The organism is Qipengyuania flavescens (assembly GCF_029688735.1).
Lineage (GTDB): Bacteria > Pseudomonadota > Alphaproteobacteria > Sphingomonadales > Sphingomonadaceae > Qipengyuania.
Window position 1 is genome coordinate 446,573 of the sequence record NZ_JARULD010000001.1, and the last position, 55,948, is coordinate 502,520.

Sequence of the window (55,948 nt, forward strand, 5' to 3'; positions counted from 1 at the left end):
GGATGGTAGCAGCAGGCCGCCTGTCCAGCATGATATTGTGGGGGCCGCCCGGCACCGGGAAGACGACGATCGCGCGCCTGCTGGCCGACAGCGTCGGCATGCGCTTCGAGAGCGTCAGCGCCGTGTTCAGCGGCGTCGCCGACCTCAAGAAGGCCTTTGCCGCCGCCGACAAGGCCGCAGCAGCCGGACAGCGCACGCTATTGTTCGTGGACGAAATCCATCGCTTCAACCGCGCCCAGCAGGACGGCTTCCTCCCCTTCGTGGAACGCGGCACGGTCACGCTAGTCGGCGCGACGACCGAGAACCCCAGCTTCGCGCTCAACGCCGCGCTGCTCAGCCGCGCGCAGGTGCTGATTCTCCAGCGGCTCGACCACGATGCGCTGGGTTCGCTGCTCGACAAGGCTGAGGAACTGGAAGGCGCCCTCCCCCTCACTCCCGAGGCCCGCGATGCACTGGTTGCCAGTGCAGATGGCGACGGGCGGTTCCTGCTCAATCAGGCCGAAACGCTCTACAACGCGAAGATCGACGAGCCGCTCGATCCCGCCGCGCTCGGACAATTTCTGCAACGCCGGGTCGCCGTCTACGACAAGGATCGGGAGGGGCATTACAATCTCATCTCCGCACTTCATAAAGCAGTGCGTGGCAGCGACGTACAGGCGAGCCTTTATTATCTCGCTCGCATGCTTACTGCAGGCGAAGAACCGCGCTTCCTTGCCCGTCGCCTGATCCGCATGGCAGTGGAGGATATCGGCATGGCCGATCCGCAGGCGCTGGTGCAATGCATGGCAGCCAAGGATGCCTACGAATTCCTCGGCAGCCCCGAAGGCGAGCTCGCGCTGGTGCAGGCTTGCACTTATCTCGCTACCGCGCCGAAATCGAACGCGGTCTATAAGGCGCAGAAGGCGTCGTTCAAATCGGCTAGGGAAACCGGCAGCCTGATGCCGCCGCAGAACATCCTCAACGCGCCGACCAAGCTGATGAAGGATATCGGCTACGGCGCGGGCTACAGCTACGATCACAATTCCGACGAGGGTTTCTCGGGCGACAATTACTGGCCCGACGAAATGGAGCCGCAGGAATACTACCAGCCCGTCGATCGCGGCTTCGAGCGCGAGGTGAAGAAGCGGCTCGATTACTGGGACAAGCTGAGAAACGAGAGGCATTCGTAATCCGCAATTTCGACAATTTCCTCGCCATCGACTGGTCGGGCGCGAAGGGGCGCAAACACAGGGGCATCGCGCTCGCATTCGCCAAAGCAGGCGGCGGCGCACCGGTGCTGATCGACCATCGCTGGAGCCGCGAGGAAGTGCTCACGGTGCTGCGCGAAGACCTGCCGAAGAACACCCTCGTCGGTCTCGATCTCGGCATCAGCCTGCCCCACGCCGATTGCGGCGCATATTTTCCGGAGAACAAAGTCTCGCTGCCCGATGCTCCAGCGCTATGGGCCCTGATCGACGATATCTGCCGCAAGGACGAGCATTTCGGCGTGCAGTCTTTCGTCGACCATCCGGATTACGCGCCCTATTTCCGCAATGGAACCGATACCGGCGCGCATTTCGGCTGCGACGATGCGGCGCATGGCCGCGGGCGCTTCCGCGTGACCGAAAAAGCGCAGGCAGAGATGGGTTGCAAACCCTATTCCAATTTCAACCTCGTCGGGGCGGCGCAGGTCGGCAAGTCGAGTCTGACGGGCATGCGGATGCTGCATCACTTGCGCGGCCTGCTGCCGGTCTGGCCGATCGACCCGCTGCCGCGCAAAGGCTCGGTCATCGTCGAAATCTACACCAGCCTTGCTGCGATGGAGGCCGGGCGCAGCGCATCGCGCGCCAAGATGCGCAGCCATGAGGATTTGAACGAGGCGCTCGCCGCACTCGGATCGACACCGGTGTCGGGCAAAGGGCCGATCGACGACCATTCCTCCGATGCGCTCCTCAGCGCCGCATGGCTACGCAAGGTGGCTGGAGAAAGGCGTCGGTGGCAGCCCACGGCGATGACCCCGCAAATCGCGCGCACGGAGGGCTGGACTTTCGGCGCGTTTTGACGCAGTGGCGCGCCACGTTACGACGCTTGTCATTGACCTCTTGCAGGGCACCAACACCCCTCAAGTGGCGAAGCGCTAGGGCGAAAATTGTGCCGGCTTAGCTCAGCTGGTAGAGCACCTGATTTGTAATCAGGGGGCCGCGGGTTCGACTCCTGCAGCCGGCACCAAATTTAACTAAAAGCACAATCAAGCATTTTGCCTTGGCCATTGGCTACTTGCCACCTAGGTAAATGCGTGATGGATACCTTCTTCACCAGCGCCGAACTCCCTGCAGGTCTGCGCAGCGCTTTTGCCGAGAGCCGCATTTCGCTCAGCCTGGCCGATGCGAAGGCTGAAGACATGCCGCTGATCGCAGTGAATCAGCCATTCTGCGATATGTCCGGTTACGGCCCGGACGAGGTTCTGGATCGCAACTGCCGTTTCCTCCAGCCGGACGAATCTCCCGACGCCGTTCGCAAGGATATGCGAGAATTCCTCTACGATTCCGACGAGCCCGATGGCCGGTTCGTAATTCCGAACGTCACGAAGGACGGGCGGAAATTCCTGAACCTGGTGTATATGGCCAAGCTCAAGAAAGACGATGAGGTCACTTACGTGCTCGGCTCGCAGTTTCCGGTCGACCCGGAGAAGGCTTCCGAGCCCGACCTCTACGATCGCGCGCTCAAGGAGAGTCTGAAGCAGCTCAATTTGCTGACCGGCGATGACAACTGGGCCCTGCTCGGCAGTTTCGACGCGCTGGCGTCGAGCCACTCCATCATTGCAAGGGCCCGAATGGAATGAAGGAGGGCGCACCAGCAAGCAAGCCCGCACGATCGGGCGAATTCGCGATCGTCGGCGTCGGTGCGTCGGCGGGCGGGCTGGAAGCCTTGCGCGAAATGTTCAGCGGCTTCGACGGCCAGAGCGGCATGGCCTTCGTGGTGGTCCAGCATCTCGATCCCACGCACGAATCGCTGATGGCGCAGCTGCTCGAACGCTACACGCCGATGGCGGTGAAGCAGGCGGAAGGCGGGGAGAAGCTCGAACCCGACCATATTTACGTCATTCCGCCGGCCCATGGCCTCGCGGTGAAGGACGGTGTGCTCGAGCTGACGGAATTCACCGAACAGCGCGGCATGCGTCGCCCGATCGACGATTTCTTCGAGAGCCTTGCGAAGGATCAGGGCGAGCGCGCGGCCTGTGTGATCCTCTCGGGCACCGGCGCGGATGGCAGCCGGGGCCTGCGGGCGATCAAGGAACATTCGGGCATCTGCATCGCGCAGGATCCCGACACAGCCGCCTATGACGGCATGCCCACTGCCGCCATCGGCACGGGGCTGGTCGACATCACCTGCGACCCGCGCGACACGGTCGAGCACCTGTCGAAATTCTTCCAGCGCGCCGGCCTCGCCGATGTGGTCGAGAACGATCTCGAGGATGCCGACACGCTGCTCGATATCTGCGATGTCCTGCGCGAGGCCGTCGGCCACGATTTCTCGAATTACAAGCGCAGTACGCTCAATCGCCGGGTCGCTCGCCGAATGCAGGTTCTCGGTATCGAGAATACCAAGGCGTATCTCAAGCACCTCCAGGAAAACGGCAACGAATGCAGCGCATTGTTCAGCGACCTGCTGATCAACGTCACCCGCTTCTTCCGCGATTCCGAACATTTCAAGCAGCTCGACGAGTTGGTCATTTCGCCGATGGTGAAAGAAGCCAAGAACGGCGAAGAGCTGCGGATTTGGGTGCCTGGCTGCTCCAGTGGCGAAGAGGCTTATAGCATTGCCATGCTGTTTGCAGAAGCAGCCAAGCGGTTCGACAAGCGCCCCTATGTGCAGGTGTTCGCTACCGACATCGACGACAAGATGCTCGATATAGGGCGGAGGGGCGTCTACCCGCTGGCGTCGCTGCAGGACATCCCCAAGCTTTTCCAGGATGAATACATCTACGGAAGCAAGGACAAGTTCACCATCGCCCCGCAGATCAGGGACATGGTGCGCTTCAGCGTCCACAACCTCGTGCGCGATCCGCCCTATTCCAAGATCGATCTCGTCGCCTGCCGCAACGTCCTGATCTATTTCGACGATTCGCTGCAGAAGCTGGTGTTCCCATTGTTTCACTTCGCCACTCGGGAAAGCGGTTACCTGTTCCTCGGATCGTCGGAAACGATCGGGCGGCATGAAGACCTTTTCGAATCCGTGGACCAGTCGGCGCGGATTTTCCGGCGCAAGAACGTGAAGGGCAACTACACGCTCAATCTGGCCAGCGACGTATCGCGGCAAATCAATCGCAGCCGACAAAGGCCGAACCGGGAGGAAACCACGCGGCGGGGCGGCGTCGAGCTGCGCGCTCTGGAAAAGCTGGCGCAGCGCTACTCGCCCGTCAGCCTCTTGCTCGATCGTGAGGCCATGCTGCTTGAACGCTGGGGATCGGCCGGGCGGTATCTCGATTTCCCCGAGCGGTTGGAACGCTCGATCCACGTGCCCTCGCTCGCCCGCCCGGGCCTGCGCGAATTGTTCGGCCCGATGATCCGCCAGGTCTCCAACACCGGGCGCAGGGCCATCGTGAAAGAGGTAGAGATCGTTACCGATTTCGGCACGCTGGAGGCGACCATCGTCTGCGAGCCGATCGACAACCAGACCTTCCTCTTCGTCGTGAACGAGACCCGCGGCCTCGAACCCGACACCGGGGATGATTACGACGAATTCGATCCCGAAGACGGCCAGCGGCAGTTCCTCGAAGAAGAGTTGCAGGCCACCCGGCATCGACTGCGCTCGACGGTGGAGGAGCTGGAAACGACGAACGAGGAGCTGAAGAGCTCCAACGAAGAAATGATGTCGATGAACGAGGAGCTCCAATCCACCAACGAGGAGCTTACGACCGTCAACGACGAGCTGAAGAACAAGGTCGATCAGCTGACCACGGCCAATGCCGATCTCAAAAACTTCTTCGACAGCACCAAGCTGGCGGTGATCGTCGTCGATTCCGAGCTGAAACTACGCAGCTTTACCGATGCAGCCGAAGACCTCTTCCCGCTGACGAAGGAGAATATCGGGGAACCGCTCTCCACCCTACCGCATAATCTCGACAACGATCATTTCGTCCAAATGGCGAAGAGCGCCGCCAAGCAGGGAATGCAGGTTGAAGAGGGTATGCATTCGAGTTCTCTTGATCGCGAGCTCGTGTTGCAAGCAATCCCTTATCGCTTGCTTGACGGTCAGCTGGACGGCGCAACGCTGATCTTCACCGACGTCTCCGAAACGCTGTCGCTGGAACGCGACCTGCGTGAAGAACGCGAGCGTCTGAGGCTCGCCCTGGAGGTCGCGAAGATCGGCGTCTGGGAATACGAACCCTCGACCGACAAGACGGTGCTGGATCCGACCGAGCGCAATCTGTTCGACCTAGCCCAGGACGATCCCGGCGACACGCTGGAGCCGATCATGGCCTCGCTGCCGCCGAATGATCGCGATCGCGTCAATCGCGCATTGCGCATGGCGATGGAAGGAGACAGCGATTTCGACGAAGTCTTCCGCTTGCCGCTCGACGATGGCGAGACCCGCTACCTCCACGGCCTCGGCAAGCTCATCGAGGTCTCCGGAACGCGCAAATTCATCGGCGTGACCTTCGATGTGTCTGCCGAACGCCGCCTGCTCGATCAGCGCGAGCTGATGATCCGCGAGATGAACCACCGGGTGAAGAACCTGTTCTCGGTCATCTCGGCGATGGTTTCGATTGCCGCGCGCGATGCCGAGGATATCGCAACCTTCGCCGAGGGCCTGCGCGATCGCATTCATGCGCTTGGCCGGTCGCACTCGCTGACCAACGAGGCGGGAAGTGCCGCGGATGGTGGCATTGCGCTATCGAAGCTCGTCGATACGGTCCTGCGGCCTAATCTCGCCGGTCAAAAGGTCGACATGTCCGGACCCGATACGACCATTGGCAACGAAAAGATTACATCGATTGCGCTGATTCTGCATGAGTGGGCCACCAATTCGACCAAGTACGGAGCGCTGGCCACCCGCGACGGGTCGATTGACATTCGCTGGATCGCACAGGATGACGAAGTCGCGATCGACTGGCAGGAGGACGGTCAGGCAGCGGGGGAGAAGGTCGACAGCGGGCCGGGCTTCGGCACCAAGCTCGTGCAAACGGCTGCACGTCAGCTTCGCGGTGAAGCCAGCGGCGATGCGATCGAAGGCGGTTATCGCCGGACTTTGAAATTCCCGACTTAGTCGGGCAAAAGCGTCAGGCAGCGCAGCTTTTGACTTCGCCGGCCATTTCGAGAGCCGTGCCGATATCTGCTGGCGATGCCGGCTTTTCGAGCTTCGGGCAGTCGGAAAATTCCTGGCACAGCTCTTTGTGCGAGAGGTTCGCGCTGACGAAAATCACCGGAACGCCCTTCGCAGTCAGGTCACGGGCGACCGGCCAGACCGGCACTCCTGCGACATCGATATCCAGCAGGGCGAGGTCGGGGGCTTCGCTTTCCAAAGAGGCCAGCGCACCCTCCACGCTCGTCGATTCCGAGTGGATCGCGTAGCCGAGATCTTCGACGGTATGGACGAGGTCGAGCAGCACCAGTGCCTCGTCGTCTACAATCATAACATTCTGCATCGGGGCGACTTTTAACCTTATCCCGCCTTAATCGTGTGGACCGAACGGCCCAATCCCGAAAACTGTTCCACGCTTCGTCGATTTTCGTGAAGTTCCGTTAACCATTGGGTAACCCATCGTAGCGGCGCATTGCGATCTCGCCTTGCCTGACAAAAGCGACTAGAGGCCGCGGCATGCATTTTCTCGATCAGGCCAAGATCTATCTCAAGTCCGGCGCGGGCGGCCCCGGTGCCGTCAGCTTCCGGCGCGAGAAGTATATCGAATACGGTGGTCCCGACGGCGGCAATGGCGGCAAAGGCGGCGATATCGTGTTCGAAGCGGTGCAGGGTCTCAATACGCTGATCGACTTCCGCTATGCCCAGCACTTCAAGGCGAAGCGCGGTACGCATGGCCAGGGTAAGGACCGCACTGGTGCCGGCGCGCCCGATCTCGTCATCGAGGTTCCCGTTGGCACGCAGGTGCTGAGCGAGGACAAGGAAGAGGTGCTCGCCGATTTCACCGAAGTCGGCCAGCGCGTCGTTTTCCTCGAAGGCGGCATGGGCGGGCGCGGCAATGCCAGCTACAAGTCCAGCACCAATCGCGCCCCGCGCCAGCACCAGCCGGGCGAGCCGGGTGAGGAGATGTGGGTCTGGCTGCGGCTGAAACTGCTTGCCGACGTCGGCCTGCTGGGCCTCCCCAATGCGGGCAAGAGCACTTTAATCAACCAGGTCTCCAACGCCAAGGCCAAGGTCGGCCATTACGCTTTCACCACGCTGGTGCCCAAGCTGGGCGTCGTAAGCCACAAGGGCCGCGAATTCGTGCTGGCCGACATCCCCGGCCTGATCGCGGGCGCAGCCGACGGTGCGGGGATAGGCGACCGTTTCCTCGGCCATATCGAGCGCTGCCGCGTGCTAATCCACCTCATCGATATTTCGGGCGATGATCCCGCCGCGGCCTATCGTACAGTCAATGATGAGCTCGAGGCCTATGGCGCAGGCTTGGATGACAAGGCGCAACTGGTCGCGTTGAATAAGCTCGACCTTGCCGACCAGGAGTTGGGCGAAGGCTTCGCCGAGGAATTGCTCGCCGCGGGGGCCGACAAGGTCTTCACGGTGTCGGGCGCGACCGGTGCCGGCATCCCGGAACTGCTCGACGCCGTGCTCGGCTATCTGCCCGACCGCACTGCGACCGAAACGCATGCCGAAGAAGTCGAGGACGACGATCAGGCACCCGACTGGTCGCCAATCTAGGCGAAGAATGCACAGGCACATGGCGCAGGCTGTCCCTCTCGACCTCACCGCAAGCCGACGTCTTGTCGTCAAGGTCGGCTCGGCACTGCTGGTCGAAGACGGTGCTCCCCGCGCAGACTGGCTGGCGACGCTGGCAGAGGACCTTGCGATGCTACGCGCGCAGGGGATCGAGATCGTCGTGGTGTCCTCAGGCGCAATCGCCCTCGGCGCGGCGAAGCTCGGCATGGCGAAGGGCGGGCGCGGTAGCCTGGCTGACGCGCAGGCGGCGGCGAGTGTCGGCCAGGTCGAGCTGGCGCGGCTTTGGTCGGAAAATCTCGGCCGCCACGAAATTACTGCCGCGCAGATGCTGGTCACATTGGGTGACCTGGAAGACCGGCGGCGCTACCTCAACGCCTCGGCCACGCTGCAGCGTCTGATTGAGGCCGGCGCGGTGCCGGTAGTGAACGAGAACGACAGCGTCGCCACCGAGGAAATCCGCTTTGGAGACAATGATCGGCTGGCCGCGCGCGTGGCGCAGGCGGCGGGTGCCGATGCCGTGATCCTGCTGTCCGACGTCGACGGTCTCTACGACCGCGACCCGCGCGAAGACGGCGCGGTTCGTCTGGAGCGGGTCGAGGGCGTTACGCCGGAGATTATCGCCATGGCGGACACCTCTTCGACTTCGGGGCTCGGTTCGGGCGGGATGCTCGCCAAGCTGCAAGCAGCGCGCATTGCGGAGCGGGCTGGAATCTCGCTGGTAATCGCCAATGGCACCCACCTCTCGCCGCTCAGTCGGTACCGTGAGACCGGTGTCGGCACGGTCTTTGCGCCGCAACAGGATGCCAGTGCGCGCAAGGCATGGCTGGCTGGGAGGCTCGCACCGGCAGGGGTGCTGACTGTCGATGCGGGATGCGCCGAAGCACTCGGCAAAGGTGCCAGCCTGCTCGCTGCCGGCCTCGCCGAGATTGAGGGCGAATTCGCACGCGGCGATCTCGTCGCGATCTTCGGGCCCAAGGGCGAACGGCTCGGACAGGGGCTCGTCGAATATAGCGATGCCGAATGCCGTGCGATTCTCGGCCTTCGCGAAGAGCAGCAGGAAGCGAAGCTTGGCTACGCCCCTCGCGCTGCCGTAATCCATCGCGATCATATGGTGCAGGCATGACCATCGCTCTGACCGGTGCGACCGGCTTCGTCGGTCAGGCCGTGCTTGATGAGGCAATACAGCGCGAGGTCGCGATCCGCGCCCTCTCCCGCCGCGCACAAAAGGATCGCGCCGGAGTCGAGTGGATCGAGGGAACCCTAGCCGACACTGCGTCGCTCGAAACGCTCGCGTGCGGAGCGGACGCGATGATCCACGTCGCGGGCCTGACCAATTCGCCGGATCCGGCAGCCTTTGAGACCGCGAATGTCGATGGCACGTCGCACGTCATCGCGGCAATGAAGGCAGCGAAATGCAAGCGGCTGGTCTTCGTCTCCTCGCTCTCCGCCCGCGAGCCGGGCTTGTCCGCCTATGGGGCATCCAAGGCGCGCGCCGAGGAGCTGGTGCAGGCGAGCGGCCTCGACTGGACGATCCTGCGCCCGCCCGGCGTCTATGGCCCGCGGGATATCGACTATCTCGAGATGTTTCGCAGCGCGAAATGGGGCTTCATCCCCCTGCCCCCGCGCGGCGCAAGCTCGATCATCCACGTCGGCGATCTGGCGCGGCTGCTGCTCGACCTCGTCGATGCGCCGCCCGCACTGGTTCGCCGCCAGACCTTCGAGCCCGACGACGGGCGCGAGGGCGGCTGGGCGCACAAGGAACTCGCCCGCGAGATCGGACGCGCTGTCGGTCGCCGCGTCTTCGCCCCGCACCTGCCGAAACCGCTCATGCTCGCAGGTGCGCGCGCCGATCGCCTGTTGCGTGGCGACAAGGCACGGCTCACACCTGACCGCGTCGGCTACATGGCGCATCCCAACTGGGTCGCCCGCTCCGCCAGGCGCGTGCCCAATTCGGTGTGGGAGCCGCACATCAAAGGCGAAGATGGCTTGAAGCAAACCGCCGAGTGGTACCGCCGCGAAGGCTGGCTCTAGGCGTTAGAGGAACGGTTCTTCGCCCCGCTTGTGGATGCCGCACTCGACCTTGTCCCAGCCGGCCCAGCGCCCGGCGCGCGGGTCCTCGCCCTCGCCCACCCGGCGGGTGCAGGGCGAGCAGCCGATGGAGGGGAAGCCGCGTTCTACCAGCGGGTGGCGCGGCAGGTCGTGCTCTTCGAAATAGGCAGCGATGTCCTCTGCCGACCAGTCGATGAGCGGATTGATCTTCAAGCGGCCCTGCGCATCCGAGGTGTCCAGTTCGAAGCGCGGCAAATTGGCGCGCGTGGAGGACTGGAACGCCTTGCGCCCGGTAAAACTCGCGTCGAAATCGGCGAGCGCCTTGGCGAGCGGCTTGACCTTGCGGAGCTCACAGCAGCCATCGGGGTCGTAGGACCAGCGCAGCCCGCTTTCGTCGCGCGTTTCAAGATCGGCGATCTCAGGATAGAGATCGATGCGGTTGAGGCCGAGGCGCTCGGTCAGCTCGTCGCGATAGGCCAGCGTTTCGGGAAAATGCTTGCCGGTGTCGAGGAACAGCACCGGCACCTTCGGATCGATCTGCGAAATCAGGTGTAGCAGGGCCGCGCTCTCCGCGCCGAAGCTTGACACGATCGCCGCATCGCCAACCAGATTGCCTTCGATCACCGCGCGCAGCCATTCCTCCGTCTCGGAGCCGCGAAACATGCGGTTGAGGCGAATGGCATCGTGCTCCGAAAAACGCGGAGCCGTGTCGAGGCGGTCGATGGCGCGAAGTTCGTTCATGCGTGCCGTTTCGTCCAGATCGGTGTGCGGTCGTCTGCCGCGCTCTGGTAGACTTCGGGCCAGCGCTCGAAGGCGGCCTGCACGTCGTCTTTGTCGAGCTGCTGGTCGGGCTCGAAGGCATCGAAGCCGCAGCGCCGCATATAAGCGAGCTGGTCGACCAGCACGTCTCCGACGGCACGCAATTCGCCGTCGTATCCGGCCTCGCGCAGGATGCGGGCCGAGGAGTAGCCGCGCCCGTCGCCGAATGCGGGGAAGTTCACCTCGACTAGCGCCAGCCGTTCGAGGTGCGGCAAAAGATCGCGGGCATCGTCGCCCGGCTCGATCCGCACCGCGCTGGCATTCGACTGGTCGAGGAAGGCATCGACCGTCACTGCGGGGTGATCGACCGTCTCGTCGTCGCGATAGCGCAGAAGCTCAGCCATAGAGCGCCTCCTTGAAGGGGTTCATGCCGATGCGGCGATAGGTATCGAGGAAGCGTTCGCCGTCCTCGCGCTCGCGTTCGTAGACCGTGGTGACCGTTTCCACCGCATCGACGATGCCATGCTCGTCGAAGCCGGGGCCGGTGATCTTGGCGAGGCTGACGTCCTCCGCCTCGCTGCCGCCGAGGAGGAGCTGGTAGTTCTCCACGCCCTTGCGGTCGACGCCGAGAATGCCGATGTGGCCGGCGTGGTGATGCCCGCAGGCGTTGATACATCCGCTGATCTTCAGCTTGAGCTGGCCGAGCGTTTCGGTCTTGCCGGTCTTGGCGAACCGCTCCGAAATCCGCTGCGCAACCGGGATCGAGCGGGCATTGGCCAAGCTGCAGTAATCGAGACCGGGGCAGGCGATAATGTCCTCCACCGTGTCGAGGTTGGGCGCGCCCAGCCCTGCTTCGTCCAGCGCGGTCCACAACGCATGGAGATCGGCCTTGCGGACATGCGGCAGGACGATGTTCTGCGTGTGCATCACGCGAAGCTCGTCGAAGCTGTAATCCTTCGCGAGATCGGCCATCAGGCGCATCTGCTCGGCCGTCGCGTCGCCCGGAATGCCGCCGACCGGCTTGAGGCTGATCACGGCAGAGACATAGCCGTCCGCCTTGTGCGCGACGGTATTGCGATCGACCCATAGCGCGAAGTCGGGGTCAGACCGGTCGATGTCAGGAGATGCGTCCGCTTCGAACAACGGGTCCTCGAAGAAGGTGCGGACGCGCTCCAGCTCGGCGAAGGGCGGTTCGACGCCCTGATCGAGCAGAAGGGTGAATTCCTCTTCGACCTGGCGGGTATATTCCTCGGCGCCCAGTTCGTGGACGAGGATCTTGATCCGCGCCTTGTACTTATTGTCGCGCCGACCGTAGCGATTGTAGACCCGCAGGCACGCCTCGGCATAGGTCACCAGCCGGTCGAGCGGCACAAAGTCGTTGATGCAAGGCGCGATCATCGGCGTGCGGCCCATGCCGCCTCCGACGTAGAAGGCTGCGCCCAGCTCGCCCGCATCGTTCCGCACGATGTTGATGCCGATATCGTGCAACCGCATGGCTGCACGATCAGTGTCGCTGGCGATCACCGCGATCTTGAACTTGCGCGGAAGGTAGCTGAATTCGGGATGGAAGCTCGACCACTGGCGAAGCAGCTCCGCATAGGGGCGCGGGTCGACAACCTCGTCGGCCGCAGCGCCTGCAAAATGGTCGGAGCTGATGTTGCGGATGCAATTGCCGCTGGTCTGTATCGCATGCATCTCGACCTTGGACAGGTCGGCGAGAATGTCTGCCGCATCTTCCAGCTTGATCCAGTTGTACTGGATGTTCTGGCGCGTGGTGAAATGGCCGTACCCACGATCGTATTTGTCCGCGATGTCGGCCAGCGCGTGCATCTGGCGGCTGTCGAGCGTGCCATAGGGAATGGCGACGCGCAGCATATAGGCATGGAGCTGGAGGTAGAGGCCGTTCATCAGCCGCAGCGGCTTGAACTGGTCCTCGGTCAGCTTGCCTTCGAGGCGGCGGCGGGCCTGGTCGCGGAATTCCTCCACGCGGGCATCGACCATCGCCTGGTCGTATTGATCGTATTTATACATCAGATCACCCAGTTGCCGAGATCGGGCTCAGCGGGTTTGAGGGTCAGGTCGGGGCGCACCGTCGGGCCCAGAGTGCGGACGCGCTCCTTGATATGCGTCGGGCGGGGAACGCCGTCCTGCATTTCCGCATCGATGGCATAAGGCGCGTTGACGCGGCGCGCGGCTTCTTCGCGGCGGGCGGTCTCGTCCTCGCTGCCGGTGACATCGGCGGCGTCTTCGACATGGATCGACCAGTCGCTGCCGGTCCACCACGTGACCGCGCCGGTTTTGAGATCGTTTCCGGTAAGCAGTCTCATCGCGCAGCCTCCTGTGCCTGCTTGGCAAGTGTCGCGGCATCGCGGGCGGTGACTTCGCCGATCACGATCAGCGCAGGGCTGACGACGCTCTCGCGCTCGACCAGTTCGGGCAGCCCGGCGAGCAATCCGCGCAGCACGCGCATCTCGGGCCGCGTGCCGTTCTCGATCACCGCAACCGGCATGTCGGGGGCGAGACCGTCTTCCATCAGCTTCTCGGCGATCTGCGGTGCGGTTTTCACGCCCATGTAGATCACCAGCGTGCGCCCCTTGCCGGCAAGCCCTGCCCAGTCCTGGTCCTTCAGCCCCTTGCACTGGCCCGCAACGAAGCTGACGATGCTGGAGGAGTCGCGATGGGTCAGCGGGATCTGCGCTGCGGCAGCCGCACCGTTCGCGGCGCTGATGCCGGGGACGATTTCGACGGTAACACCTGCCGCACGAGCCACTTCGGCTTCCTCGCCGCCGCGACCGAAAACGAAGGGATCGCCGCCCTTGAGGCGCACGACATCCTCGCCCGAGCGCGCGAGGCGAACCAGCAGGTCGCTGATGTCCTCCTGCGGCATGGTGTGGTGAGAGCGGCGCTTGGCCACACAGATCAATTCCGCATCCTCGCGCGCGATGGCGAGGATTGCAGGATCGACGAGGCCGTCGTGCACGATCACTCGCGCACGTTCAATCAGCCTCGCGGCGCGGATCGTCAGGAGGTCGGGATCACCCGGCCCCGCGCCGACGAGATAAATGGTTCCGGTCTGTGCCATGCTGCCAAGATGCGGGTCATCGCGGCATGGCGCCAATCAGAATGGGTGTCCGGCACGGTAGGCGAGATTTTGAAATCGGACCTTCCGGCGCGGCAATCTATTCTTTTGTAACCTTGGAGGCCTTGGTTTTCTGGTCGGCAAACTGCGCGAACATGCGCTCGAGTTGGTCGCTGCTGCGCAAATGGATGTCGCGCTGCGGGAAGGGGATCTCTACGCCGTTCTCCTTGAACAGCCACCACAGCTTCTTCAACACGGCAGAGCGGACGTTGCCCACCCCTTCCTCGGGATCGTCGATCCAGCAATGGATCGTGAAATTGACGGAATTGTCGCCATATTCGCTCATCCACACCGTCGGCGGCGGCGCCTTCAATACGCGATCGCATTGCGAGGCCGCTTCGAGCATCAGCTTTTCAGCGAGGTCCATATCGGCCTCGTAGCTGACACCGACAGCCACCTGCATGCGCACGTTCTTGCTGGAGTAGGACCAGTTTTCGACCTGGTTGATCATCAGGTTCTCGTTCGGGATCAGATATTCGCGCTGATCTCGGGTCGTCACCGAAACGGCGCGCACCCCGATTTTGCGGATCTGCCCGAACGTTTCGTTGCCCGCCATGTCGGCCACGGCGATGACGTCGCCGGGCTTGATGGACTTGTCCATCAACAGGATGATCCCGGCGATCAGGTTGCCGAAGGTCTTCTGCAGGCCGAAACCGATCGCGAGGCCGAAGGCGCCGGAGAAGACTGCCAGCGCGGTCAGATCGATGCCGAGCAGGTCGATCCCGAGGAAGAACGCCGCAGCCCAGACCACGATGGTGACGATCTTCTCGACCAGCAATTGCTGCGTATCGTCGAGCCTGGTGATCCGGCGCACGCCGCGCTTGGCCAGCTTGCTGATGAACCACGCCAGCGCGAGAACCCCGAAGATCACCACGACGACGATCAGGATGTCGAACACCGACACGCGGAAATCGCCGAAACTCAGAGCGAATGCATCGAGCGTATCAAGGATCGTGCCGGCGGTTTCGCTTTTCGAGCTGACCGCTTCGCGGATACCCTCGGCGGCGGCGACGGAGGTTTCCTCGGGCGCGTCTTCGGCCAGGCTCCATGCCTGTTCGACCGGTGTCGGCTCTGCCGATGGTGTCGCTGTCGGGGCGGCTGTGCCTTGCACGTCTATCCTTCGTTCATCGCCGCAAAGCCGCGTTCGAGATCGGCGATTAGGTCGGCTGGGTCTTCGAGACCGATCGATAGCCGCACTGCATGGCGATCCTCAAGCCCCCAGCCCGCTTTCGGCCAGTCCATGCAGCTGCGCACGGGTTCGACGTCGAACGGCAGGGCGAGGCTCTCGTAGCCGCCCCAGCTATAGCCGATGCCGAACAGGTCGAGCGTGTCGACGAGGCGGCAGCGCGCGGCATCGTCGCGGCCGGCGATCACGAAACTCAGCAGGCCGCAGCCGCCGGTGAAGTCGCGCTGCCAGAGCTCATGGCCGGGCGCGCCCCGCAGCATGGGGCACAGGACATGCGCCACATCGTCGCGCGCTGCGAGCCATTCGGCAATCATGAGCGCACTTGCACTTTCCTGATCCAGCCGCAGCTTCATGGTCCTGAGACCGCGAAGTGCCAGCGCCGCATCGTCGGGCGAGACCACATGGCCCAGTTGTTGCGCCGTCATCCGCAGGCGGCGATACCAGCGCTCGCCCGCACTGGCAGCGCCCATCATCAGGTCGGAATGGCCGCCGACATGCTTGGTGAGCGAAGTAATGGCGATGTCGCAGCCATGCTGGAGCGCCGGAAAGCCGAGCGAAGTGGCCCAGGTGTTGTCGATCAGGCTGACCGCGCCATGCTCGCGCGCGATCGCGGCAAGCGCCGGAATATCGCAGACCTCCATGGTGAGGCTGCCGGGCACTTCCAGCATGACCGCGCGGGTCTTGTCGCAGAACGCGGCGCGGAAGCCGTCGAGGTCGAGGGGGTCGAAAAAGCGGTGCTCCACGCCGAACTGCTTCAGAATGCCCATCGCGGTGCTGCGCGTGGGGTCATAGGCATTGTCCGTCACCAGCAGCACGTCGCCGCTGCGCAGCACCGCCATCAGCGCACCGACGATCGCGGCGACGCCGCTGGGATAGAGCACCGTTCCCGCCGCCCCGGGTTCGAGTTCGGTCAGCGCCTCGCTCAGCGCCCATTGAGTCGGTGCTCCGCGGCGACCGTAGAAGAATTTCCCATCGGCATTGCTCTTCGGCCCGGCCCGCAGCGCTGCGCAGTTTTCGTATAGATGCGTGCTGGCGCGCCAGACGGGCGGATTGACGACACGGTCCGCAAACTCGCCCGAGCGGCCTGCAGTGACGAGGCGCGTAGCTGGCTTCGCATCGTCGCGACTATTCGCCATGAGCACCACTTTCCTTCGGGGTTGCAGGATCGCTGCCCCACTCCATCCAGCTGCCGTCGTAAAGCGCGGCATCGTTCTTGCCCGCAAGGCCCATGCCGAACAGCAGGACGCAGGCGGTCATGCCGCTGTTGCAGCTTGCGACGACCGGCCGATCCAGATCAAGCCCTGCCTCTGCGAACTCGGAGCGCAGGGCTGGCGTATCTTTCCACGTGCCATCCTCACGAAACAGACGCGGGAAGTGAAGGTTCGCCGCATCGGGAATGTGCCCCTCCGAACCGCTGTCCGGTGCACCGGCAAAGCGCGCAGTATCGCGGGCATCGACGACTTGCTCCTCGCGGGTGGCGCAATTGGCGAGCATGTCCGCCTTGCTACGGACCGACCGTCGCGGCGTCGGGACGGGGTAATCGACTGCGTAGTATGCTTCGTCACCGTCGGAGGTTTCACGACCTTCCGCCTGCCATTTCGCAAGGCCGCCATCGAGGATCGCGACCTGGTCCATGCCGTAATGGTCGAAGATGAACCACGCACGCGAAGCGCTTTTGATCGCGCTGTCGTCATAGAGGACGACGCGACTGGACGGCACGATGCCAAGCGAGCCCATCCGCGCGGCAAACTGCTCGGCGGTAGGAAGCGCTTTGGGCACTTTCGAGCTCTCGTCGATAAGGCTCGCCAGATCGAGAAAACGCGCGCCGGGAATGTGCGCTGCAAGAAATTCAGCCCGCGCATCGCGGCCGCTGTCCGGCAGGTGCATCGTCGCATCCAGCACGACGAGGTCCGTGTCCTTGTGGTGCTGGGCTAACCAGTCGGTCGAAACGAGGCGATCCATCCGCTGCGGGTAGCGGCGCGCGGCGCGCAAGTCGAGCCAGTGGTCGGGACTTCAGGCCAACTCACGCTGCGCGATCGGGGCATAACTGCGCGGCGGCTCGTCGAGGCGGAAGGGCTGGACGCGGCCGCCATCGGGCTGGCCCTGGCCGACCACGAAGGTCTTCACCAGCGCACCATCGCCCGCGCCATCGACCCGCACGCGCATAAGCGGCACGAGCAGCGGATGGCGACCCTGCATGATGACCTGCGCGGTCGACAGCGGCAGCTGGACCTGCCCCTCGACAGCAACATTCTGGCGCGGCGCGATGCGGGCCAGCGTATGCTTCGGCTCGAGGCTCGTCTCGGTCGTCGCCACCTGCTGCTCCATCGGGCTCGCCGCGCTGGCGGACACCAGATCGACGCCGACAGTAACATTGCTCAACGCCGCGTCGGTACGGTTGACGAGCGTCAGGCGATATTTGAGCGTCGCGAACATGGCGCTGCGGGTGAGTTTTTCCGCGGTCAGCCGAACGGTCAGAGCATCGGCGGCCGTGGCCGCATTGGCTTTCGGCACCGATGCAACGACGGGCCGCTCGATCTGCGGAGCAGGCGCGCTGGTCCGGCGACGCTTCCAGAAAAGCAGTCCGGCCCCGATCGCAGCAAGCGCAGCGACAACGATCACCAGCCATGTCCAGTCGGTGTTCTCGGAGCCGGGGTCCGCAGGACCGGCAATCTCCGCTTCTTCCAGCGGCTGCTGAATATCCGGCGCAGCGGGCGGAGCGGGAATGGGCGGCGTACCGTCGGTGGGCTGGACCGGGGGAATATCCTGCACTGGCTCTTGGGGCGCTGGGATACGCGGCGACACCGGAACGGTCTCGACCGAGCGCGGCACCGGCGTAGGCCGCGGGCTCGCTACGCTACGCGGCGAGGTCACGGTAGCGCTAGGCGTAGGGGTTGGGGTCGGCGTCGGTGTGGAAGTCGCCGTCGCCCTCGGTGTCGGGCGCGCCGTATTAATTACGCGCGGCGCGACCGGTACGACGCTGCCCTCTTCATCGACCGGGCCCTGCGCGCGCGGGCTTGCCGTCGGCGTCGGCCCCGGCGGGAGCGAGAAATCCTGTGCCGATTGCGCCATCGCAGGCGCGGAAAGGCTCAGCATCAGGGCAGTCAGGGGCAGGCGAGAAGTCGGCATGTTTTGGGCGCGTTCGTGAAAAGCAGGCACATGCGCTGCGCCGCGCTGAATAGGTACTGAAGCACGCGCTTCCAAGCCCCGCCTTGCGCCGGGCCGCCTTTCACGGCAGATGCGCGGCATGAGCGACACACACAGCCCCCGGTTCCTTGGCGAGAACAGCCCGCTACCGGGTTCGCCCGAAGAAGCGGACCTCGACTACGTGCCGAACCCGCGCGCCGGCGAGCTCTACCTCGTACGGTTCGCCGCGCCCGAGTTCACCTCGCTGTGTCCGGTAACCGGCCAGCCCGATTTCGCCCATCTGGTGATCGATTATGCGCCGGGCGAAACGATCGTGGAATCGAAGAGCCTGAAACTTTTCCTCGGCTCCTTCCGCAATCACAACGGTTTCCACGAGGATGTCACCGTGGGGATCGGCAAGCGCCTGTTCGACGAGATGCGCCCCAAGTGGCTGCGGATCGGCGGCTACTGGTATCCGCGCGGCGGCATTCCGATCGACGTATTCTGGCAGAGCGGCGCGCCGCCTGCCGACCTTTGGCTGCCCGACCAGGGCGTTGCATCCTACAGGGGGAGAGGCTGAGCATGGCCGAGCATAACGAGACCGACCCGACCACTCACGACGACACCGCGACCACCACCTCGAGCGAGACAGCCGCGACGCAGAGGCCGCGCCGCGTCTGGCGCAAGAGCCTGCCGAAATGGTCGCTATGGCTTTCGCTTGCAGTGCTCGCGTGGTTCGCCCTCGCCGCATTCGGGCCGAAGTTCGGCATCATCCCCTGGCAGACCGGCCTCGGCTTCATGATCCGCGAGGCTGGCGTGATCCTGCTACTCGTCGCGTCGATCTTCGCGATCGTCGCGCTGGCATTCGCCTTCTTCAAGACGCCGCGCGGCCCGTGGTGGAAAGCGGCCATCGGCCTCGCCATTCCGGCAATTCTGTTCATGGGTCTCGCCACGATCCGCAGTCAGGCGGAAAGCGTTCCACCGATCCACGACGTCTCCACCGACTTGCGCGACCCACCCGAATTCTCGCCCCGCACCATGACCCTGCGCGGCGAAATGGGTGCCAATCCGATCAATGATTACGGTACTCCTCTCGGCGAGCTGAGGATGTGGGCGGACAGCGACGACGCGGCGCTCAAGGCGAAGAACCACGCCGACCTGATCGCCGAGAACTACGACAATCTCGATCCCATCGTGATCGGCAACCGCACGGACGAGGAAGCCTTCGATGCGATCGTGGCCGCCATGGGCGCGATCGGCCTGACGGATGTGCGCCGCGTGTCGGGTATGAACTCGGTCGAAGGCGTGGCGGAGACCTTCGCCTTCGGCTTCAAGGACGATGTCGTTGCCCGCGTACAGGACGGCCAGATCGACCTGCGCTCGGTCAGCCGGGTCGGGGTCTCCGATCTCGGCTACAATGCCGACCGGCTGGAAGACCTGCGCGAAGCGATCATCGACCGGCTGGGCGCGTAAATCGCCTGATCCAGCGGGTGTCGAGCCAGTCCTTCACCCGTCGCAACCAGCGTGATTGCAGGCCGAACCGCCGGTAGCTGGCGATCGCTTCGCCGCGACAGGTGTTGAGCAGGTAGAAGTCCATGAAACGCGGGCTGTAGCTGCGGCGCGGCGGCTTGCCGCCCAGCAGGCGCCGAAGGTTTTTGGCCAGCACCGGCCCGGTGTAAACGGCATGGACGCCCGAATGCGGCACGCTCCTGTCGGTCCGGCGCGCGACATCGCCTGCGGCAAGGATATGTTCGAATCCGCAGACCCGCTGATGTTCGTCGACCTGCACGAAGCCGTCCTCATCGACCGGCAAGCCGCTGGCGGTGGGCCAGTCAGGCGCGCCGCTGCCGATTGCGGCTGCGATCAGGTCGAGCGGCTCGAGCGAACGGTCGCCTGCCATCAGCGCGCCATCGCGGATCGCCGCATCTTCGCGCATCACCGCAATGCCCTGCGCTTCCAACTCCCGAGCTACGCGCTCGCGCACAGCAGTAGCGTGATCGGGCAATAAACCTCCGACCCCGGTCACGAGAGTGACGCCGCAATCGCGCCAATGGCTCGAATTGCGAAAACCGAAGGCCAGTTCGACACCGCCCGCCCCGCCACCAATCACCGCGATCCAACGATGCACTGGCTCTCTCTCGCGAAGCACCTGCCAGCGGCCAATGAAACCACTCAGCGGGCGGATGTCGAGCAGGCGCTCATCCGCACCCAGAACGTCGCTCGCCTGCCCTGCACCTCCGGTCGCGATGGAGCAGATGTCGAACGCCAGCGTCTCGCCATTGTCGAGGTAGGCGATGCGCTTTTGCGGATCGATCCGGACAAGGCGCGCCCTATGCCATTCCAGGGCCGCCTCTTTTACCAGCGGTGCCAGTGAGATGGCCAGCTCGTTGGCGCGATATTCGCCGGCGATCCAGCCCGGCACCATGCCTGAATAGAGCATCGCGTCGAGCGGCTCGACCAGCAGCGTGCGTGCGCGTGGTGGGCCGTGCTTGCGCCAGTCGTCGATTACCCCGAGATGCGAGTGGCCCGCGCCGACGAGCAGGAGGACGGGATCGGCGCGCGCAATCATGTCGCAACACTAGCGCTTCGAGCACGACTTGTCGTGGGATTGGCAAGCCTGGTGGAGCCGAGCGGGATCGAACCGCTGACCTCGTCATTGCGAACGACGCGCTCTCCCAACTGAGCTACGGCCCCGTTCCAGCTTGCGGCCCGACCGTGGCCGGGAAGGCGCGCCAATTAACGCGGCGCGCCGTCCATTTCCAGACCAAATCCGGCGGGACTGCTCAATCCTGCGGCGTGCCGCTGTCATCAGCATCGCTAGGAACCGGCTGGACGATGGGCGTCGACTCGTTGCGCGTATCGACCGGCACCACAGGAATGCGTGCGCCCGTATCGGGATCGACCACGGTGGTCTCGCTGACGTTCGCCTGATTGGTCAAAAGCGCGGGATCGCTCAGGCCCGGCTGCGGTGCGACCAGAGAAGCGCGGGCCTGCTGCGCCGCGACATACCCGGGCTGCGAGGAGCCGTAGCGCGCCCCGTATTGCGCATCCCAGGCCGCCGAGTCCCGCTCGTATTGCTCATAGGCGCGGAAGAAGTTCTCGAACGGCTGTTCGAAGGTGCTGAAATTCGTCAGCGCGAAGGCGGTCGGATCGACCGTGTCCATCGCATTGTACTGGTTCGCAAGCTGCAGCGTCGTGTCGCAGAACTCGCCGCGAGCGGGCGGCAGGGCGAAATAGTTGTAGACCATGGTCATCTGTGCCTCGCGCGCCACGATCGCTTCCCTGCGCGTGCTGGCCTCCTTGCGATATTCGGCGTCGATCCGGTCGTTGACCCGCTTGAGCGCGCGCCCGTGGGTGGAGATGTAATCGCTGTAGCCGTCCAGGATCGGCTGATATTGCGGATCGAGGCAATTGAGCGCCGCCACGTTCCAGGCGGAGCGGAAGTGCCACACGCGCTCGTCGTCGCTGATGCCTGTGTTTACGGTCTGGCGAACGCCCAGCGGGCCGACGCGCGGGATGTCCATGACATAAGCCGCCTGCTTCGGCGGCACCGGACGATAGGGCACCGCTTCGACCGGAGGCGGAGGCGGCGGCGGCGGGGGCGGAGGAGGCGGCGTCGCACAGGCGCCGAGGGCAGCGATCGTGCCGATCACGGCGGTTATGCGAAGTATCGGTTGTGCGGCGCTGCTCATGGCTGGCGGACCCTCCTGGAAGTACATCTGTCGTTAATTTGCCCCGCCCCGGATTGACCGGGGATGAAGCATCAATCCTTAGCGGCTGGCAGAGACAAAGAAAATGCCCGGAGCGCGCATTGCGCCCCGGGCACGTTCAAACGAATCCTGTGTGCGATCAGTGGAGCGCGATCACTCGCGGCTGCCCATGAACCGCAGGAGGAACAGGAACATGTTGATGAAGTCGAGATAGAGGCTCAGCGCGCCCATGATGATCGCCTTACCGGCGAACTCGGTACCGCGCAGGTACTGGTACTCGCGCTTCAGGCGCTGTGTATCGTAGGCGGTGAGGCCCGCGAAGATCAGCACACCGAGGAAGCTTACGGCCAGAGCCAGCGTGCTCGACTGCAGGAAGATGTTGATGACCATCGCGATCAGCAGACCGATCACACCCATCACCAGGAACGTGCCGAAACCCGACAGGTCCTTCTTGGTGGTGTAGCCGAACAGGCTGAGGCCGGCAAAGGCGCCTGCAGTGGCGAAGAAGGTCGCCGCGATACTCTCGCCGGTATAGACGAGGAAGATTGTCGAGAGCGACAGGCCCATGACGATCGCGAAGGCCCAGAACATGATCTGAAGCGTCGGCTTGGAGAACTTGTTCACCCCGAAGCTCATCGCGAAGACAAAGGCCAGCGGCGCCAGCGCTACGATCCACATCAGCGGACCGCTGGCGAAGGTCAGCGCCAGCCCGCTACGCGCAGTAAGCAGCGCGACGATGCCGGTCAGCAGCACCCCCGAAGCCATGTAATTGTAGATCGACAGCATGTGCTTGCGCAGCCCTGCGTCGAAGGTTTCCTGCCGGGTAACGGCATCGCCCGCGCGGGGCACGGAGCCGAAGCCCTGCCGCTGCTCGGTGTTGTCGTTCCAATTGGCCATTTCAAAGTACTCCCATAAGCGGCGATCACATGCGCCGCTTCTCATACGCGCAATATCGCCATTCGGGCCCCGAATTTCAAGGGAAACCGACGAACGTCGACCCTTGCCCGATTAACCAAAATTACTGACCATACTCAGGCCTCGCCCGCCGCATCGACCATGGCCGCACTGAGCGCGTCGGAGGGCGATTTGTCGCCCCACAATACGAACTGGAATGCCGGGTAGAAGCGGTCGCACTCGTCGACCGCGATTTCGACCAGCGCCTGTGCCTGTGCGAGGCTGAGTAATCCGTCGTCACCCAGCATCGTACCGTTGCGATAAAGCACGACGCCGCCGTTGGACCATATGTCGAAATGGCCGAGCCAGAGTTGCTCGTTGATCCGCGCGGCCAGCTCGTGCGCGGCTTTCTTTTTACCGTCCGGCACACGAATCTCCGGCAGGCAGATGACCTGCAGGACCATGTCTTCCGGCCGCCAGATCCCGCGCAACTGGTAGTTCGTCCAGCTGCCCTGAATTTCGCCGCTCATCTCCCCCTGCACGCTTTGGCACGGCCATCCGCGTGCCTCGAACAGGGCCACCAGCATATCGAGCGGAGCTGCGTCCTCGTCCGCTTCGTAGCTTTCGCTTGCCGTTCTCATCGAGCCTGTCCCTCACACGTCATGCACGCTGGATGCCGACAGGACACGGGACTTGGCAATCCAGCCGATTGTCGCTGCTGGGGAGAACCGTTTTCGCTTGTGCAAACCCTGTGCACAAGGCGCGCGCCATGGGTCAGCCGAGGGGCTCGATCGCTTCGCCTTCGGCACTGCGGAAGGTAAAGCTATCGATATCCAAACCTTTGAGCTCGTTCATCATTTCACGTGCAGTCGCCGCATCGGGATAGGGCCCGGAAAGAAGGCGGTTGGCCTCTCCCCATGGCGTCACAAAGGGCCCCTTGCCGTCGAGCAGCCCGTCCGCCTTGCGAGCGATCCGGCGCCAGTCGAAACCGAGAGCCGATACATCCTTGCCGGTCGCAACCTGCACCCAGTGCCTCGAAGGATGGGCGGGCGGCGGCGGGGGATCGGGCTCGGCCTTCTCGCGCGGTGCCTCGATGCGCGTGATGTCGACCGCCCCCTGTGCTGCCGGACGTGACGTTGTCGGCTCGAGGGTAAAGCCGGCGAAAGCTTGCTCGAGCGTGGGTGCCGGTTCGCTAGGTGGCGACGGCGGTGGTGGTGGTGAAGCGGCGGTCGCGCGGGCGGGATCGATGCTGTTCGGCGTGGTGGCAGGTTGCCGCGCAATCACCACAGGCGCGGTCTCTGCAGGCGCTGGCGCCGACGCAGTAGCAGCCAAAATGGCAGCGGCTCGCGATGCTTCCTCTGCCGCTCTGGAACTTTGCGCAGGCTGCGCGGGAGCGGGAGCTTGCTGCGGCACCGGCTGCGCCACTGGTTGTTGTTGCGCCGCCCGCGTAGTCGCCGGGGAGAGATCGGGTGCAATCCCCGCATTTTCGCTCGAACGCGGCCCGACGGTTGCCGTCCGGCGCGGTCGTTCCTGTAGCTGGCGTGCGGGAGCCCTGCTCTCGGACTGGCGAGACGCAACGCGCCGTTGCGGCGTCGCTCGAGGCTGGGGAGCAGCGGCAGCTGGCGGTGTCGTCGCCGGTGCTTGCGACGTCGCTGGTGAAGGAGCGGCCGGCGCGTAGGCGGCGATTTGCGGGTCGTCCGTGCCGATATTGGCCGCGCGCGGAAACACGCCGAGCGTTCCCGCCGCCGCCTGCTGCGCCGGCGTCAGGCGAGGCATGAATTCGAGATAGGGCCTGACGCGACCCGCCATCTGCACGGGCAGCATCGCATCGGAAATCTCGATCGCCTCGCGCGTATCCCCGAGGATCGCCAGACCGAATGCGCGTGTGCGAAAAGCCGCGAGATCGCGGGCTTCGAGCAAGGGCAGCAGGGTCTGTTCGAATTTCTCGCGCTCTCCCGAGATCGCCAGGCTGAGCGCGAGGCGGCGTTTTACTTCCGATCCGGCACCTTGCGCCAGCGCCAGCCGGAAAAGCTCCTGCGCGCTGCGGTTGTCGCCGACGAGCATGAAGGCCGTGCCCCGGTCTTCCGCCATGCGATCGTTGGTGACGCCCGCCCGTTCTGCCTCGGCAAACAGGCGCAAGGCCTCGATCGGTTGGCGCGAGCGGGCATAGGCTTTGCCGAGGCCGAGGCTGATGCGGCTGTTGGTGGGTGAAAGCTGCTTTGCTCGGCCGAAAAAGCCGATCGCTGCGTCGATATCGCCGACATCCAGTGCCGCCTCGCCGGCGTCGAGCAGGGCCGACACATCGGCCGCATTGCGCGCCAGCCGCCGCAAGGCGTCGCTCAACCGGTCGGACCCTTTCGGCGGCAAGGGCTGGACGATCTCGCGCTGCGCGTGGGCCGCGGTCGGCACGGCAACTGCAGCGGCCAAGACCGCTGCAACCGTGATCCGCGATAGTGTTACCATGATCCTGCCCTTACCCGGGCGCGCCTGAACAAGCGCTGGCCCGGGTGGCTAAGTGTCTTACTGGTTGTTCTGGCGACCGAGGAAGCGGGGAATGTTCAGCGAACCACCTTCGCCATCGTCGTCGTCTTCGTCGTCCTCTTCGTCCGGCTTGTTGGCACCGCGCGAGAGATTGGCCATCCGCTCGAACAGCGTGCTGCCGGCACCGGCATCGCTCCCGCTGTCGTCACCGCCCAGCACGGGGCGCTTCTTGCCCGGCTTGCTGGCGAGCGGGCTGTCGCCCTCGCCATAGGAGCTGTCCTGACCGCCTTCTTCCATCGGCTCGGACAGGTCGAGCGGCGAAGGCTGCCCGGCATCTTCCGCCCAGCCGCCGCCAAATTCTCCGTCCTCGGCGGGGGGCGGAACTTCGCCATCCTCGTTGCGCAGGCCGGCGAGCGGATCCACGATGCCGTCGACATCGTCGTAATCTTCTTCTTCGTCGTCGTCAGCAGAACCGTAGCCGAGATCGTCGGACAGGACCGAGGAGCTATCGTCGCCCGCTTCCGCCGTGAGGTCGAGCGTGTCGGCGTCGCCGGACTCGGCATCCGGCTCGGCGGACAGGCCTTCGGACAATTCGAAGGGTTCATCGTCGTCGATCGTCTCGGTCGGCAGGTCGAGCACGGGGCGCTTGGGCGCGCGGCTATCGCTCATCGAGAAGGCCTGCGGCGCGCTCGCCTGCGACGTTCCATCCGTTTCGATACCGGTCGCAACGACCGACACGCGGATCTTGCCTTCGAGCTCGGGATTGAAGGCCGAACCCCAGATGATGTTCGCGTCTTCGTCGACCAGTTCGCGAATGTGGTTCGCGGCCTCGTCCACTTCGAGCAGCTTCATGTCCTCGCCGCCGATGATCGAGATGATCACGCCCTTGGCGCCGGTCATGCTGACGCCGTCGAGCAGCGGATTGGCGATGGCCCGTTCGGCGGCTTCGAGCGCGCGATTGTCGCCCTCGCCCTCGCCCGTACCCATCATCGCCTTGCCCATCTCCATCATCACCGAACGCACGTCGGCGAAGTCGAGATTGATGAGGCCCGGCATGACCATGAGATCGGTGATCGAGCGCACGCCCTGCTGCAGCACCTCGTCGGCAAGCATGAAGGCTTCCTTGAAGGTCGTTTCCGCCTTCGCCACCAGGAACAGGTTCTGGTTAGGGATCACGATCAGTGTATCGACATGCTTTTGCAGCTCGTCGATGCCCGCTTCTGCGGCGCGCATGCGGCGCGTGCCTTCGAACAGGAACGGCTTGGTCACGACGCCGACGGTCAGCACACCCTTCTTGCGAGCGGCCTCGGCAATAACGGGAGCAGCGCCGGTGCCGGTGCCGCCGCCCATGCCGGCCGCGATGAACACCATGTTACAGCCATCGAGCGCGTCTTCGATATCCTCGACCGTTTCCTCGGCTGCCGCCTTACCCACTTCGGGGCGCGCCCCTGCGCCGAGGCCGCCGGTGATGTCCGGGCCGAGCTGGATGCGCTTTTCCGCCGGCGAGGAGCTGAGCGCCTGCGCGTCGGTGTTGCTGACGATGAAGTCGACGCCTTCGATGCCGGCGTCCATCATGTTGGCGATCGCGTTGCCGCCCGCGCCGCCGACGCCGATCACCATGATCTTGGGGCGGAGGTCGTCGCTGGATGCCGGACCGATATTGATGCTCATTGGGTATCCCCCGGAAAGTCGGAATTCTGAAAAATCACTATGTCACATTACGCGCGCAAAGCGAATCGCGCGAAGACTCGTAGAAGAAGCTTATCCACAAAGGCCTAATGCCCTGTTGTGCATGGGTTTCAACCATCAGAAATACTCGCGCACCGCCTGTACGACACGGTTCACCAGACCGAAGCCGGAATAGCGGCTTGTCGATTGGTAGTTCGAGCCGACCGAACGAATGTCTACCGGGTCTTCCGCAGCGTAAAGGCACAGGCCCGCAAGCGTCGCAAATCCAGGCGTCGCATGCGCTTCGGGCAGGCCCTGAAGCGCAGGCGGCTTGCCAATCCGCACCGGCTGGCCGAGCGCGCCCTGCATGAAGTCGGCGATGCCGTGCAGTTCGGCTCCGCCACCCGTCAGGACGACCTGCCCGCCTTGCGAACCGCCGAAGCCGAGCGCCTTGAGTGCCTTCGCAATCTCGCCGCTCATCACGCCGAGGCGATCTGTGACCGTGCCGACCAAATCCGCGCGCGGGATGCGGTTCTGCTCGTCCGCGCCGCGTGCCAGCCGGCCGTCGGGCTTGTCGCCCGGGCCATCGACCGGGATCATCTCGCGGTGATCGGTCGGCGTGGCGATCGCCGATCCCGACACGCATTTCAGCCGCTCGGCCTGGCTCCGGCGGATACCGAGCGAGGATGCGAGCGCATCGGTAATGTCGTTCGAGCCGACCGGGATCGAGCGCAGACCGAGCAGCATGCCCGCCGCATGGACGGAAACATTGGTTACCTGCGCGCCAATCTCGACCAGCGCCACCCCGAGATCGCGCTCTTCGGCGGAGAGGCAGGCGTATGCTGTCGCGAGGGGGCTGGCGACCACACCTTCGACCTCGAGATGCGCGCCCTGCACCGCCTCGATCAAATTGCGAACCGGTGCGCCTTCGGCGAACGTTACATGGACGTCGACGCCCAGCGCTTCGGCATGGAGGCCCTTGGGATTGGCGACGCCATGCGCGCCGTCGAGCATGTAATGCGCCGGCTGCGCGTGCAGGACCATGCGCCCGTCGGGATGCAGGTGGTCGCGCGCTGCATGGAGGAGATGCTCGATATCGTCCTCCTCGATGCGCCGCCCACCAATGGCGATCTCGACGCTGGAGATGCGGCTCGACAGCCCTGCCCCGGCGCAGCCGATCCAGACGCTGGAGATCGAGGTATTGGCATTCGCCTCCGCTTTCTCGACTGCAGTGCGGATCGAGTGGCTCGCGGCGCGCATATCGGTGACATAGCCGCGCTTGATGCCTTCGCTCGCGCGGTGGCTGGAACCGAGCACGACCATTTCGCCGCCCTCGGCCTCACCCATAATCATGGCCGATACCCGGAAGGATCCGACGTTCACGGCACCATAGACGCGGGTTATGCGCGGCGTCGGGGCGGCCATCACTCGGCCCGCCCGTTGCGCGCAAGCTGGGTCGGGCAGGGGCCGTCCTTACAGCGCAGATAAACACGGTCCGGCACGCGCATGTCCACCGCGATGGGCTTGCCGCCGATCAGCCTGTGCATGCCGTCGAGCTGGGCAAACTTGACCAGCGCGGGCGCGCCCGCCTCGCCTTCCGGCAAGGCAAGCAATTGCCCGCTGGTGAAGGTGAGATTCCACCGCCGGTTGCCGACCCATTCGGCGCCAGCAATATGCGGTTTCAGCGCCGGCGCGGCGTCCAGCAGACGGCCGAGTTCCTCGACCTGCCTCTGCGCACCGGGGCCTTCGATCAGCAGCTTACCCTTGGCCGCCTCGCGCGCGATCGGCTCGAGTTCGTGGCCCTGCCCGTCGACCAGCATCAGCCGGTCGGGCTTGCGCAGCACGGCGTGCGGCTCGCGCTCGACAATATCGATCTTCAGCGTATCCGGCAGCTGGCGCGAGACCCGCGCATCGGCCACCCAGGGCAGCTCCAGCAGGCTGTCACGCACGTCGCCGAGTTCGACCAGCGGCATCGGCCGGTCGCGCTGGGCGAGCACGCGTTCGTAGACCAGCTGTTCGTTCATCCGCTCGACGCCGGAGACGCGGACCTTGCTGACCTCGAAGCCGGAGCGCGAGGCCGATTTCGCGAGCTCGTCGCGCGCGATTTCCGGCACGCCCGCATAGCTGGCGACCGTCCACGCAATGGCGAGGCCGACGATGATGATCGAAGTCAGGAAGAACTTGTGCCACTGCTCCTCGGTGAAAGGCAGCGCGGCCATGATGCGATCGAGAATGCCGCTGGTATGCTTGCGCGCGGCCCGAGCCTTCTGGCTGCGGCTCCGCGCAGCGGCAGAACGCCGCACCCCCTGGGGCTTGCGGCTAACCCTGGCCATCGCCCCTGCCCTTACCTGCATGGCCCTTACCCGCATGGTGGCGCAAGGCCGCGGCGATCACGGTCTCCACCAGCTCGCCATACTCCATGCCGACATGCTTGGCCTGCTCGGGCACGAGGCTGAGCGGGGTCATGCCGGGCTGGGTGTTGGTTTCGAGGATGAACAGCCCATCCTCGCCCTGCTCCTCGTCCCAGCGGAAATCGGTGCGGCTGGTGCCCCGGCAGCCGAGCACCTGGTGCGCGCGGAGTGCATATTCGAGACACAGCCTTGCAATGTTCTGAGGAATGTCCGCCGGGCAGATGTGATCGGTCATGCCGTCGGTATATTTGGCGTCGAAATCGTAGAAGCCGCTCTTCGGCTTCAGTTCGGTTACCGCGAGCGCGCGCGGGCCGTCCTCGAAATCGACCACCGCCGTCGTCATCTCGCGGCCCTTGATATAAGGCTCGGCGAGCAGTTCGGCGAATTCCCGCCACGGCCCCTTGGCGTCGCGCGCGATGGGATTGCCGTAGTCGCTCTCGTCGGTGACGATCGCCACGCCGACGCTGCTGCCTTCGTTGACGGGCTTGAGCACGTAGGGACGTGGCAGCGGATCGCGCACGTGCAGGTCGGCGCTCTTGACGATGCGCCCGCCGGGCATGGGAATGCCGTGCGGGACCAGCGCCTGCTTGGTCAGCTGCTTGTCGATCGCGACCACCGACGTGGCGAGGCCCGAATGCGTATAGGGCACGCCCATCAGGTCGAGCATGCCCTGCACCGTGCCGTCCTCGCCCGGAACCCCGTGGAGCGCATTGAACACGACATCGGGCGCGACCTCGGCAATGCGCGCCGCCACCTGCCGGTCCATGTCGATTCGCGTCACCCGGTGCCCGCGCTCTTCCAGCGCTTTGGCAACGCCCTCGCCCGACATGAGGCTGACGGGCCGCTCGTTCGCCCAGCCGCCCATGAGGACGGCGATGTGCAGGTCTTTGGGAAGGTCGGTCATGTCAGTTCCTAAGGCCGCCCCACGCGCTGGATTTCCCATTCGAGTTCGACGCCCGAATGCTCGTAGACGCGACGTTTAACTTCTTCGCCCAGCCCTTCGATATCGGCGCTGGTCGCGTCGTCGACGTTGATCAGGAAGTTGGTGTGCTTCTCGCTCACCTGCGCACCGCCCATTTGCAGGCCGCGGCAGCCCGCCGCATCGACCAGTTCCCAAGCCTTGCGACCGGGCGGGTTCTTGAAAGTCGAGCCGCCGGTCTTGGTGCGCAGCGGCTGCGAGTTTTCGCGCGCTTCGGCGATCTCGTCCATCTTCGCACCGATCGCTTCGGGGTCGCCGGGCTCGCCCTGGAAGCGGGCGGCGACCACCACCGCGCCGTCCGGCAAGGCCGAGTGGCGATAGGTATATTGCAGGTCGGCCTTGGGCAGCGTCACCAGATTGCCGCCCGGCAGGATGACGTCGCAGTCGATCAGCACGTCGCTCACCTCGCGCCCGTATGCGCCGCCGTTCATGCGCACGAAGCCGCCGACCGTGCCGGGGATGCCGCGCATGAATTCGAGGCCGGCGATCCCGGCATCGCGTGCCGTCGAGGCGACGAGGATGCCATGCGCCCCCGCACCGCAGGCGACCACATGATCGTCACGCGTTTCGATCTTCGCAAAGGGCTTGCCGAGCTTGATGACCACGCCCGGCACTCCGCCATCGCGCACGATCAGATTGGAGCCGAGGCCGAGCGCCATCACCGGCAGCTTGCCGCCCAGCCGTTCGAGGAAGACGCGCAAATCGTCGAGATCTTCCGGCTCGAACAGCCAGTCGGCATTGCCGCCGCTCTTGAACCAGACCAGCTTGGCAAGCGGCGCATCGTGCGTCAGTTTGCCGCGCAAGTCGTCGATCGCAACGGGTGCGGAGACGCCGCCATCGACCTCGCAATCGGGAGCCATGCCGCTGTCCCAGTTCCACACGTCGTCGGGTTGGTCCATCTCCATCGCTCAGCTCGCCAGCGCGATCTGGTTCTGCAGGCCGGCCGCCCAGCGGGTGATGTCGCCCGCGCCGAGGCAAATCACGAAATCGCCTTCCTGCAATTCGGCTGCGAGCGTTTCGGCGAGATCCTGCTCGTCCTCGATCGTCGCGGCGGCGCGGTGTCCGCGTGCCTTGAGGCCATCGACCAGCGCCTGCGCGTCGACGCCGGGGATCGGGTCTTCGCCCGCCGCATAAACCGGGGTGACATAGACGAGGTCGGCTTCGTTGAAGCAGGTCTGGAATTCGTCCATCAGATCGTTGAGACGGGTGTAGCGGTGCGGCTGGACGACGGCGATCACGCGCCCCCGCCCTGCACTTTCGCGGGCCGCGCCCAGCACCGCCCTGATCTCGACCGGGTGGTGGCCATAGTCGTCGATGATCGTCGCGACGCCGCCACCGGTCGGAACTTCGCCGACCTTGGTGAAGCGCCGCCGGACGCCGCCGAACTGGCTGAACCCGTTGCAGATCACCTCGTCCGGACAGCCCATCTCGATCGAGACGGCAATCGCGGCGAGCGCGTTCTGGACGTTGTGCCGGCCGGGCATCGGCAGGCGCACGCCCTCGATCCGGCGATCCTCCTGCCCGCGACGGCGCACGATGACGTCGAAGCAATTGCCACCCGCATCGGGCCGCACATTCACGCCGCAAATGTCGGCCTGCAGGTTGAAGCCATAGGTCACGACATTGCGATCGCGCACCTTGGCGATCACGGCCTGAACCTCGGGATGGTCGATGCACAGCACCGCCGCGCCATAAAAGGGCACGTTGTGGATGAACTCCACGAAGGCGTCCTTCACGCCCTCGAAATCGCCGTAATGATCGAGGTGTTCGGGATCGATATTGGTGACCACCGCGATCGTGCCGTCGAGCCGCAGGAAACTGCCGTCGCTCTCGTCGGCTTCGACCACCATCCAGTCGCTATCGCCGAGACGAGCGTTGGAGCCATATTGCTCGATGATGCCGCCATTAATGACGGTGGGATCGATCTTGCCCGCATCGAGCAAGGCGGCAATCATGCTGGTCGTGGTCGTCTTGCCATGCGTCCCGGCGACCGCGACGGTCGATTTGAGGCGCATGAGCTCGGCCAGCATCTCTGCACGGCGAACCACGGGAATACGGTTTTCCAGCGCGAAGGCGACTTCGGGATTGGTCCGCTTCACGGCGGTGGACGTGACCACCACTGCCGCGCCTTCGACATTCTCCGGCGCGTGGCCGATGGACACTGTCACGCCGCGACTGCGCAGCCGCTCGATCACCGGGCTTTCCTTGATGTCGGAGCCTTGCACGCTGTAGCCGAGATTGTTCATCACCTCGGCGATGCCGGACATGCCGATCCCGCCGATGCCGACGAAATGGATGGTCCCGATATCGGTCGGCACACCCCTCATTCGGCGGCCTCCTTCGCAGCGCCTTGGCCGGCGGGCGCGCCCTGTGTCGCGCCGCGCGCATTGTTTCCGCCGACGCGGATGACGTCCATCATGTCGGCCCCGCCGAAGCTTTCGACGAGGTCGGCCAGATCCTCGACGGCCTTGGGACGACCGCAGTTCCATGCGGCATGGGCGGCTCTGTTCAAACCTTGCGGGTTCTCGGCAAGCGCCTTGATCTGCTTGGCGAGTTCCTTAGCCGTAAAACGCTCCTGCCGGATCATCCGTGCGCCGCCGGCCTTCGCCATTTCGCGCGTGTTCGACGCCTGATGGTCGTCGGTCGCGATCGGCAGCGGGACGAGGATGGCCGGGCGGCCCACCGCGGTGAGCTCGGCAATGGTCGAGGCCCCGGCGCGGCCGATGAACAGATGCGCATCGGCAAGGCGCGTGGCCATGTCCTCGAAATAGGTCGCTAGTTCTGCCGGAATCTCGTGATTGCGATAGCGCTCGCGGACGGCCTCGAGATCCTCGGCGCGGCACTGCTGCGTTACCTGCAAACGCTGGCGCAGCGCGGGCGGGAGCATGGCGAGCCCGTCGGGCACGACTTCGGACAGCACGCGGGCACCCTGGCTGCCGCCGGTCACGAGGACGCGCAGCAGGCCGTCCTCGGTGAACTCGGGGAATGGCTCCTCACGCAGCGAGAGCACGCCTGCGCGCACCGGATTGCCGACGAGGTGGACCTTGTCCGAGTGCTTGTCCGCCAGCCGCTCGACATCGGGATAGGCCGTCGCGATCGCCTGCACGCGGCCTGCCAGCAGGCGATTGACGCGGCCGAGCACGGCATTCTGTTCGTGCAGGATCGTCGGGATATCGGCGGAGGTCGAGGCGAGCACCGCCGGGGCGGAGGGATAGCCGCCGAAGCCGATCACCGCGCTCGGTTCGAAACTCTCGTACAGCCGCAGCGCCATACGCCGCCCTTCCAGCACAGCGCGTATGCCCTTGATCCATTGCAGCGGGTTCTTGCCGAAGCGGCCTGCGGGAATGACATGCGCGGGCATGAAATCGGGCTTGCCCGGGATCTCCGCCCCGCGTTCGTCGGTGATCAGGGCGACGTGATGCCCGCGCCGGTCGAGTTCGGTCGCCAGCGCGAAGGCGGGCAGCAAGTGCCCGCCGGTGCCGCCGGCGGCGAGGACATAGTGGCGGCTGGAGCGAGTCATGGCTGGATCTCACGCACGGGGCGAGCGGAAGGGGAATTCATCGCGTCCGCCTGCCCTATTCCCATCCACTCGCCAAGCCCCTTGGTCCGGCTTTTCAGGAAGGGATTTCGCCGCGTTACCGCCAAGAGCAGGCCCACGGTCAGGCCGATGGCAATGGTCGAGGAACCGCCATAGCTGACCAGCGGCAACGTCATGCCCTTGGAGGGAAACAGCTGCAGGTTCACCAGCATATTGATGAACGCTTGCCCGCCGAGCAGCGAGACCAGCCCCGCCCCGGCCAGCAGCGCGAACAGATCCTCCTCGTCCACCAGCCGCATCAGCACGCGGCCGGCGATGGCAAGATAGAGGATCACGATCACCGCGCAGGCGAGCAGGCCGAACTCCTCACCGATCACGCTGAAGATATAGTCGGTATGCGCTTCGGGCAGGCTCATCTTACGAATGCCGAGGCCGTAGCCCGCGCCGGTCCAGCCGCCCGCCAGCAGCGTGCGACTGGCGAGGTCCACCTGGTCGTAAGCCGTGCCGCCGCCGAGGAAGCTGTCGATGCGGTGGCGGGCGTTGTCATAGAGGAAATAGGCGGCGGTGATGCCTGCGATCCCGCCGCCGATGACGAAGCCGATGCGCTTGGCGTCCACACCGGACAGCACGACCATCACGAACCACACGCCGGCAAACAGGATGGTGCCACCGAAGTCGGGCTGCGCCATCATCAGCGCAGCGATCAGGCCTAGAGTTCCGGTCGCGATGCCGAGGACGGGCAGGTTCGGGTCGCGCAGGCGCCAGGCGAAGATCCATGCCATGGCGATGGCGAAGCCGGGTTTCAGGAATTCGGACGGCTGGAACTGCATGCCGATCCTGATCCAGCGCCTTGCGCCATTGATCTCGACGCCGATCAGCGGTGTGAGGAACAGGAAGAACAACATCACCGCCGCAAGGACGATGCCGAGCCGCCGAGCATTGTCGCGGGTCAGCATCGACACGCCGAGCATCGTACAGATGCCGACCACCTGCCAGGCGATGTGGCGGTAGAAGAAATAGAGCGGATCGAGCGTCTCGCTGCTGGTCGAAAGGCGATTGGCCGTGGCCGGGCTGGCGGCGGCGACGGCGATGGTGCCGAAGCTCATCAGCAGCAGGATCAGGAACAGCAGCACGCGATCGATTTCGCGCCACCAGATCTTCAGCTCCGACCAGCGCGAGAGGCGGCCCTTGGGCATATGCGCGGGCTGGCGCTTGCCGGGGACATAGGGCTGCATGGTGGTACTCATTTCAGGCCCTCCACCAGCTCGCGGAAATGGTCGCCGCGCGCTTCGAAATCGCGATACTGGTCGAAGCTGGCGCAGGCGGGAGAGAGGAGGACGGTGTCGCCTCTGACGGCGTGACTTGCGGCGCGAGTCACGGCGTGATCGAGCATTTCGCACGGCGTGACCGGCACGCGGCCTTCGAGCAAAGCGGCGAAATCGGGTCCAGACTTCCCGATGGTGTAGGCGGCTTTCACATGGCCCAGTTCGGCCTCACATTCACCCAGCCCCGGCTCCTTGGCGAGCCCGCCGAGGATCCAGTGGATGTTGTCGAATGCGGCCAGCGCAGGCGCGGAGGCAGCGGTGTTGGTGCCCTTGCTGTCGTTGACGTAAGCGACGCCGGCGATTTCGGCGACCCGCTCCATGCGGTGCGGAAGGCCGGGGTAGGTCACGACGCCCTCGTCAATCTCCGCCGGTGTCAGATCAAGTTCGATGCAGATGAGGCGGGCCGTCATCGTGTTTTGCGCGTTATGCGGACCGGCCAGAACGGGATTTCCCCCGGTGATCCCATTCTCGATCTCGACCGGATTGGTCGAGAACCCCTCTGCCGCGAGTTCGCCGTACAGCTCACTCTCACCAACGAAATTAAGATGATTGCCGGACTGCATCTCGAATAGCCGGAGCTTGGACGCGCGGTAGGCCGAGAAACCATCATACCGGTCGAGATGATCCGGGGTGATGTTCAGCAGCACCGCCACGTCGCAATCGAGCGAATAGGTCAGGTCGATCTGAAAGCTCGACAGCTCCAGCACATAGACCCCGCCTTCCGGCAACGGCTCCTGCTCGAGGATCGGCAGGCCGATGTTGCCGCCCATGGTGGTCGGCACGCCTGCGGTCTTGAGGATGTGGTGGACCAGCGCGGTGGTGGTCGACTTGCCGTTGGTGCCGGTGATGCCGACGACCTTGTGCGACGGCAGACCGCTGCGCGCCTGCGCGAAGAGTTCGATATCGCCGATCACCGGCACGCCGAAGCTGTCGGCATGCGGCTTGATCGGGTGGGTGTTGAGCGGCACGCCGGGGCTGACGACTATGCCTGCGAAGCCGGTCAGATCCGCCTCGACCGGATCGGCCAGTTCGATGCGATCCGCGAACTCGGCGCGCGCTTCCTCGCTTCTGTCCCACGCCATGACCTCGGCCCCGCTCCCCAGCAGCGCCTCGACCGTCGCCCGGCCGGACCGCGCGAGGCCGAGCACCGCGTAGCGTTTGTCCTTCCAGGCGGTCGAAGTGATCATCGCAGCTTCAGCGTCGCCAGGCCCATCAGCGCGAGGATGATCGAGACGATCCAGAAGCGGATCACCACCTTGCTTTCCGACCAGCCGAGCTGTTCGAAATGGTGGTGGATGGGCGCCATGCGGAACACGCGCTTGCCGGTCCGCTTGAACCAGAAGACCTGGATGATGACGGAAAGCGCCTCGAACACGAACAGTCCGCCGACGATCGCCAGCACCACCTCGTGATGCGTTGCCACGGCTATCGCGCCGAGCGCGCCGCCCAGTGCCAGCGAGCCGGTGTCACCCATGAACACGGCGGCCGGCGGCGCATTGAACCACAGGAAGGCAAGCCCCGCCCCCATGATCGCGGCGCAGAAGATCGCCAGTTCACCCGCGCCCTCGACATGCGGAATGCCGAGATATTCGGAATAGTCCACTCGCCCGACCAGATAGGCGATCAGCGCGAAGGTGCCCGCCGCGATGATAACCGGCATGGTCGCCAGCCCGTCCAGCCCGTCGGTCAGGTTCACGGCATTGCCCGCGCCCACGATAACGATGGCGGCGAACAGGTAGTAGAACGGCCCCAGCTCGACCCCGAAATCGTTCACGAAGGGCACGTAGACGAAAGTGTTGATCTGGCTGACGACGATATAGCTCGCCGCGCCCGCGACGAGGAATTCCGCCAGCAGCCGCGTCCGGGCGGAAACGCCTTTGTGGCTCGATTTCGAAACCTTGTCGTAATCGTCGAGGAAGCCGATCAGGCCGAAGCCCAGCGTCACGGCAAGGCACGCCCAGATGAACGGGTTCCTGAGGTCCATCCAGATGAGCACTGCCAGCGACAGGCTGATCAGGATCATCAACCCGCCCATGGTCGGCGTACCGACCTTGGCGAGGTGCGTCTGCGGCCCGTCGGTGCGGATCGGCTGGCCCTTGCCCTGGCGCACGCGCAGCATGGCGATGAAGCGCGGGCCGATCAGCAGGCCGATCACCAGCGCCGTCATCAGCGTCGCCCCGGCGCGGAACGTCTGATAGCGCACGAGGTTGGCGACGCCTTCGAAGTTCAGCCATTCGGCAAGAAGGTAAAGCAAATGCGCCTCTTGTCGCGCCTATCCGGCGCGGGTGAAGTGATCCACGAGCCGACCGAGGCCGACCGAATTGGAGCCTTTGACCAGCACGGCATCGCCAGCGACGACGCCGAAATTCTCGAGCAGTTCGATGGCCTCTTCGGCAGTTCGGCAATGCGCCCACGCAATGGGCTTGCCAAGCACGTCGCTCTGCGGTTTCCCCAGTTCGCGCGCAAGCACGCCCATCTCGTCGCCGACCAGCACCGCATAGTCGATATCGGCAGCGAGCAGCGGCTCGGCGAGGCCGGCGTGGAACTTCGGGCCGAAATCGCCCAACTCCTTCATCGACCCGAGCACGGCGATGCGGCGACCCGAGGGCGTCTGGCCGAGCTGCGCCAGCGTGGCGCGCATGCTGGCGGGATTGGCGTTGTAGCTTTCGTCGATCAGCAGCGCCTTGCCGCCCGGCGCGGTAATGCCATGGCGCGCACCGCGGCCCTTCAATCCGCCCATCTCCGCCAGCGCGAGACCTGCCGCGGCGAGATCGCCGCCCGCCGCGCGCACTGCCGCCATGACGGCGAGCGAATTGGCGACCCAGTGCTCGCCTGGCTCGGCCACGGTGTAGCACAGTCGCCCTTCGGGAAATTCGCAGGTCACCAGGCTGCCGCCATTGGCGCTGGGGATCGCGTCGAGCAGCCGCATGTCGGCATGGCGCGCCGTGCCGAAACTCATCACCCTCGCGCCGACTTTCTCGGCAGCGGACTTCAGCTGTTCGTAATAAGGCGTGTCGGTCGGGATGACGGCAGTGCCGCCGGGCTCCAGCCCCGCGAAAATTTCCGCCTTGGCCGCAGCGATGGCCTCCATGGAGCCGAGGTTCTCGATATGCGCCGGCGCGATGGTGGTGATGACCGCGACATGGGGGCGGACCTGCGTCGTCAGTCCCTCGATCTCGCGGGCGTTGTTCATGCCCATTTCGAAGATGCCGAAGCGGCTGCGCGCGGGCATGCGGGCGAGGCTTAGCGGCACGCCGACATGGTTGTTGTAGCTGCGGATGGACCGGTGCGCCGCGCCGCGGCTGGCGCGTTCGAGTGCGGCGAAAATCGCTTCCTTGACCCCGGTCTTGCCGACCGAACCGGTCACGCCGATGATCTTTGCCTCGGTGCGGGCGCGCGCTGCGCGAGCCAGGGCCTTCAGCGCTTCGGTCGTGTCTTCGACCAGGATGTGCGGCCAGTCGACCGGGCGATCGACCATGGCCCCTGCAGCGCCATTGGCGAAGGCCTTGTCGAGGAAGCGATGCCCGTCCATCGCCTCGCCCTTGAGCGCGACGAAGAGATCGCCGTTCACCACATCGCGGCTGTCCATCTCGACGCCTGCGACCTGGAAATCATGGCTCGCCGTGCCGCCGACCGCTTCGGCGATGCTCTTTGCGTCCCACAGCGTCAGCGGCAGGCGATCGCGCGGATCGGCAGGCCATTCGACATAGGCCGGATGGCGCAGGATGGCGGCGCTCATGCGCGCTCTCCCGCGATTTCGGCAGCGCATTCGCGCGCGACTTCCACGTCGTCGAAGGGCAGCACCCGCATGTTTTCTCCCGACCCGATGATCTGACCCGTTTCATGTCCCTTGCCGGCGACGAGGACGATATCCTCGGCGCCCGCTTCGGCGATGGCTGCTTTGATGGCTTCGCGACGACCGCCTATTTCGCGTGCTTGGGGCGCGCCCTCAAGCACTGCCGCACGGATATCCGCAGCAGTTTCGCCCCGGGGGTTGTCGTCCGTCACGATGACGACATCGCTGGCCTGGGCCGCGGCCTCGCCCATCGGCGCGCGCTTGCCATGGTCGCGGTCGCCGCCTGCGCCGAATACGGTGATGAGCCTGCCGGTGACATGGGGGCGCAGCGCCGCGATCGCGGCTTCGAGCGCGTCGGGTGTGTGGGCATAGTCGATGTATACCGGCGCACCGCTCGGCGAGATTACGGCGCGTTCGAGCCGCCCGCGCACCGGCTGCAGGCGCGATACCGCATCCCAGACGCCCGAGGCACTCGTGCCCGTAGCAAGAGCAAGGCCCGCTGCGCACAGCGCATTCGAGACCTGATAAGCACCGATCAGCGGCAGGGTGATCTTGCGCTCCTGCCCGTCATGTTCGACCGTCAGCACCTGGCCAAGCTGGGTAGGCTCGCGTGAGGTCAGGCGGATGTCGCACCCCTGCTCGCCGACGGTCATGACGGTCAGGCCGCGCTTCCCGGCATGGTCGACCACCCGTGCATTCCAGCCGCTTTCGCCGGACCCCATCCAAACGACTGCAGTCGCGCCGTCGGACACGACCTCGTCGAACAACCGCATCTTGGCCGCGAAATAGTCTTCCATGTCGGCATGGTAATCGAGGTGGTCGCGGCTGAAATTGGTGAAGGCGGCGGCTTCGACCGGAATGCCTTCGTTGCGGAATTGGGAGAGGCCGTGGCTGGATGCCTCGTAGGCGACATGCGTCACGCCCTCGCGCGCCAGCCCGCTGAGGTTGGAGAGAAAGGTGACGATATCGGGCGTGGTGAGCCCGGTGGAGACGCTCTCGTCCGGCGTGGTGACGCCGAGCGTGCCGATGCTGGCCGCGCGTTCGCCGGTCATGCGCCAGATCTGGCGCGTCATCTCGACGGTCGAGGTCTTGCCATTGGTGCCCGTCACCGCGACGATGTGCTCCGGCACCGGCGTGAAATAGCGCGAGGCGAGGCGGGCAAAGGCGCGGCGCGGTTCGGGCTCGGCGATGTGGACCGCGCCTTCGACTGTGACCTCAGGCCTCGCCACCACGGCGATGGCGCCTGCTTCGATGGCGGCAGGAATGAAGTCCTCGCCATTGACCTGCGTGCCCTGGAACGCGCCGAAGACCGTGCCCGGTGCCACCTTGCGGTTGTCGATCGCAAAGCCGGTGACTTCGGCATCGCTGCCGCCGCAATCGAGGCCCGCCGCCGCACAGAGTTTCGCCAGCTTCATGACGTCTTCCCCGGAATTAGCGGACGAATATCGGAAATGTCGACGTCGCGCGTCTCGTCGGGCCGCACGCCGATCAGCGGGCCGATCCGCGGGACCAGTCGGCCGACGATCGGCGCGGCGGTCCAGCCGGCCGTGCGCTGATAGCTCGATGCCACGGTGCCACGGGGCTCGTCGAGCATGGCGATGACGACGTAGCGCGGGCGATCCATCGGGAAGGCGGCTGCGAAGGTGGAGACCAGCGCCGTGCGGCGATAGCCCGCGCTGCCACCCGGCTTTTCCGCCGAACCTGTCTTCCCGCCCACGCGATAACCGTGGGCATCGGCGTTCTTGCCCGTTCCGAACACGGTGATAGCGCGCAGCAACTGGCGCATGCGGCTCGATGTCGAAGCCTTGAACACGCGGCGCCCCTTCGGCGCGGCGCCCGGCTCCACCTTGTGCAGGGTCGCTGGACGCCAGATGCCGCCATTGACCATCGCCGCATAAGCGCTGGCGAGATGCAGCGGCGTCACCGCGATACCGTGGCCGTAGCTCACGGTCATGTTCCGAAGGCGCGGCCAGTTGTCGCCCGGCCAGATCGGGAAGCCCTTGGCCGGCAGCTCGATATAGGGTCGTTCGTTCAGCCCCATGTCGATCATGTAGCGGCGCATGCGTTCGGGGCCGAGATCGTCGGCGATCCGCGCGGTAACGGTGTTCGACGAATAGACCAGCGTCTCGACCACGTTGAGTGTATTGCCCTTCGAATGCAGGTCCTTGATTGCGAAACGACCGACCTTGACCGGGGTCGCATCGTACCGCCGGGAGAAGTCTCGCACCACGCCGGCATCGATCGCGGCAGCGACCGAGAGGGGCTTGAAGGTCGAGCCGAGCTCGTAGACCTGGTTGGTCACGCGGTTGAACATCAGGCTCTGCCCGCGCTCGTCGATCTTGTTCGGATCGAACTCCGGCAGAGAGGCCAGCGCCAGCACCTCGCCGGTATCGACATCCAGCACGATGCCTGCGCCGCCCTGCGCATCGACCAGCTTCATGCCGCGCCGCAATTCGTCCTCCAGCGCGCCCTGCACCCGCACGTCGATCGAGAGGGCGGCAGGCGTCCCGCGGGTCACCGGATCGTTGAGCTGCGTGTCGAGCACCTGCTCCATGCCGACGCGGCCTTTGCCGTCGGCAGCGACGTAACCCAGCACATGGGCCGCCATCGATCCTTGCGGATAGTGGCGATCGTTCTCCATCGGCATTTCGAGCGCGAGCTCGCCGATTTCCTGCACGCGGTTGGCGTCTTCCGGCAGCACGCGGCGGCGCAGGTAGCCCTGCTGACCGCTGGCAAGCTGCTTGGCGACGCGGCTTTCGTCCATGTCGGGGAAGATCGCCTTGAGCTTGGCAGCGACTTCTGCCGGATCGCGGACCAGCGGATCGCCATCCTCGCCCAGCGCCTTGGGATTGAACCACAGCGCATAGGCCGGGAAGGCGCGTGCCATCGGGATGCCGTTGCGATCGACGATCTCGCCGCGCGGGGGCAGCAGCGCCTCCTCCAGCGAGGTCGCACGCGAAGCGCTGTCGGACATGCCGAGATAGCCGAGCCGCAGCAGCGCCATCAGCGCAACGAAGGCGAAGCCGAGCGCAATCCACAGTACTCGCCAGCGGGCGACCGTCAGCGATCGCTGGCGCAGGGTGACAAGCTGCACGCGGCCGGAGGCGACGGCCATGCTGACCGCTCCGTGACCTGTGCGCCCTGCCGCGATCGCGGGACCATAGCCCGCGTAAGCGTTCACCGGGCCACCTCGGAAACTCCGGCAGCTGCAACCGGCCGGGTCAGCCGCTTTGCGAGATCGGTAGAGGCGAACTCACGCGTCGTAGGGCGACCGGGGCGCGCAGCGGCGTCTGGATCGTCGCCAAGCCAGTTGGCCAGCAAGCCCTGCTCTTCGCGCGGCGGCCGGTTGAGCGCGACGCGCACCGGCGAAGGTGCATCGAGCCCGCGCGGCGTGCCGAGTGCGGCAAGCTGGCGCTCGCTTTCGAGATACTGGTCGGCGCGCGGCGGACCATAGCCGAATTCGATCGCGTTCCAGTTGGCGAGCTGCTGCTGACTGGCGCGGGTCTGGAACTCGGTTTCCAGCATCAGCTTGTCGTGCTGGGCGGCAATAATATGGCGCTCGGTCAGGCGAACCTGGCTCTTCACCGCGTTCACCTTGAAGGTGAGCGCGAGGAGCAGACCGAAGCATACGGCCAGCACCAGCGCCCAGCCGATCTGGCGCAGACGGGAGCCACCGGCGATCATGCCGCTTCCCTCGCGGGTGTGGCGGTGCGCACCGCATGGCGCAGGACGGACGAGCGCGCACGCGGATTGCGCTCGATCTCCGCCGCGCCCGGCTTGATCGCCTTGCTGACAGGAGAGAAGACCGGATCGCCAAGCGCCGCCAGTGGGACGTGACGCGAAGCGCTCGGGGTCGAGGATGCCTCGCGCAGGAAGCGCTTGACGATCCGGTCTTCGAGGCTGTGGAAGCTGACCACCGCAAGGCGGCCCCCTTCACGCAGCAGGTGTTCGGCGGCCGACAGGCCTTGGGACAGTTCGTCGAGCTCGCCGTTCACGTGAATTCTGATGGCTTGAAACGTGCGCGTGGCCGGGTCTTTCTTGTCGTGCGGCTTGTGGCCCAGCGCCTTGCGCACGACGCGGGCGAGATCGCCGGTCGTCTCCAGCGGGCGGGCCGCCACGATCGCACGCGCGACGCGGCGCGACTGGCGCTCCTCGCCGTACTGGTAGATGACATCGGCAATCGCGCTCTCGTCGGCGCTGTTGAGGAAATCGGCGGCGCTTTCGCCCTGCTGGCTCATCCGCATGTCGAGCGGACCGTCGGCCGAAAAGGCGAAGCCGCGTTCGGCCTGGTCAAGCTGCATGGACGACACGCCGATATCCATCACGATCCCGTCGACTCGCGCCACACCGGCCGATGTCATGACGTCGAGCATTTCGGAGAAACGGTGCGGGTGGAGAATAAGGCGCGGCGGGTTTTCCCCCGTCTCGCGCCAGTTGCGACCCGAAGCGATTGCATCGGGATCCCGGTCGAAGGCATGCACCGTCGCGCCGCGCTCCAGCAGCGCACGCGTATAGCCGCCCGCCCCGAAGGTCGCGTCGATCACGACATCGCCCGGCTGCGGGTCGAGCGCGTCGATCACCTCGTCGAGGAGGACGGGAATGTGCGGCGCGCGGATCATTTGCCCTTCGCCTTCGCATCGGCGAGCAGGCTTTCGCAGGCTGCCTTGGCGCTGGCCCAGTCGTCGCCCATCTTGGCGAGTTCGTCCGGGTTCCACAGCGTGAAAAAGCGTCCGCCACCCTGGAAATAGAGCCCTTCCTCGATCCCGGCGAGGCTGCGCAGGTGATCGGGCATGACGAAACGGCCGCTGTCGTCGAAGGGCATTTCGAGGAAGCCGAACAGCTGGCTGGCCCGAGTGTCGCGATCGAAATCCTTGCCGACACGGACGGCGATTTCTTCCTCTCGGTCGAGCTGGGCGTCGAGCTCTTCTTTGCGGCTGAGTCCGAAGCCGACGAGGCAATTCCACGTGGGGTGTTTCATGAGGCAGAGAACACGGCCGTCGCTGCTTTCCTTGACGGCCTTGCGGAACAGCGGCGGAAGCACAAAGCGGCCCTTATCGCCCGCAGGCGAATAGGCTTGTCCGCTGTACCCTCCGAAAGTCACTTGCCCCAGTTCCCGAATGCGCGTTCAACATCTCCCCCGGGCAAGACTTCCTCCCCCTCGCCCACGTGCATGGGCGAGCTGCACCGCTCGCGAGCGGTACGCGCATAGACAGCCTTGTCCGATGTCCTGAGGATTTATCGCGGGACGGCCGGGGATGGAAGGGAAAATTGCGGGATTTCACGGGATAAGCCCGTATATACCTGATTTCTTTATGCTATTTTTGCACCCGCGTTCCAGAAACACTTACCACTTTACTAATGAGGTCGCTGGAAACACTCACGATTCCGTCGAGCCGTGCGGAGTTTCCCGCGCCATCCCCGACTCGCTCCCGCAATTTCCCGTGATCAGAAATCGAGCGCAGCCGCGACCAGGTCATCGAGCGCCGCCCTGCGCCGCGAGGGCGGATCGCCCTCCCCTTCCCAATCGAGGATGGCGGCATCGGCCAGCAGCGTCACGCGGCCTTCGCCGACCTCGCACTGGGCGAGCAGGCCGCCGTCCGACACAGTGCATTGCGACGGCGCGCTTGCATCGACCTGTACGAACTTGCCGGGGAGATTCACCGGAAACTCCCCGTCATAGGCATCGGTCCAGCGTTCGCCGACAGGCTGCGTCTCGTCGAATTGCAGCTCCAGCCCCCACCGCTTCAGGATGGGCGAGATCAGCACGACGTCCTGCGGGCGGCGTCTGTCGCCAATGGAAAACTCGCTATGCCGCGTCAGCAGCGGGTCCGCGAAAATCAGCAGGCGCCCACCACCGCGTAGCCACTCGTCGAGCGCGACGTTTTCAGATGGCGCGAGCGGCCGGGGCTGGGCCAGTAGCAAGCGATCGACATTCGCGAGGGTTTCCGGCTCGAGCGCGTCGAGCGGTGCGAGTTCGAACCTGCGCTCCAGCGACTCGCGCACCCAGTCCTTTTCCTGAGCGGTATCGAGCAGGGTGGCCACATCCCCGCCGCTTCCCCAATAGATAGGCAGCGTGGAGAACAGGCCAAGTTGCTGCTTGTCGGCGGCGTTGTCCGACGGGGCGACGCCCTGGCCGCAGGCGGCAAGTGCCAGCCCCAGACCGAAAAGCGCAGCCTTAAGGCTGTTGTGGCTGGGGGGCACTGAGATCCTGCTCCGGCGCGGCGGGCGAAGGCGTGCCGGTCACCGCGGTAGTGGGCTCTGCGGGAAGTTCGGGCACGACGCCTGCCTCGGCCAGCGGGTCGTTCCGCGGCATCGCCTGCGTCGGTTCGGTGGTCGGTGCCGCTTCCGGCACGGCGGTTGCATCGGTCTGCGCCGCGCGATTGCTCACTACGCTGGCCAGCGCGACCAGCAGCACCATCATGACGATACCCGTCCCGCCGATCTGCAGGCGCTGGAGATTGCGCTCGCGCCGGGCGCGGTTGCCGGGAATGTCCGACACCTCGCCCTTATCCGGCTTGCGGCTCATATCGAAGAATTGCGCCATCGACCGCAGCGATACGCCGCAAGCGCCCGTGCGGTCAATCGTCGCCTTGCAACCAATCGAAGACGGGCAGGTCTTTCGATGCCAGCCATTCGGGATCGTAAAGCGTCGAGAGATAGCGGAAGCCGGTATCGCACAGGATCGTGGCGACGCGCGGGCTTTCGCGCCCCTCGGCTACCAGTTGCTTGCCCAGCGCGATAGCGCCAGCGACGTTGATGCCGGAGGACAGGCCAAGGCACAGCCCCTCTTCGCGCAGCAGGCGAGCGACCCAGAGGAGGCCCTCCTCGTCCGACACGCGGAACTGCGTATCGATCGGCGCGCCTTCGAGATTGGCGGTGATCCTGCCCTGTCCGATCCCCTCGGCGACCGAGGAGCCTTCGGCCTTCAGCTCGCCATTGGCGAAGTAATTGTAGAGCGCCGCACCATGCGGGTCGGTCAGGGCGATCTGCACGCTCTCGTCGAATTCCTTGAGGCCCATGCCGACGCCGGCGATCGTCCCGCCAGTGCCCGCTGCGCAGGTGAAGCCGTCGATCCGGCCGTCGAGCTGCTGCCACAGCTCCTTCGCCGTGCCTTCGATATGCGCCTTGCGATTGGCGGTATTGTCGAACTGGCCCGCCCAGATAGCGCCTTCCGTCTCCTCGGCCATGCGGCGCGAGACGTGCTGGAAGTGGTTGGGATCGGCATATTTCGTCGGCGGCACCGTGACCAGTTCTGCACCCAGCGCGCGGATCGTCTGCATCTTCTCGCGGCTCTGGTTATCCGGCATCACGATGATCGTGCGATACCCGAGCGCATTGGCGACCAGCGCGATGCCGATACCGGTATTCCCCGCCGTCCCCTCGACGACCGTGCCGCCGGGCTTCAGCTCGCCCCGCGCTTCCGCATCGCGGATGATGTAAAGCGCAGCGCGATCCTTTACGGAAGCGCCGGGATTGGCGAATTCGCATTTGCCGAAAATGTCGCAACCGGCTTCGGCGCTCGGGCCTTCCAAGCGGACCAGCGGGGTGTTGCCGATGAGGTCGAGCGTGTGCTCGCGTACGGGAATTGCTGTCATATGAGGCGAGGTAGGCGCGGGTGAGCCAGTGCGCAAACTACAAGCGCTTGCAAGTCGGAAAGGGAGAGTCTTTGTGGGGTACGCCTTCGACATCCGTCGAAGGCTTGCGGCACCAGGACGGATGTCCGGCCCGTACGCAAAAAATAATACTCAATCCTCGGGCGCGATAGTAACCTTCAGCCCGTCCAGTTCCGCCGTGAACGGGATCTGGCAAGCGAGGCGCGAGCCGTCGGTGCGGTGATCGGTGGACTCGAGCAGATCGTCCTCGTCCTCGCTCATTTCCGGCAGCTTGTCGGCAAAGGCCTGGTCGACATGCACATGGCAGGTCGCGCAGCTGCAGCAGCCGCCGCACAGGGCCAGCAATTCGTCAAAGCCGTTGTCGCGGATGGCTTCCATCACGGTCAGGCCGTCCTCGACCTCGATTTCGGAGGTTTCGCCTTCGCGGGTGGTGACGATCAGCTTGGGCATGAATGCTTCCTCGGTTGCAATGGGCCACTGGCCCGACCTATGCGGGCGGCTGCTATTCAATCGAACGCGGGAAGGCAAGCACGCGCCGCCATGGGCTTGACGAATGCACAATTGCGCGAGCATCTCGATGCGGTTGCGCGCGACGATGCGACCGTCGCGGCGGCGTTGGAGCGTTGCGGCTATCCCGAAGAGCGGATCAGGCCGACCGGCTATCGCACGCTGCTCCGCACCATCGTGGGCCAGCAGGTCAGCGTGGCGGCGGCTGCCTCGGTGTGGAACAAGCTGGAGGCCGAGCTTGGCGAGGATATGGACCCGCAGGATCTGCTCGACCGCGATTTCGACACGTTGCGCGCCTGTGGCCTGTCGCGGCAGAAGCAGGGCTATGCGCGGTCACTGTGCGAGCTGGTCGCAAGCAATGCGCTGAGCCTCAACAATCTGCCGGAAGACAACGAGGAGGCGATTGCCGAACTTACCCGGATCAAGGGCATCGGCCGCTGGTCGGCGGAAATCTACCTGCTGTTCGCGGAAGGCCGGCCCGACATCTGGCCCGCAGGCGACCTCGCCGTGCAGGAGGCGGTCGGGCGCTTGCTCGACCTACCCGCGCGACCGAGCGAGAAGGAAACACGCGCGCTGGGCGAACGATGGCGACCCTATCGCGGGGCCATGGCGATTTTCACCTGGCACACCTACAACAATGCCGCGCTGTAGCGCGCTCGAGGAGAGAGACATGGCGGACCGTAAAGCGATCTTCATCACCGGCGGCGGGTCGGGCATCGGCCGTGCGGTCGCGACCTATTTCGGCGCGCGCGACTGGTTCGTCGGCGTCGGGGATATCGACCAGGCGGGCATGGACGAGACGCTCGGCATGATCGGCCACGGCTTCACCTATTCGCACAAATTCGATGTCCGCGACCGTTCCGCCTGGGACGAGGCGCTGGAAAGCTTCGCCACCGCGGCGGGCGGACGCATCGACGTGGTGTTCAACAATGCCGGCATTCCGATCGGCGGATCGCTGGTGGAGAATTCGACCGAGGAAATCGAACGCTGCCTCGACATCAATCTCAAGGGCGTGCTGTTCGGCGCGCAGGCGGCCTATCCGCATCTCAAGAAGACCGCGCCCGGTTCGTGCCTGCTCAATACGGCGAGCGCGGCCGGGATTTACGGCACGCCGGGTGCCAGCGTCTATTCAACAACCAAGTTCGGCGTTCGCGCCATTACCGAAAGCCTCGACGGCGAATGGGCGGAGGACGGGATCAAGGTCCGCTCTTTGATGCCCAGCTTCATAGACACGCCGCTGCTGGACCACACGCCCAATGCGCAGACCAACGAGGGCATTCGCCAGCGCGTGACCGAAGCCGGGCTGGAAATCACCCCTGTGCTGGACGTCGCGCAGGCCGCATGGGACGCGGTGCATGGCGAGAAGCTGCACACGGCGGTCGGCAAGACCGCCAGGCAGATGGCCTTTGCCGCGCGCTGGCTGCCGGGCCGGGTCCGCAAGCAGACCCGCGGGAGCGCGCGCCCCCTCGGTCGGTGAAGGACTAGCCCAGCAAAGCGTCGATCTTGCGCGCCATCTTCACGTCGCGCAGGCTCAAGCCGCCGGCGTCATGCGTGGTGAGCGTGATCTCGACTTTGTTGTAGACGTTGAACCACTCGGGATGGTGGTCGCGCTTCTCCGCGATCAGGGCAACGCGGGCCATGAATCCGAAGGCTTCAGAGAAATCGTCGAATTCGAACTTGCGCTCGATCGCATCACCGTCGCGGGCCAGCGACCATTTCGGCAAGGCGCTCAGCCAGGTCTTGCGTTCTTCCTCGCTCAGCTTTTCGACCGACATCCTGTTCATCCTTCGAAGACCTCGTCACCTTGCTTGTGACAGCCGCGGCTTTTGCCTATCGCTGCGCGCCATGCAAGCCCGCCTCGCCGCGAAAGACCTCGCCTGCCGACGCGGCGACCGCCTGCTGTTCAGGGGGCTAAGTCTCGAATGTGACAGCGGTGCGGCAGTCCACGTGACCGGCGCGAACGGGATCGGCAAGTCGAGCCTGATCCGCATCCTTGCGGGGCTGCTCCGCCCTTTCGCGGGCACAGTGGAAACTGTCGGCGGTATCGGCCTGGTGGACGATCGCCTCGCGCTGGACGGGTCGCTGCCGCTGGGCAAGGCGCTGGCCTTCTGGGAGACGCTCGACGGCTGCCGCGATGCGGGCCGGGCGATGGAATTGCTCGATCTCGCCGACCTGCTGGACGTGCCGGTGTGCTTCTTGTCGACCGGCCAACGCAAACGCGCCGCGCTCGCCCGTTTGCTCAATCGCAATTGTCCGGTCTGGCTGCTGGACGAGCCGCTGAACGGGTTGGACACGCAGGCACAGAAAGCCTTCGAGGCACTGATCGCGCAGCACTGCCAAGGCGGCGGGATCGCCATCGTCGCCTCGCACCAGCCCATTGCCCTGCCCTCCCAACGCACCATCGCGCTGGCGGAGTTTGCCGCATGATCGGCCCCCTGCTGCGCCGCGATCTCGGCCTGCTGCTACCCGGCGGGCGTGGCGGTGCAGGCGTGCTGCCGCTGCTCTTCTTCCTCGCCGTCGCGATGCTTTACCCGTTCGCCGTCGGGCCCGACGCGCAACTGCTGGCGCGAACCGGCGGCGGCGTGATCTGGGTCGCAGCGCTGCTCGCGGCGATCCTCCCGCTGGAAAAGCTTGTCACTGCCGATCTCGATGCAGGCGTTTTCGACCAGCTGCACCTGCGCGGCGCGAGCGAGGAACTCGCCATGGCGTCGCGCCTGCTCGCGCACTGGCTGGCCTTCGCGCCGTTGCTGTTGCTGGCAACCCTGCCCGCTGCGGCCCTACTCGGCCTGAGCGGAGAAATGCTGCGGACCGTACTCCTCGGCCTGCTGGCCGGCACGCCGGGCCTGGCCGCCGTCGGCCTCATCGTCGCCGCGCTCACCGCATCGCTGCGCGGCGGCGCGGCGCTCGCAGGTCTGATGGTGATCCCGCTGGCCGTGCCGATCCTGATTTTCGGAGCAGGCGCGCTCTCGCGGCCCGAAAGCAGCGGACTCCTGCTCACGGCGGCCATCAGCCTCGGCCTCTGCGCCATCGCGCCTTTTGCGGCAGGGGCGGCAATCAGGTCGGCGCGAGAAGGATGAAGTTGCGCGTGCCCTTCGACAGGCTCAGGGCGAGCGGACTTTGTAAATTCCACCCCGAGCCCGCTCATCCTGAGCTTGTCGAAGGATAAGCACCGCGCCCGAAACCCTACTCAGTACGGCGGCTTGTGCAGCCCCTTCGGACTTTCGGTGAAGATTTCCACCCCGTCGTCGGTAATCGCGATCGAATGTTCGAACTGCGCGGAGAGCGACTTGTCGCGCGTCACTGCGGTCCAGCCGTCACGCAGGATCTTCGCATGCGGACGGCCGAGGTTGATCATGGGTTCGATGGTGAAGAACATGCCGGGCTTCAATTGCGGGCCGGTCCCGGCCTTTGCCGCATGGATGACTTCGGGCGCATCGTGGAACAGGCGGCCGAGGCCATGGCCGCAGAACTCCTGCACCACGCCATAGCGAAACTGCCGCGCATGCGCCTCGATCGCGGCGCCGATATCGCCGAGCCGCGCGCCAGGCTTGGCCGCGGCCTCGATCCCCAACATCAGGCATTCGTAAGTCACATCGACCAGCTTCGTGGCCTTGAGCGCAGGCTCCCCGGCGTAGAACATGCGGCTGGTATCGCCGTGCCACCCGTCGAGCAGCGGGGTAACGTCGATGTTGACGATATCGCCGTCCTTCAGCGCCTTTTCGCTAGGGATACCGTGGCAGATCACATGGTTGATCGAGGTGCAGCAGCTATGCGCATAGCCGCGATAGCCCATGGTCGCAGGAACCGCGCCCGCGTCCAGCGTCATACCGCGCACGAGGTCGTCGATCTCGCCGGTCGTCACGCCGGGCTTCACGAACGTAGTCAGCTCGTCGAGAATTTCTGCTGCCAGCCGGCCGGCCTTGCGCATGCCTTCGAAACCATCCTCGCCATGCAGCTTGATGGTCCCGTCGCGGTAGACGGTCTGGTCGCCTTCGATCACCTGATATTCTGTCATGCACGCGACATAGCGATTGCCGCGACGGATTGCGAGCCAATCAGCGCTTCACGCTGAAGGCACCGGCATATCGCGGCTTCACCGCATCGATAACGCTGGCCGTCACCGGGAAATCGAGTTCGTAATCGCCTTCGGCATAGGGACCGGCCACGTAGGGCCCGAAATAGACCGCGATCCGGTCGAAAGTCTTTCCGTTGGAGGAGCCGACGAGGATCGATGCCTCGTCCAGTCCCGGGCAATCGTTCGGCCATTCACCATCTTGCCCGACCGGCCCGCCGCGGCGCTTTGCTCGGGCCTCGTTCAACGCGGTGCACAGCTTTGCGCCTAGAGCTTGCTCGAGATCGACCGGCGAATTGAACAGTTCGATACCGGCCATCCCGCGCCCTGCAGACTTGTCCCAGACCAGCGAGCTCTTGCCATAGGTGCCATGCGCCCCGCCGGTGTAGGCATAGAGATCAGCGCTCAGGCTCAGCCAGTCGGGCAGATCGGCGACGACCAGCCACTTCTTCTCGTAACCGCGATTGCGGCAGGAGACGCAGTCGGGCGGCGAGTCCGCAAGGGCGCTCTGCCACTCGTCCTTCTGCTCGGCGAGCTGCTCGTCGCGCTCCGCTTGCAATCGTTCGGCAAGCGCCGGAATGGCGGAGGCTGCGGCTGGCCAGCTATACGCGAAAGCGCGGGTGTCGCCGTTGTCGTCCGCATTGTCTTCGAAATTGACGGCCTGCGCCGCGCTCGCCGGAGTTGAGGCAGTCGCAGTGGCCGTTGCGGCCGGACGCTCCGCGACGCCCGCCCGCTCGGCATACTCGGCGCCGTCGGAACAGGCCGCACTCGACAGGGCGAGGGAAATCAGGAACAGGTGCGCTCGCATCGCGCTTCCTTTGCGTCAGACGAAATGAACGGGGACTTGCCACTTATGGCCGACACTACACCGCTTATCCAGCCCGACCGGGGCCAGGACGCAATTGCCATCCACCTGGTGAACAAGGACGGCTTTGCCGATTGGGCGAAGTCGCTCTCTGCCGGCCAGCGTGCTGCGCTTGAGGCGCAGAAGTTCGACGGCAGCGGATACCAAGTCGGCATCATCCCCGATGGCGACAGCTGGTTTGCAGTCGGCGGCGTGGCCAATCCCGACGAGCTGTCGAGCTGGTGTATGGCCAAGCTGGCCGAGGCGCTGCCTGAGGGCACCTATCGCCGCGCGTCAGGCGAACCCGGCCCGGCCCTGCATGGCTGGCAGACCGCGCAATATACGTTCGAGAAGTACAAGAAGCCCGAGAAGCCCGTCGGCCCGCGCGTGCTCCTGACCAAGAATGCCGGCAAGATCGACGCCGCGATCGCCGAGGCCAAGGCTGTGTGCCTCGTCCGCGATCTGGTGAATACGCCTGCCGAAGATATGGGCCCGGCAGCACTGGAGGAAGCGTGCGAAACCCTCGCCAAGACGCATTCGGCCAAGTTCTCGGTCACCCGCGGCGATACGCTGGAGCAGGAATATCCGATGGTCCATGCCGTGGGGCGCGCTGCGGCGCGCCATCATGCGCCGCGGATCATGCACCTGACCTGGGGCAATGAGTCAGACATCACGGTCGCCATTGTCGGCAAGGGAGTGTGTTTCGATTCCGGAGGGCTCGATGTGAAGAGTTCGTCCGGAATGCTGCTGATGAAGAAGGACATGGGCGGCGCGGCCCATGCCATTGCACTCGCGGGCCTGATCATGCAGGCAGGGCTGAAAGTGAGGCTGCACGTGCTCGTCCCGGCGGTCGAAAATGCGATTTCCGGCAACAGCTTCCGCCCCGGCGACGTCCTGAAGACGCGCAAAGGATTGACCGTGGAAATCGGCAATACCGATGCCGAAGGCCGCCTGATCCTCGGCGATGCGCTGACCCGCGCGAGCGAGGAAAAGCCCGACCTCATCATCGATTTCGCGACGCTGACCGGTGCTGCACGCGTTGCCCTCGGCCCCGAATATCCGGCCCTGATGACCCGGCGCGACGACACGGCTCAGGCATTGATCGAGGCAGGCCGCTCCCATGACGACGAACCGTGGCGTCTCCCCCTGCCCGATGTTTATCGCGAGTGGCTGGCGTCCGATATCGCCGACACGAACAACGCCCATGGCAACGCCTTTGCCGGGGCCAGCGTGGCCGGACTGTTCCTCGACAAATTCGTCGGCGAAGGGCTCGACTGGGCGCATTTCGACACCTTCGCATGGCGGCCGAGCGCCAAGCCCGGCCGCCCGAAAGGCGGCGATGCCTATGGCCTGCGCGCAGCCTTCCACATGCTCAAGGCGCGCTATGGGGGGACATGAGCCGCGCCAATCTTGCGGGATCGGCGCCGCACAGCTAAGCGCCGCGAAACCTTGAAACGGATTTACCCGGAAGCGTGACCTCGCCTGCTAGCTACACATTGCCCGACGGCATCGTCGGACTGAAGGGTCCGGTGGACCGCCCCGCTCTGGGCACGCTGCCCCTGCGCGGTGACCTTGCGCATATCGCGCTGGCAGGCCGGTATCTTGCTGCGCATTACGTGATTCCTCAGCTGCGCCGCGTCGGTAGCGAGGCCGTGACGCTCAAGATCGCCATGCGCGACGATGCCGATGACGGTGCGACGATCGATGCAGGCACCGAAATCGAACTGCTCGATTGTGCGGGCGACTGGGCCTGGATCGCCTGCGGCCCCGAGGGGCCCAGCGGCTACGTCCGTCTCGGCGCGCTCGCTCCTGCCGCGTGACACACCGGATTTTCATCGACGGGGCTGCGGGCACGACAGGCCTCGAAATCGCCGACCGGCTGAAGGATCGTACCGAGTTCGAGCTGATCGCTCTCGACGACGCGCAACGCAAGGACACCGCGGCGCGCCGCGAAGCGCTGAACGAGGCGGATGTAGCCATTCTCTGCCTGCCGGACGATGCCGCGCGCGAGGCGGTCGAGCTGGTCGATCCCGCGAGCGGCACGCGCATTATCGACGCATCGAGTGCGCACCGCACGACTGAAGGCTGGTGCTACGGCTTTCCCGAACTGGTCGGCCAGGAACGCGTGGCCAATGCCAGGCGAGTGAGCAATCCGGGCTGCTATCCGACCGGCTTCCTCGCTCTGATCGCGCCCTTGGTTCAGGCCGAGCTACTACCTGCCGCCTGGCCCTTCACCGTCAACGCGGTCAGCGGCTATTCGGGTGGCGGCAAGGCGCTGATCGAGCGCTATGAGAGCGGCGCCGCGCCGGGCTTTCGTGCCTACGGCTACGATCTCGCGCACAAGCACCTGCCCGAAATGAAAGCGCACGCGGGACTGGAACACCCGGTGCTTTTCGCGCCGGCCGTGGTGCCGGTGTTCCGCGGGATGATCGTGGAAGTTCCGCTGCATCTCGGCGCGATGGAAAACGATCCGCATGCCGACGATCTGCGCGATGCGCTGCGCGAGTTTTATGATGGCTCAAGCGTCGTGACGGTGAGCTCCGCACCCGCGCCGGCCGAGTTGACGCTTGAGCCCCAAGCTGCGCCGTCGGACGGCATGGAGCTGTTTGTGGTCGGCAACGAGGGCGGCTCGAACGCCCGTCTCGTCGCCAAGCTGGATAACTTGGGCAAAGGTGCCAGCGGAGCAGCTGTGCAGAACCTCAACCTCATGTGCGGGCTGCCCGAGACTGCAGGCTTGAAGCTCGTATCTGCCTAAATCTTAGGCAGACCTAGTTCGGTCCTTAGGCATCGGTAAGGACCGCGTTCGAAGCAATTGCGCCGCACCCGCCGAACCATTCCCGAAAATGGCGCAAATCCGCCCCGCCGCTTGCTGAATCGATCCCGGCCAGCCTATCCCGCGCTTGGCACGATTCTTGGAACGCCGCGCGCAGGCGCGCATTCGGTTTACCAAGGCGCAATTCATTTGGCAGGCGGGACACCAGCAAGCGTGAAAAAGATCGAAGCGATCATCAAACCCTTCAAGCTCGACGAGGTGAAGGAGGCGCTGCACGAAATCGGCGTGTCCGGCATCACCGTGACCGAAGCGAAAGGCTTCGGCCGCCAGAAGGGCCACACCGAACTTTATCGCGGTGCCGAATATGTCGTCGACTTCCTGCCCAAGGTGAAGCTCGAAGTGGTCGTTGCCGACGACGTGGCCGAGCGCACCGTTGAAGCCATCGCCGCAGCCGCTCAGACCGGCCGTATCGGCGACGGCAAGATCTTCGTCTCGCCGATCGAGAGCGCGCTGCGCATCCGCACCGGCGAGAAGGATAACGACGCAATCTGACTCAATGCGGCGTGTCGCACAGGCGCGCCACGAACCCATCCGTTCAAACGAAAGGCAAGACATCATGGCAAGTGCAAAGGACGTCCTCAAACAGATCAAGGACGACGGTATCGAGTGGGTCGACCTGCGCTTCACCGACCCGAAGGGCAAGTGGCAGCACCTGACCATGGTCGCCAAGATCCTTGGCGAAGACGAGCTCGAAGACGGCCTGATGTTCGACGGTTCCTCGATCGCCGGCTGGAAGGTGATCAACGAAAGCGACATGATCCTGAAGCCCGATCTCGAGCGGGTCTATGTCGATCCGTTCAGTGCCGAGCCGATGATGATCGTGTTCTGCGACATCGTCGAACCCTCGACCGGCGAATGGTACGCCCGCGACCCGCGCACCACCGCCAAGCGCGCCGAAGCCTTCCTCAAATCGACCGGTATCGGCGACACGATCTTCGTCGGTCCCGAAGCCGAATTCTTCATGTTCGACGATGTCCGCTTCGAAGACGGTTATGCGGGTTCGGGCTACGCGATCGACGATATCGAACTGCCGACCAATAGCGGCAAGGAATATGAAGCGGGCAACATGGCCCACCGCCCGCGCGCCAAGGGCGGATATTTCCCCGTCGCCCCGGTGGACAGCGCCGTCGACATTCGCGGCGA

At 64.9% G+C, this 55,948-nt stretch carries 56 protein-coding genes and 2 tRNA genes (2 of these 58 cut by a window edge); 19 read left to right on the top strand and 39 right to left on the bottom strand.

Annotated features, from left to right (window positions below; all coding sequences use genetic code 11):
• From P8R33_RS02245 to P8R33_RS02265, 5 genes are all read left to right on the top strand, one after another.
• On the top strand, positions 1–1,169 hold the 3' portion of the coding sequence (locus P8R33_RS02245) for a replication-associated recombination protein A (protein ID WP_278327363.1). It extends 151 nt beyond the left edge of the window; the window shows 1,169 of its 1,320 coding nt (coding positions 152–1,320); its start codon lies off the left edge, out of view; its stop codon occupies positions 1,167–1,169.
• The gene (locus P8R33_RS02250; protein WP_278327920.1) at positions 1,169–2,041 is read left to right on the top strand and encodes a hypothetical protein; all 873 of its coding nucleotides are present in this window, start codon (positions 1,169–1,171) and stop codon (positions 2,039–2,041) included. Before P8R33_RS02245 ends, P8R33_RS02250 begins: the two co-directional genes overlap by 1 nt.
• 91 nt (positions 2,042–2,132) lie before the next feature.
• Positions 2,133–2,208 (top strand) — tRNA-Thr (locus P8R33_RS02255).
• 70 nt (positions 2,209–2,278) lie between these two features.
• Complete coding sequence (locus P8R33_RS02260) at positions 2,279–2,821, top strand: PAS domain-containing protein (protein WP_278327364.1); 543 nt, start codon at positions 2,279–2,281, stop codon at positions 2,819–2,821.
• The gene (locus P8R33_RS02265) at positions 2,818–6,249 is read left to right on the top strand and encodes a CheR family methyltransferase (protein ID WP_278327365.1); all 3,432 of its coding nucleotides are present in this window, start codon (positions 2,818–2,820) and stop codon (positions 6,247–6,249) included. The genes P8R33_RS02260 and P8R33_RS02265 overlap by 4 nt, the downstream gene beginning before the upstream one ends.
• Before the next feature lie 13 nt (positions 6,250–6,262).
• Here P8R33_RS02265 and P8R33_RS02270 read toward each other — a convergent pair whose 3' ends face one another.
• Positions 6,263–6,616 (bottom strand): response regulator, encoded by a 354-nt coding sequence (locus P8R33_RS02270; RefSeq protein ID WP_278327366.1) that lies wholly within the window; start codon positions 6,614–6,616, stop codon positions 6,263–6,265.
• 185 nt (positions 6,617–6,801) lie between these two features.
• Between P8R33_RS02270 and obgE the strand changes: the two genes are divergently transcribed.
• From obgE to P8R33_RS02285, 3 genes are read left to right on the top strand one after another with little or no spacing between them, the layout of a single operon-like run.
• On the top strand, positions 6,802–7,857 hold the full coding sequence (obgE, locus tag P8R33_RS02275; RefSeq protein WP_278327367.1) for a GTPase ObgE: 1,056 nt from the start codon (positions 6,802–6,804) through the stop codon (positions 7,855–7,857).
• A gap of 19 nt (positions 7,858–7,876) precedes the next feature.
• Positions 7,877–8,998, top strand: a complete 1,122-nt coding sequence (proB, locus tag P8R33_RS02280) for a glutamate 5-kinase (RefSeq protein ID WP_278327368.1) — start codon at positions 7,877–7,879, stop codon at positions 8,996–8,998.
• Positions 8,995–9,906, top strand: coding sequence for an NAD-dependent epimerase/dehydratase family protein (locus P8R33_RS02285; protein ID WP_278327369.1), 912 nt, complete (start codon positions 8,995–8,997; stop codon positions 9,904–9,906). The genes proB and P8R33_RS02285 overlap by 4 nt, the downstream gene beginning before the upstream one ends.
• A 3-nt stretch (positions 9,907–9,909) precedes the next feature.
• Here the strand turns inward: P8R33_RS02285 and P8R33_RS02290 are convergent, their stop codons facing one another.
• The 9 genes from P8R33_RS02290 to P8R33_RS02330 all read right to left on the bottom strand — a co-directional run bounded on the left by P8R33_RS02290 (position 9,910) and on the right by P8R33_RS02330 (position 18,137).
• Complete coding sequence (locus P8R33_RS02290) at positions 9,910–10,665, bottom strand: phosphoadenylyl-sulfate reductase (protein WP_278327370.1); 756 nt, start codon at positions 10,663–10,665, stop codon at positions 9,910–9,912.
• On the bottom strand, positions 10,662–11,087 hold the full coding sequence (locus tag P8R33_RS02295; RefSeq protein ID WP_278327371.1) for a DUF934 domain-containing protein: 426 nt from the start codon (positions 11,085–11,087) through the stop codon (positions 10,662–10,664). Before P8R33_RS02295 ends, P8R33_RS02290 begins: the two co-directional genes overlap by 4 nt.
• Positions 11,080–12,714, bottom strand: coding sequence for a nitrite/sulfite reductase (locus P8R33_RS02300; protein WP_278327372.1), 1,635 nt, complete (start codon positions 12,712–12,714; stop codon positions 11,080–11,082). The genes P8R33_RS02295 and P8R33_RS02300 overlap by 8 nt, the downstream gene beginning before the upstream one ends.
• Positions 12,714–13,010, bottom strand: coding sequence for a DUF2849 domain-containing protein (locus tag P8R33_RS02305; RefSeq protein ID WP_278327373.1), 297 nt, complete (start codon positions 13,008–13,010; stop codon positions 12,714–12,716). The genes P8R33_RS02300 and P8R33_RS02305 overlap by 1 nt, the downstream gene beginning before the upstream one ends.
• On the bottom strand, positions 13,007–13,765 hold the full coding sequence (gene cobA, locus P8R33_RS02310; RefSeq protein ID WP_278327374.1) for a uroporphyrinogen-III C-methyltransferase: 759 nt from the start codon (positions 13,763–13,765) through the stop codon (positions 13,007–13,009). The genes P8R33_RS02305 and cobA overlap by 4 nt, the downstream gene beginning before the upstream one ends.
• Before the next feature lie 97 nt (positions 13,766–13,862).
• Positions 13,863–14,933 (bottom strand): mechanosensitive ion channel family protein, encoded by a 1,071-nt coding sequence (locus P8R33_RS02315; RefSeq protein ID WP_278327375.1) that lies wholly within the window; start codon positions 14,931–14,933, stop codon positions 13,863–13,865.
• A gap of 2 nt (positions 14,934–14,935) precedes the next feature.
• Complete coding sequence (gene metC / locus P8R33_RS02320) at positions 14,936–16,144, bottom strand: cystathionine beta-lyase (protein ID WP_278327376.1); 1,209 nt, start codon at positions 16,142–16,144, stop codon at positions 14,936–14,938.
• Complete coding sequence (locus tag P8R33_RS02325; protein ID WP_278327377.1) at positions 16,134–16,970, bottom strand: sulfurtransferase; 837 nt, start codon at positions 16,968–16,970, stop codon at positions 16,134–16,136. Before P8R33_RS02325 ends, metC begins: the two co-directional genes overlap by 11 nt.
• A gap of 51 nt (positions 16,971–17,021) precedes the next feature.
• Positions 17,022–18,137, bottom strand: a complete 1,116-nt coding sequence (locus P8R33_RS02330; RefSeq protein ID WP_278327378.1) for a hypothetical protein — start codon at positions 18,135–18,137, stop codon at positions 17,022–17,024.
• Positions 18,138–18,246: 109 nt separating this feature from the next.
• Here P8R33_RS02330 and queF point away from each other — a divergent pair, with 109 nt between their 5' ends.
• The gene (queF, locus tag P8R33_RS02335) at positions 18,247–18,714 is read left to right on the top strand and encodes a preQ(1) synthase (protein WP_422785412.1); all 468 of its coding nucleotides are present in this window, start codon (positions 18,247–18,249) and stop codon (positions 18,712–18,714) included.
• Between the two features lie 2 nt (positions 18,715–18,716).
• Positions 18,717–19,607: a DUF1499 domain-containing protein gene (locus P8R33_RS02340; protein ID WP_278327380.1), complete on the top strand. Its 891-nt coding sequence runs from the start codon at positions 18,717–18,719 to the stop codon at positions 19,605–19,607.
• On the opposite strand, the gene P8R33_RS02345 is transcribed toward P8R33_RS02340, so the two are convergent.
• The 26 genes from P8R33_RS02345 to P8R33_RS02470 all read right to left on the bottom strand — a co-directional run bounded on the left by P8R33_RS02345 (position 19,585) and on the right by P8R33_RS02470 (position 46,999).
• Positions 19,585–20,703, bottom strand: a complete 1,119-nt coding sequence (locus tag P8R33_RS02345) for an NAD(P)/FAD-dependent oxidoreductase (RefSeq protein ID WP_278327381.1) — start codon at positions 20,701–20,703, stop codon at positions 19,585–19,587. The two genes, P8R33_RS02340 and P8R33_RS02345, sit on opposite strands and share 23 nt — an antisense overlap.
• Before the next feature lie 49 nt (positions 20,704–20,752).
• Positions 20,753–20,828: transfer RNA gene (locus P8R33_RS02350), tRNA-Ala, on the bottom strand.
• Between the two features lie 89 nt (positions 20,829–20,917).
• Entirely contained in the window at positions 20,918–21,826 is a 909-nt protein-coding gene (locus P8R33_RS02355; protein ID WP_278327382.1) for a hypothetical protein, read from the bottom strand.
• A 171-nt stretch (positions 21,827–21,997) separates the two neighbouring features.
• Complete coding sequence (locus P8R33_RS02360; protein ID WP_278327383.1) at positions 21,998–22,741, bottom strand: Bax inhibitor-1/YccA family protein; 744 nt, start codon at positions 22,739–22,741, stop codon at positions 21,998–22,000.
• A gap of 134 nt (positions 22,742–22,875) precedes the next feature.
• A complete protein-coding gene (locus P8R33_RS02365; RefSeq protein WP_278327384.1) occupies positions 22,876–23,379 on the bottom strand; it encodes a type III secretion system chaperone family protein in 504 nt (167 codons plus the stop codon).
• A 133-nt stretch (positions 23,380–23,512) separates the two neighbouring features.
• Positions 23,513–25,201, bottom strand: a complete 1,689-nt coding sequence (locus P8R33_RS02370; RefSeq protein ID WP_278327385.1) for a tetratricopeptide repeat protein — start codon at positions 25,199–25,201, stop codon at positions 23,513–23,515.
• A gap of 57 nt (positions 25,202–25,258) precedes the next feature.
• Positions 25,259–26,890 (bottom strand): cell division protein FtsZ, encoded by a 1,632-nt coding sequence (gene ftsZ, locus P8R33_RS02375; RefSeq protein WP_278327386.1) that lies wholly within the window; start codon positions 26,888–26,890, stop codon positions 25,259–25,261.
• 135 nt (positions 26,891–27,025) lie between these two features.
• On the bottom strand, positions 27,026–28,312 hold the full coding sequence (ftsA, locus tag P8R33_RS02380) for a cell division protein FtsA (RefSeq protein ID WP_278327387.1): 1,287 nt from the start codon (positions 28,310–28,312) through the stop codon (positions 27,026–27,028).
• Positions 28,312–29,220, bottom strand: coding sequence for a cell division protein FtsQ/DivIB (locus P8R33_RS02385; RefSeq protein ID WP_278327388.1), 909 nt, complete (start codon positions 29,218–29,220; stop codon positions 28,312–28,314). The genes ftsA and P8R33_RS02385 overlap by 1 nt, the downstream gene beginning before the upstream one ends.
• Positions 29,207–30,202, bottom strand: coding sequence for a D-alanine--D-alanine ligase (locus P8R33_RS02390; protein WP_278327389.1), 996 nt, complete (start codon positions 30,200–30,202; stop codon positions 29,207–29,209). Before P8R33_RS02390 ends, P8R33_RS02385 begins: the two co-directional genes overlap by 14 nt.
• Positions 30,203–30,210: 8 nt before the next feature.
• Positions 30,211–31,137 carry a UDP-N-acetylmuramate dehydrogenase gene (gene murB / locus P8R33_RS02395; protein WP_278327921.1) on the bottom strand — a complete coding sequence of 309 codons (927 nt, stop codon included), beginning with the start codon at positions 31,135–31,137 and terminating at the stop codon, positions 30,211–30,213.
• A gap of 48 nt (positions 31,138–31,185) precedes the next feature.
• Positions 31,186–32,604: a UDP-N-acetylmuramate--L-alanine ligase gene (murC, locus tag P8R33_RS02400; RefSeq protein WP_278327390.1), complete on the bottom strand. Its 1,419-nt coding sequence runs from the start codon at positions 32,602–32,604 to the stop codon at positions 31,186–31,188.
• Complete coding sequence (gene murG, locus P8R33_RS02405; protein WP_278327391.1) at positions 32,601–33,797, bottom strand: undecaprenyldiphospho-muramoylpentapeptide beta-N-acetylglucosaminyltransferase; 1,197 nt, start codon at positions 33,795–33,797, stop codon at positions 32,601–32,603. Before murG ends, murC begins: the two co-directional genes overlap by 4 nt.
• The gene (locus P8R33_RS02410) at positions 33,794–35,062 is read right to left on the bottom strand and encodes an FtsW/RodA/SpoVE family cell cycle protein (protein WP_446532490.1); all 1,269 of its coding nucleotides are present in this window, start codon (positions 35,060–35,062) and stop codon (positions 33,794–33,796) included. Before P8R33_RS02410 ends, murG begins: the two co-directional genes overlap by 4 nt.
• Entirely contained in the window at positions 35,059–36,327 is a 1,269-nt protein-coding gene (murD, locus tag P8R33_RS02415) for a UDP-N-acetylmuramoyl-L-alanine--D-glutamate ligase (RefSeq protein WP_278327392.1), read from the bottom strand. The genes P8R33_RS02410 and murD overlap by 4 nt, the downstream gene beginning before the upstream one ends.
• Entirely contained in the window at positions 36,324–37,394 is a 1,071-nt protein-coding gene (gene mraY / locus P8R33_RS02420) for a phospho-N-acetylmuramoyl-pentapeptide-transferase (RefSeq protein ID WP_278327393.1), read from the bottom strand. Before mraY ends, murD begins: the two co-directional genes overlap by 4 nt.
• A gap of 18 nt (positions 37,395–37,412) precedes the next feature.
• The gene (locus P8R33_RS02425; RefSeq protein ID WP_278327394.1) at positions 37,413–38,879 is read right to left on the bottom strand and encodes a UDP-N-acetylmuramoyl-tripeptide--D-alanyl-D-alanine ligase; all 1,467 of its coding nucleotides are present in this window, start codon (positions 38,877–38,879) and stop codon (positions 37,413–37,415) included.
• Entirely contained in the window at positions 38,876–40,351 is a 1,476-nt protein-coding gene (locus P8R33_RS02430; RefSeq protein WP_278327395.1) for a UDP-N-acetylmuramoyl-L-alanyl-D-glutamate--2,6-diaminopimelate ligase, read from the bottom strand. The genes P8R33_RS02425 and P8R33_RS02430 overlap by 4 nt, the downstream gene beginning before the upstream one ends.
• On the bottom strand, positions 40,348–42,051 hold the full coding sequence (locus P8R33_RS02435; protein ID WP_278327923.1) for a peptidoglycan D,D-transpeptidase FtsI family protein: 1,704 nt from the start codon (positions 42,049–42,051) through the stop codon (positions 40,348–40,350). Before P8R33_RS02435 ends, P8R33_RS02430 begins: the two co-directional genes overlap by 4 nt.
• 62 nt (positions 42,052–42,113) lie before the next feature.
• The gene (locus P8R33_RS02440; protein WP_278327396.1) at positions 42,114–42,620 is read right to left on the bottom strand and encodes a hypothetical protein; all 507 of its coding nucleotides are present in this window, start codon (positions 42,618–42,620) and stop codon (positions 42,114–42,116) included.
• Positions 42,617–43,555 carry a 16S rRNA (cytosine(1402)-N(4))-methyltransferase RsmH gene (gene rsmH, locus P8R33_RS02445; protein ID WP_278327398.1) on the bottom strand — a complete coding sequence of 313 codons (939 nt, stop codon included), beginning with the start codon at positions 43,553–43,555 and terminating at the stop codon, positions 42,617–42,619. Before rsmH ends, P8R33_RS02440 begins: the two co-directional genes overlap by 4 nt.
• On the bottom strand, positions 43,552–44,037 hold the full coding sequence (locus P8R33_RS02450; RefSeq protein ID WP_278327399.1) for a division/cell wall cluster transcriptional repressor MraZ: 486 nt from the start codon (positions 44,035–44,037) through the stop codon (positions 43,552–43,554). Before P8R33_RS02450 ends, rsmH begins: the two co-directional genes overlap by 4 nt.
• Before the next feature lie 344 nt (positions 44,038–44,381).
• The gene (locus P8R33_RS02455) at positions 44,382–45,137 is read right to left on the bottom strand and encodes a Gldg family protein (protein WP_278327400.1); all 756 of its coding nucleotides are present in this window, start codon (positions 45,135–45,137) and stop codon (positions 44,382–44,384) included.
• On the bottom strand, positions 45,112–45,480 hold the full coding sequence (locus P8R33_RS02460; protein WP_278327401.1) for a hypothetical protein: 369 nt from the start codon (positions 45,478–45,480) through the stop codon (positions 45,112–45,114). The genes P8R33_RS02455 and P8R33_RS02460 overlap by 26 nt, the downstream gene beginning before the upstream one ends.
• Positions 45,481–45,514: 34 nt before the next feature.
• A complete protein-coding gene (locus P8R33_RS02465; RefSeq protein WP_278327402.1) occupies positions 45,515–46,531 on the bottom strand; it encodes a cysteine synthase A in 1,017 nt (338 codons plus the stop codon).
• A gap of 150 nt (positions 46,532–46,681) precedes the next feature.
• Complete coding sequence (locus tag P8R33_RS02470) at positions 46,682–46,999, bottom strand: 2Fe-2S iron-sulfur cluster-binding protein (RefSeq protein WP_278327403.1); 318 nt, start codon at positions 46,997–46,999, stop codon at positions 46,682–46,684.
• Between the two features lie 90 nt (positions 47,000–47,089).
• Here P8R33_RS02470 and P8R33_RS02475 point away from each other — a divergent pair, with 90 nt between their 5' ends.
• A complete protein-coding gene (locus tag P8R33_RS02475; RefSeq protein WP_278327404.1) occupies positions 47,090–47,707 on the top strand; it encodes a DNA-3-methyladenine glycosylase family protein in 618 nt (205 codons plus the stop codon).
• Positions 47,708–47,726: 19 nt separating this feature from the next.
• Positions 47,727–48,533: an SDR family oxidoreductase gene (locus P8R33_RS02480; protein WP_278327405.1), complete on the top strand. Its 807-nt coding sequence runs from the start codon at positions 47,727–47,729 to the stop codon at positions 48,531–48,533.
• Positions 48,534–48,537: 4 nt separating this feature from the next.
• Here the strand turns inward: P8R33_RS02480 and P8R33_RS02485 are convergent, their stop codons facing one another.
• Positions 48,538–48,831 carry a 4a-hydroxytetrahydrobiopterin dehydratase gene (locus P8R33_RS02485; RefSeq protein ID WP_278327406.1) on the bottom strand — a complete coding sequence of 98 codons (294 nt, stop codon included), beginning with the start codon at positions 48,829–48,831 and terminating at the stop codon, positions 48,538–48,540.
• Positions 48,832–48,901: 70 nt separating this feature from the next.
• Here P8R33_RS02485 and ccmA point away from each other — a divergent pair, with 70 nt between their 5' ends.
• Complete coding sequence (gene ccmA / locus P8R33_RS02490; RefSeq protein WP_278327407.1) at positions 48,902–49,483, top strand: heme ABC exporter ATP-binding protein CcmA; 582 nt, start codon at positions 48,902–48,904, stop codon at positions 49,481–49,483.
• Complete coding sequence (locus P8R33_RS02495; protein WP_278327408.1) at positions 49,480–50,133, top strand: heme exporter protein CcmB; 654 nt, start codon at positions 49,480–49,482, stop codon at positions 50,131–50,133. Before ccmA ends, P8R33_RS02495 begins: the two co-directional genes overlap by 4 nt.
• A 110-nt stretch (positions 50,134–50,243) precedes the next feature.
• On the opposite strand, the gene map is transcribed toward P8R33_RS02495, so the two are convergent.
• Positions 50,244–51,071 carry a type I methionyl aminopeptidase gene (gene map / locus P8R33_RS02500; protein WP_278327409.1) on the bottom strand — a complete coding sequence of 276 codons (828 nt, stop codon included), beginning with the start codon at positions 51,069–51,071 and terminating at the stop codon, positions 50,244–50,246.
• Positions 51,072–51,111: 40 nt separating this feature from the next.
• The gene (locus P8R33_RS02505; RefSeq protein WP_278327410.1) at positions 51,112–51,936 is read right to left on the bottom strand and encodes a PdaC/RsiV family protein; all 825 of its coding nucleotides are present in this window, start codon (positions 51,934–51,936) and stop codon (positions 51,112–51,114) included.
• Positions 51,937–51,981: 45 nt separating this feature from the next.
• Here P8R33_RS02505 and P8R33_RS02510 point away from each other — a divergent pair, with 45 nt between their 5' ends.
• From P8R33_RS02510 to glnA, 5 genes are all read left to right on the top strand, one after another.
• The gene (locus tag P8R33_RS02510) at positions 51,982–53,370 is read left to right on the top strand and encodes a leucyl aminopeptidase family protein (RefSeq protein WP_278327411.1); all 1,389 of its coding nucleotides are present in this window, start codon (positions 51,982–51,984) and stop codon (positions 53,368–53,370) included.
• 74 nt (positions 53,371–53,444) lie between these two features.
• Entirely contained in the window at positions 53,445–53,792 is a 348-nt protein-coding gene (locus P8R33_RS02515) for a hypothetical protein (RefSeq protein ID WP_278327412.1), read from the top strand.
• Positions 53,789–54,727 (top strand): N-acetyl-gamma-glutamyl-phosphate reductase, encoded by a 939-nt coding sequence (gene argC, locus P8R33_RS02520; protein WP_278327413.1) that lies wholly within the window; start codon positions 53,789–53,791, stop codon positions 54,725–54,727. The genes P8R33_RS02515 and argC overlap by 4 nt, the downstream gene beginning before the upstream one ends.
• A 231-nt stretch (positions 54,728–54,958) precedes the next feature.
• Positions 54,959–55,297, top strand: coding sequence for a P-II family nitrogen regulator (locus P8R33_RS02525; RefSeq protein ID WP_278327414.1), 339 nt, complete (start codon positions 54,959–54,961; stop codon positions 55,295–55,297).
• A 64-nt stretch (positions 55,298–55,361) separates the two neighbouring features.
• Positions 55,362–55,948, top strand: partial view of a type I glutamate--ammonia ligase gene (gene glnA, locus P8R33_RS02530; protein WP_278327415.1) — the 5' portion only. Its footprint extends 823 nt past the window's final position; only the first 587 of its 1,410 coding nucleotides appear in the window; the start codon lies at positions 55,362–55,364; its stop codon lies beyond the right edge, outside the window.

Excerpts from the sequence above, each read along its gene's own strand:
- P8R33_RS02495 (WP_278327408.1), top strand. The coding sequence starts at position 49,480 with ATGATCGGCCCCCTGCTGCGCCGCGATCTCGGCCTGCTGCTACCCGGC.
- P8R33_RS02265 (WP_278327365.1), top strand. The coding sequence starts at position 2,818 with ATGAAGGAGGGCGCACCAGCAAGCAAGCCCGCACGATCGGGCGAATTC.
- P8R33_RS02385 (WP_278327388.1), bottom strand. The coding sequence starts at position 29,220 with ATGGCCAGGGTTAGCCGCAAGCCCCAGGGGGTGCGGCGTTCTGCCGCT.
- murC (WP_278327390.1), bottom strand. The coding sequence starts at position 32,604 with ATGAGGGGTGTGCCGACCGATATCGGGACCATCCATTTCGTCGGCATC.
- queF (WP_422785412.1), top strand. The coding sequence starts at position 18,247 with ATGCGCGGCATGAGCGACACACACAGCCCCCGGTTCCTTGGCGAGAAC.
- P8R33_RS02365 (WP_278327384.1), bottom strand. The coding sequence starts at position 23,379 with ATGAGAACGGCAAGCGAAAGCTACGAAGCGGACGAGGACGCAGCTCCG.
- P8R33_RS02510 (WP_278327411.1), top strand. The coding sequence starts at position 51,982 with ATGGCCGACACTACACCGCTTATCCAGCCCGACCGGGGCCAGGACGCA.
- P8R33_RS02295 (WP_278327371.1), bottom strand. The coding sequence starts at position 11,087 with ATGGCTGAGCTTCTGCGCTATCGCGACGACGAGACGGTCGATCACCCC.
- P8R33_RS02480 (WP_278327405.1), top strand. The coding sequence starts at position 47,727 with ATGGCGGACCGTAAAGCGATCTTCATCACCGGCGGCGGGTCGGGCATC.
- metC (WP_278327376.1), bottom strand. The coding sequence starts at position 16,144 with ATGGCGAATAGTCGCGACGATGCGAAGCCAGCTACGCGCCTCGTCACT.
- P8R33_RS02475 (WP_278327404.1), top strand. The coding sequence starts at position 47,090 with ATGGGCTTGACGAATGCACAATTGCGCGAGCATCTCGATGCGGTTGCG.
- P8R33_RS02285 (WP_278327369.1), top strand. The coding sequence starts at position 8,995 with ATGACCATCGCTCTGACCGGTGCGACCGGCTTCGTCGGTCAGGCCGTG.
- P8R33_RS02460 (WP_278327401.1), bottom strand. The coding sequence starts at position 45,480 with ATGGCGCAATTCTTCGATATGAGCCGCAAGCCGGATAAGGGCGAGGTG.
- murG (WP_278327391.1), bottom strand. The coding sequence starts at position 33,797 with ATGACTCGCTCCAGCCGCCACTATGTCCTCGCCGCCGGCGGCACCGGC.
- P8R33_RS02430 (WP_278327395.1), bottom strand. The coding sequence starts at position 40,351 with ATGAAGCTGGCGAAACTCTGTGCGGCGGCGGGCCTCGATTGCGGCGGC.
- P8R33_RS02260 (WP_278327364.1), top strand. The coding sequence starts at position 2,279 with ATGGATACCTTCTTCACCAGCGCCGAACTCCCTGCAGGTCTGCGCAGC.
- murD (WP_278327392.1), bottom strand. The coding sequence starts at position 36,327 with ATGATCACTTCGACCGCCTGGAAGGACAAACGCTACGCGGTGCTCGGC.
- P8R33_RS02290 (WP_278327370.1), bottom strand. The coding sequence starts at position 10,665 with ATGAACGAACTTCGCGCCATCGACCGCCTCGACACGGCTCCGCGTTTT.
- P8R33_RS02330 (WP_278327378.1), bottom strand. The coding sequence starts at position 18,137 with ATGCCGACTTCTCGCCTGCCCCTGACTGCCCTGATGCTGAGCCTTTCC.
- P8R33_RS02440 (WP_278327396.1), bottom strand. The coding sequence starts at position 42,620 with ATGATCGCCGGTGGCTCCCGTCTGCGCCAGATCGGCTGGGCGCTGGTG.
- ftsZ (WP_278327386.1), bottom strand. The coding sequence starts at position 26,890 with ATGAGCATCAATATCGGTCCGGCATCCAGCGACGACCTCCGCCCCAAG.
- P8R33_RS02435 (WP_278327923.1), bottom strand. The coding sequence starts at position 42,051 with ATGGCCGTCGCCTCCGGCCGCGTGCAGCTTGTCACCCTGCGCCAGCGA.
- map (WP_278327409.1), bottom strand. The coding sequence starts at position 51,071 with ATGACAGAATATCAGGTGATCGAAGGCGACCAGACCGTCTACCGCGAC.
- P8R33_RS02355 (WP_278327382.1), bottom strand. The coding sequence starts at position 21,826 with ATGAGCAGCGCCGCACAACCGATACTTCGCATAACCGCCGTGATCGGC.
- P8R33_RS02360 (WP_278327383.1), bottom strand. The coding sequence starts at position 22,741 with ATGGCCAATTGGAACGACAACACCGAGCAGCGGCAGGGCTTCGGCTCC.
- P8R33_RS02390 (WP_278327389.1), bottom strand. The coding sequence starts at position 30,202 with ATGACCGACCTTCCCAAAGACCTGCACATCGCCGTCCTCATGGGCGGC.
- P8R33_RS02425 (WP_278327394.1), bottom strand. The coding sequence starts at position 38,879 with ATGAGCGCCGCCATCCTGCGCCATCCGGCCTATGTCGAATGGCCTGCC.
- obgE (WP_278327367.1), top strand. The coding sequence starts at position 6,802 with ATGCATTTTCTCGATCAGGCCAAGATCTATCTCAAGTCCGGCGCGGGC.
- P8R33_RS02370 (WP_278327385.1), bottom strand. The coding sequence starts at position 25,201 with ATGGTAACACTATCGCGGATCACGGTTGCAGCGGTCTTGGCCGCTGCA.
- P8R33_RS02340 (WP_278327380.1), top strand. The coding sequence starts at position 18,717 with ATGGCCGAGCATAACGAGACCGACCCGACCACTCACGACGACACCGCG.
- proB (WP_278327368.1), top strand. The coding sequence starts at position 7,877 with ATGGCGCAGGCTGTCCCTCTCGACCTCACCGCAAGCCGACGTCTTGTC.
- ftsA (WP_278327387.1), bottom strand. The coding sequence starts at position 28,312 with ATGGCCGCCCCGACGCCGCGCATAACCCGCGTCTATGGTGCCGTGAAC.
- P8R33_RS02325 (WP_278327377.1), bottom strand. The coding sequence starts at position 16,970 with ATGGATCGCCTCGTTTCGACCGACTGGTTAGCCCAGCACCACAAGGAC.
- P8R33_RS02465 (WP_278327402.1), bottom strand. The coding sequence starts at position 46,531 with ATGACAGCAATTCCCGTACGCGAGCACACGCTCGACCTCATCGGCAAC.
- murB (WP_278327921.1), bottom strand. The coding sequence starts at position 31,137 with ATGGCTCCCGATTGCGAGGTCGATGGCGGCGTCTCCGCACCCGTTGCG.
- P8R33_RS02305 (WP_278327373.1), bottom strand. The coding sequence starts at position 13,010 with ATGAGACTGCTTACCGGAAACGATCTCAAAACCGGCGCGGTCACGTGG.
- P8R33_RS02470 (WP_278327403.1), bottom strand. The coding sequence starts at position 46,999 with ATGCCCAAGCTGATCGTCACCACCCGCGAAGGCGAAACCTCCGAAATC.
- P8R33_RS02300 (WP_278327372.1), bottom strand. The coding sequence starts at position 12,714 with ATGTATAAATACGATCAATACGACCAGGCGATGGTCGATGCCCGCGTG.
- P8R33_RS02345 (WP_278327381.1), bottom strand. The coding sequence starts at position 20,703 with ATGATTGCGCGCGCCGATCCCGTCCTCCTGCTCGTCGGCGCGGGCCAC.
- P8R33_RS02270 (WP_278327366.1), bottom strand. The coding sequence starts at position 6,616 with ATGATTGTAGACGACGAGGCACTGGTGCTGCTCGACCTCGTCCATACC.
- rsmH (WP_278327398.1), bottom strand. The coding sequence starts at position 43,555 with ATGATCCGCGCGCCGCACATTCCCGTCCTCCTCGACGAGGTGATCGAC.
- cobA (WP_278327374.1), bottom strand. The coding sequence starts at position 13,765 with ATGGCACAGACCGGAACCATTTATCTCGTCGGCGCGGGGCCGGGTGAT.
- P8R33_RS02505 (WP_278327410.1), bottom strand. The coding sequence starts at position 51,936 with ATGCGAGCGCACCTGTTCCTGATTTCCCTCGCCCTGTCGAGTGCGGCC.
- ccmA (WP_278327407.1), top strand. The coding sequence starts at position 48,902 with ATGCAAGCCCGCCTCGCCGCGAAAGACCTCGCCTGCCGACGCGGCGAC.
- P8R33_RS02485 (WP_278327406.1), bottom strand. The coding sequence starts at position 48,831 with ATGTCGGTCGAAAAGCTGAGCGAGGAAGAACGCAAGACCTGGCTGAGC.
- P8R33_RS02410 (WP_446532490.1), bottom strand. The coding sequence starts at position 35,062 with ATGAGTACCACCATGCAGCCCTATGTCCCCGGCAAGCGCCAGCCCGCG.